The sequence below is a fragment of the Stenotrophomonas sp. YJH_SMC_122 genome, assembly GCF_059369535.1.
On sequence record NZ_JCAFST010000006.1, the window covers coordinates 1 to 56952 of the forward strand.

Annotated in this window: 47 protein-coding genes and 3 pseudogenes (1 of these 50 only partly in view); 26 read left to right on the forward strand and 24 right to left on the reverse strand. The window is 64.6% G+C overall.

Annotated features, from left to right (window positions below; genetic code table 11):
• Positions 1-110: pseudogene (locus AC5P66_RS09730) on the forward strand (IS110 family transposase); the annotation flags it as partial.
• Between the two features lie 39 nt (positions 111-149).
• Here the strand turns inward: AC5P66_RS09730 and AC5P66_RS09735 are convergent.
• Positions 150-536 (reverse strand): VOC family protein, encoded by a 387-nt coding sequence (locus tag AC5P66_RS09735; protein WP_049415490.1) that lies wholly within the window; start codon positions 534-536, stop codon positions 150-152.
• Between the two features lie 339 nt (positions 537-875).
• Between AC5P66_RS09735 and AC5P66_RS09740 the strand changes: the two genes are divergently transcribed.
• A complete protein-coding gene (locus tag AC5P66_RS09740) occupies positions 876-2348 on the forward strand; it encodes a S1 family peptidase (protein ID WP_049415493.1) in 1473 nt (490 codons plus the stop codon).
• A 55-nt stretch (positions 2349-2403) separates the two neighbouring features.
• On the opposite strand, the gene AC5P66_RS09745 is transcribed toward AC5P66_RS09740, so the two are convergent.
• Complete coding sequence (locus tag AC5P66_RS09745; RefSeq protein ID WP_099495317.1) at positions 2404-3111, reverse strand: helix-turn-helix transcriptional regulator; 708 nt, start codon at positions 3109-3111, stop codon at positions 2404-2406.
• A complete protein-coding gene (locus AC5P66_RS09750; RefSeq protein WP_099495318.1) occupies positions 3111-3746 on the reverse strand; it encodes a Rossmann-fold NAD(P)-binding domain-containing protein in 636 nt (211 codons plus the stop codon). The genes AC5P66_RS09745 and AC5P66_RS09750 overlap by 1 nt, the downstream gene beginning before the upstream one ends.
• 105 nt (positions 3747-3851) lie before the next feature.
• Here AC5P66_RS09750 and AC5P66_RS09755 point away from each other — a divergent pair, with 105 nt between their 5' ends.
• On the forward strand, positions 3852-5390 hold the full coding sequence (locus AC5P66_RS09755) for a GGDEF domain-containing protein (protein WP_495216258.1): 1539 nt from the start codon (positions 3852-3854) through the stop codon (positions 5388-5390).
• Positions 5391-5485: 95 nt separating this feature from the next.
• Here AC5P66_RS09755 and AC5P66_RS09760 read toward each other — a convergent pair whose 3' ends face one another.
• On the reverse strand, positions 5486-6412 hold the full coding sequence (locus AC5P66_RS09760; RefSeq protein WP_049415507.1) for a DUF808 domain-containing protein: 927 nt from the start codon (positions 6410-6412) through the stop codon (positions 5486-5488).
• 208 nt (positions 6413-6620) lie between these two features.
• On the opposite strand from AC5P66_RS09760, the pseudogene AC5P66_RS09765 reads away from it, so the two are divergent.
• Together AC5P66_RS09765 and AC5P66_RS09770 are read left to right on the forward strand one after the other, a co-directional pair.
• Positions 6621-8267 (forward strand): annotated as a pseudogene (locus AC5P66_RS09765) (ABC1 kinase family protein); the annotation flags it as partial.
• A 244-nt stretch (positions 8268-8511) separates the two neighbouring features.
• A complete protein-coding gene (locus AC5P66_RS09770; protein ID WP_099495320.1) occupies positions 8512-10617 on the forward strand; it encodes a phosphoglycerol transferase I in 2106 nt (701 codons plus the stop codon).
• A 535-nt stretch (positions 10618-11152) separates the two neighbouring features.
• On the opposite strand, the gene AC5P66_RS09775 is transcribed toward AC5P66_RS09770, so the two are convergent.
• Both AC5P66_RS09775 and AC5P66_RS09780 read right to left on the reverse strand, forming a co-directional pair.
• Positions 11153-13582, reverse strand: coding sequence for a DUF3772 domain-containing protein (locus AC5P66_RS09775; RefSeq protein ID WP_099495321.1), 2430 nt, complete (start codon positions 13580-13582; stop codon positions 11153-11155).
• Between the two features lie 81 nt (positions 13583-13663).
• A complete protein-coding gene (locus AC5P66_RS09780) occupies positions 13664-13912 on the reverse strand; it encodes a hypothetical protein (RefSeq protein WP_005419952.1) in 249 nt (82 codons plus the stop codon).
• A gap of 182 nt (positions 13913-14094) precedes the next feature.
• Between AC5P66_RS09780 and AC5P66_RS09785 the strand changes: the two genes are divergently transcribed.
• The 3 genes from AC5P66_RS09785 (at position 14095) to AC5P66_RS09795 (ending at position 16419) form a co-directional block, all read left to right on the forward strand.
• A complete protein-coding gene (locus AC5P66_RS09785) occupies positions 14095-14589 on the forward strand; it encodes a lipocalin family protein (protein WP_005419954.1) in 495 nt (164 codons plus the stop codon).
• Between the two features lie 12 nt (positions 14590-14601).
• A complete protein-coding gene (locus tag AC5P66_RS09790; protein WP_111190774.1) occupies positions 14602-15810 on the forward strand; it encodes an NAD(P)/FAD-dependent oxidoreductase in 1209 nt (402 codons plus the stop codon).
• Positions 15811-15936: 126 nt separating this feature from the next.
• Positions 15937-16419: a hypothetical protein gene (locus AC5P66_RS09795; RefSeq protein WP_099495323.1), complete on the forward strand. Its 483-nt coding sequence runs from the start codon at positions 15937-15939 to the stop codon at positions 16417-16419.
• 204 nt (positions 16420-16623) lie between these two features.
• Here AC5P66_RS09795 and AC5P66_RS09800 read toward each other — a convergent pair whose 3' ends face one another.
• Positions 16624-17058 carry a PepSY domain-containing protein gene (locus AC5P66_RS09800; RefSeq protein ID WP_099495324.1) on the reverse strand — a complete coding sequence of 145 codons (435 nt, stop codon included), beginning with the start codon at positions 17056-17058 and terminating at the stop codon, positions 16624-16626.
• A 149-nt stretch (positions 17059-17207) separates the two neighbouring features.
• Here AC5P66_RS09800 and AC5P66_RS09805 point away from each other — a divergent pair, with 149 nt between their 5' ends.
• Genes AC5P66_RS09805 through AC5P66_RS09815 form a run of 3 tightly spaced genes read left to right on the forward strand, consistent with a single transcriptional unit; the run spans position 17208 to position 19473 of the window.
• Positions 17208-17498 carry a PepSY domain-containing protein gene (locus tag AC5P66_RS09805; RefSeq protein WP_099495325.1) on the forward strand — a complete coding sequence of 97 codons (291 nt, stop codon included), beginning with the start codon at positions 17208-17210 and terminating at the stop codon, positions 17496-17498.
• Positions 17498-18157: a response regulator transcription factor gene (locus AC5P66_RS09810; protein ID WP_049415134.1), complete on the forward strand. Its 660-nt coding sequence runs from the start codon at positions 17498-17500 to the stop codon at positions 18155-18157. The genes AC5P66_RS09805 and AC5P66_RS09810 overlap by 1 nt, the downstream gene beginning before the upstream one ends.
• Positions 18154-19473, forward strand: coding sequence for a sensor histidine kinase (locus AC5P66_RS09815; protein WP_099495326.1), 1320 nt, complete (start codon positions 18154-18156; stop codon positions 19471-19473). The genes AC5P66_RS09810 and AC5P66_RS09815 overlap by 4 nt, the downstream gene beginning before the upstream one ends.
• Before the next feature lie 123 nt (positions 19474-19596).
• Here the strand turns inward: AC5P66_RS09815 and AC5P66_RS09820 are convergent, their stop codons facing one another.
• Together AC5P66_RS09820 and speA are read right to left on the reverse strand one after the other, a co-directional pair.
• A complete protein-coding gene (locus AC5P66_RS09820; protein WP_049439080.1) occupies positions 19597-19917 on the reverse strand; it encodes a DUF6122 family protein in 321 nt (106 codons plus the stop codon).
• Positions 19918-19954: 37 nt separating this feature from the next.
• Complete coding sequence (gene speA, locus AC5P66_RS09825; RefSeq protein WP_049417051.1) at positions 19955-21844, reverse strand: arginine decarboxylase; 1890 nt, start codon at positions 21842-21844, stop codon at positions 19955-19957.
• Positions 21845-22035: 191 nt separating this feature from the next.
• Here speA and speE point away from each other — a divergent pair, with 191 nt between their 5' ends.
• Positions 22036-22890: a polyamine aminopropyltransferase gene (gene speE / locus AC5P66_RS09830; RefSeq protein WP_010482074.1), complete on the forward strand. Its 855-nt coding sequence runs from the start codon at positions 22036-22038 to the stop codon at positions 22888-22890.
• An 86-nt stretch (positions 22891-22976) separates the two neighbouring features.
• Here the strand turns inward: speE and AC5P66_RS09835 are convergent, their stop codons facing one another.
• Positions 22977-23882, reverse strand: a complete 906-nt coding sequence (locus AC5P66_RS09835) for an aspartyl/asparaginyl beta-hydroxylase domain-containing protein (protein WP_032954620.1) — start codon at positions 23880-23882, stop codon at positions 22977-22979.
• Between the two features lie 435 nt (positions 23883-24317).
• On the opposite strand from AC5P66_RS09835, the gene AC5P66_RS09840 reads away from it, so the two are divergent.
• A complete protein-coding gene (locus AC5P66_RS09840) occupies positions 24318-24977 on the forward strand; it encodes an RIO1 family regulatory kinase/ATPase domain-containing protein (RefSeq protein WP_049417050.1) in 660 nt (219 codons plus the stop codon).
• Positions 24978-25410: 433 nt separating this feature from the next.
• A complete protein-coding gene (locus AC5P66_RS09845; RefSeq protein ID WP_495216261.1) occupies positions 25411-26220 on the forward strand; it encodes a S1 family peptidase in 810 nt (269 codons plus the stop codon).
• Positions 26221-26436: 216 nt separating this feature from the next.
• Here AC5P66_RS09845 and AC5P66_RS09850 read toward each other — a convergent pair whose 3' ends face one another.
• Entirely contained in the window at positions 26437-26775 is a 339-nt protein-coding gene (locus AC5P66_RS09850; protein WP_005411374.1) for a P-II family nitrogen regulator, read from the reverse strand.
• A gap of 155 nt (positions 26776-26930) precedes the next feature.
• Between AC5P66_RS09850 and ubiK the strand changes: the two genes are divergently transcribed.
• The 5 genes from ubiK to AC5P66_RS09875 all read left to right on the forward strand — a co-directional run bounded on the left by ubiK (position 26931) and on the right by AC5P66_RS09875 (position 35352).
• A complete protein-coding gene (ubiK, locus tag AC5P66_RS09855) occupies positions 26931-27182 on the forward strand; it encodes a ubiquinone biosynthesis accessory factor UbiK (RefSeq protein WP_005411375.1) in 252 nt (83 codons plus the stop codon).
• Between the two features lie 126 nt (positions 27183-27308).
• Positions 27309-27743, forward strand: a complete 435-nt coding sequence (gene arr, locus AC5P66_RS09860) for an NAD(+)--rifampin ADP-ribosyltransferase (RefSeq protein ID WP_005411376.1) — start codon at positions 27309-27311, stop codon at positions 27741-27743.
• Between the two features lie 835 nt (positions 27744-28578).
• Positions 28579-30693 (forward strand): type I restriction-modification system subunit M, encoded by a 2115-nt coding sequence (locus AC5P66_RS09865; RefSeq protein ID WP_495216262.1) that lies wholly within the window; start codon positions 28579-28581, stop codon positions 30691-30693.
• Positions 30693-32030 carry a restriction endonuclease subunit S gene (locus AC5P66_RS09870; RefSeq protein WP_180879574.1) on the forward strand — a complete coding sequence of 446 codons (1338 nt, stop codon included), beginning with the start codon at positions 30693-30695 and terminating at the stop codon, positions 32028-32030. Before AC5P66_RS09865 ends, AC5P66_RS09870 begins: the two co-directional genes overlap by 1 nt.
• Before the next feature lie 61 nt (positions 32031-32091).
• Positions 32092-35352: a type I restriction endonuclease subunit R gene (locus AC5P66_RS09875; RefSeq protein ID WP_495216263.1), complete on the forward strand. Its 3261-nt coding sequence runs from the start codon at positions 32092-32094 to the stop codon at positions 35350-35352.
• Positions 35353-35676: 324 nt separating this feature from the next.
• Here AC5P66_RS09875 and AC5P66_RS09880 read toward each other — a convergent pair whose 3' ends face one another.
• Both AC5P66_RS09880 and AC5P66_RS09885 read right to left on the reverse strand, forming a co-directional pair.
• The gene (locus tag AC5P66_RS09880; RefSeq protein WP_495216264.1) at positions 35677-36042 is read right to left on the reverse strand and encodes a hypothetical protein; all 366 of its coding nucleotides are present in this window, start codon (positions 36040-36042) and stop codon (positions 35677-35679) included.
• 54 nt (positions 36043-36096) lie between these two features.
• Positions 36097-36699 (reverse strand): DUF998 domain-containing protein, encoded by a 603-nt coding sequence (locus AC5P66_RS09885; RefSeq protein ID WP_495216265.1) that lies wholly within the window; start codon positions 36697-36699, stop codon positions 36097-36099.
• Positions 36700-37325: 626 nt separating this feature from the next.
• Here AC5P66_RS09885 and AC5P66_RS09890 point away from each other — a divergent pair.
• Together AC5P66_RS09890 and AC5P66_RS09895 are read left to right on the forward strand one after the other, a co-directional pair.
• Entirely contained in the window at positions 37326-37682 is a 357-nt protein-coding gene (locus AC5P66_RS09890; protein WP_495216266.1) for a hypothetical protein, read from the forward strand.
• Between the two features lie 45 nt (positions 37683-37727).
• On the forward strand, positions 37728-38258 hold the full coding sequence (locus AC5P66_RS09895; protein ID WP_495216267.1) for a cold-shock protein: 531 nt from the start codon (positions 37728-37730) through the stop codon (positions 38256-38258).
• Between the two features lie 195 nt (positions 38259-38453).
• Here the strand turns inward: AC5P66_RS09895 and AC5P66_RS09900 are convergent, their stop codons facing one another.
• The 3 genes and pseudogenes from AC5P66_RS09900 to AC5P66_RS09910 all read right to left on the reverse strand — a co-directional run.
• On the reverse strand, positions 38454-42206 hold the full coding sequence (locus tag AC5P66_RS09900) for a hypothetical protein (protein ID WP_495216268.1): 3753 nt from the start codon (positions 42204-42206) through the stop codon (positions 38454-38456).
• The gene (locus tag AC5P66_RS09905) at positions 42193-42756 is read right to left on the reverse strand and encodes an Abi family protein (protein ID WP_495216303.1); all 564 of its coding nucleotides are present in this window, start codon (positions 42754-42756) and stop codon (positions 42193-42195) included. The genes AC5P66_RS09900 and AC5P66_RS09905 overlap by 14 nt, the downstream gene beginning before the upstream one ends.
• Positions 42757-42830: 74 nt before the next feature.
• Positions 42831-43277, reverse strand: a pseudogene (locus AC5P66_RS09910) (Abi family protein); the annotation flags it as partial.
• A gap of 406 nt (positions 43278-43683) precedes the next feature.
• Between AC5P66_RS09910 and AC5P66_RS09915 the strand changes: the two are divergent.
• Entirely contained in the window at positions 43684-45189 is a 1506-nt protein-coding gene (locus AC5P66_RS09915; RefSeq protein ID WP_495216269.1) for a YifB family Mg chelatase-like AAA ATPase, read from the forward strand.
• A 25-nt stretch (positions 45190-45214) separates the two neighbouring features.
• Here AC5P66_RS09915 and AC5P66_RS09920 read toward each other — a convergent pair whose 3' ends face one another.
• The 3 genes from AC5P66_RS09920 to AC5P66_RS09930 all read right to left on the reverse strand — a co-directional run bounded on the left by AC5P66_RS09920 (position 45215) and on the right by AC5P66_RS09930 (position 48572).
• On the reverse strand, positions 45215-45649 hold the full coding sequence (locus tag AC5P66_RS09920) for an NUDIX hydrolase (RefSeq protein WP_495216270.1): 435 nt from the start codon (positions 45647-45649) through the stop codon (positions 45215-45217).
• A gap of 93 nt (positions 45650-45742) precedes the next feature.
• Complete coding sequence (locus AC5P66_RS09925) at positions 45743-46132, reverse strand: hypothetical protein (RefSeq protein WP_164109675.1); 390 nt, start codon at positions 46130-46132, stop codon at positions 45743-45745.
• A 121-nt stretch (positions 46133-46253) separates the two neighbouring features.
• Positions 46254-48572 carry a TonB-dependent receptor gene (locus AC5P66_RS09930; RefSeq protein ID WP_495216272.1) on the reverse strand — a complete coding sequence of 773 codons (2319 nt, stop codon included), beginning with the start codon at positions 48570-48572 and terminating at the stop codon, positions 46254-46256.
• A 297-nt stretch (positions 48573-48869) separates the two neighbouring features.
• Between AC5P66_RS09930 and AC5P66_RS09935 the strand changes: the two genes are divergently transcribed.
• Entirely contained in the window at positions 48870-49403 is a 534-nt protein-coding gene (locus AC5P66_RS09935) for a hypothetical protein (protein ID WP_495216273.1), read from the forward strand.
• A gap of 15 nt (positions 49404-49418) precedes the next feature.
• Here AC5P66_RS09935 and yidA read toward each other — a convergent pair whose 3' ends face one another.
• Positions 49419-50252, reverse strand: a complete 834-nt coding sequence (yidA, locus tag AC5P66_RS09940; protein WP_495216274.1) for a sugar-phosphatase — start codon at positions 50250-50252, stop codon at positions 49419-49421.
• A gap of 149 nt (positions 50253-50401) precedes the next feature.
• Here yidA and AC5P66_RS09945 point away from each other — a divergent pair, with 149 nt between their 5' ends.
• Entirely contained in the window at positions 50402-51064 is a 663-nt protein-coding gene (locus tag AC5P66_RS09945) for an exopolysaccharide biosynthesis protein (RefSeq protein WP_049417035.1), read from the forward strand.
• A gap of 90 nt (positions 51065-51154) precedes the next feature.
• Here the strand turns inward: AC5P66_RS09945 and AC5P66_RS09950 are convergent, their stop codons facing one another.
• The 3 genes from AC5P66_RS09950 to AC5P66_RS09960 all read right to left on the reverse strand — a co-directional run bounded on the left by AC5P66_RS09950 (position 51155) and on the right by AC5P66_RS09960 (position 53417).
• Positions 51155-52465 carry a PQQ-dependent sugar dehydrogenase gene (locus AC5P66_RS09950; protein ID WP_495216275.1) on the reverse strand — a complete coding sequence of 437 codons (1311 nt, stop codon included), beginning with the start codon at positions 52463-52465 and terminating at the stop codon, positions 51155-51157.
• Positions 52458-52898 (reverse strand): DUF2231 domain-containing protein, encoded by a 441-nt coding sequence (locus AC5P66_RS09955; RefSeq protein ID WP_049417033.1) that lies wholly within the window; start codon positions 52896-52898, stop codon positions 52458-52460. The genes AC5P66_RS09950 and AC5P66_RS09955 overlap by 8 nt, the downstream gene beginning before the upstream one ends.
• Positions 52899-53006: 108 nt before the next feature.
• Positions 53007-53417 carry a hypothetical protein gene (locus AC5P66_RS09960; RefSeq protein ID WP_478483535.1) on the reverse strand — a complete coding sequence of 137 codons (411 nt, stop codon included), beginning with the start codon at positions 53415-53417 and terminating at the stop codon, positions 53007-53009.
• 252 nt (positions 53418-53669) lie between these two features.
• On the opposite strand from AC5P66_RS09960, the gene AC5P66_RS09965 reads away from it, so the two are divergent.
• Positions 53670-55436: a S8 family serine peptidase gene (locus tag AC5P66_RS09965; RefSeq protein ID WP_478483537.1), complete on the forward strand. Its 1767-nt coding sequence runs from the start codon at positions 53670-53672 to the stop codon at positions 55434-55436.
• Positions 55436-56014, forward strand: a complete 579-nt coding sequence (locus AC5P66_RS09970) for a DNA breaking-rejoining protein (protein WP_495216276.1) — start codon at positions 55436-55438, stop codon at positions 56012-56014. Before AC5P66_RS09965 ends, AC5P66_RS09970 begins: the two co-directional genes overlap by 1 nt.
• Before the next feature lie 231 nt (positions 56015-56245).
• Here AC5P66_RS09970 and AC5P66_RS09975 read toward each other — a convergent pair whose 3' ends face one another.
• On the reverse strand, positions 56246-56952 hold the 3' portion of the coding sequence (locus AC5P66_RS09975) for an aminotransferase class V-fold PLP-dependent enzyme (RefSeq protein ID WP_099495340.1). The gene runs 595 nt beyond the window's last position; the window shows 707 of its 1302 coding nt (coding positions 596-1302); its start codon lies off the right edge, out of view — the gene reads right to left on this strand; the stop codon is at positions 56246-56248.

The window sequence follows — 56952 nt, forward strand, 5'->3', positions numbered from 1 at the left end:
ACATTCTCGCCAGAAAGCTGGCCAGGATCGCTTGGGGCGTCTTCAAGAGCGGCCGGGACTTTGACCCGGCCATGCTGAAAGTGGGTCAAACCTGCTTCCAGCAGGCTTGACCACGAACATAGGATCTCGGCTCTACAGAATTCGTGCGATCAATCGCGCGCGACCAAACCCTCGGCGCGACTGTAGACACGCAGGCGGTGACCATCAGGGTCGGCACCGACGAAGGTGTGGCCGAATTCCAGTGTCACCGGTTCCAGCAGAATCCGCACGCCGAGCCCGCGCCACGCATCGTGCATCTGCTGCACGGTCTCCGGGTTGGCGACCACCATCGCCAGTTCGGCGGCACCGGCCTGCGCGGACACCGGCGGCTGCACGTCGTCGCGTTGCCACAAGCACAATGCGGCGCCATCGCCGAGCAGGAACAGGGCGAAACCGGGCGACTGCTCGACCGGTGGCTTGCCGAGAATGCCGCTGTAGAACGTGGCGCTGGTGGCGACGTCGCGCACGTACTGCAGCAGGGTGCTGGGTATGAACATGGGGAACCTCCGTTGTTGGGAGCGTTCATGGTGGAACACGCCTGCTGACATATTCTGTCAGTAGATCAAGCGGATGAAATCGATCGGGTAGAGTCGATCGTCGTTCGAACATCTCGCGTATTTCGGGCACTTCCGCCATCGGATGGAAAAACAGGCGACCCGCTGTGATCTCGCGATATATCGCAAAGCCAAGTCATGATGGGAGCTGTCGTCGGCGATGAACCTTCGCTCGGACCAATCAAAGGGAGACACAGTTACCAGTTGCAACAGACAGAAGTGATTTAGAGTCAAATACAGATGGAACGCCACTTCACGTAATACACATGAAAAGGAAAGTTCATGACCACAATACGCAGTTATCTCCCGTTGTTGGCAGCCATCCTCACCGCCTCTCCCGCCCTTGCGGACGACGCCCCCAAGGATGTAGCAATACAGCACTACGCGGAAACCATGCACATAGGCACGTTCGAAGCCGCGCAACGAATGGATGCGGAACGGGCCGCAGGTAAACTCAGCGCACGGCTTCAGAGGGAGAAGCCGGAGACGTTCGCCGGCCTTTACATCGAGCACTCCCCTGAATTCAGGATCGTGGTGAGGTTCACCGGCGATGCCTCACGCCAACTTTCTGCTTACACCAAGGACCGCCTCTACGTCGCAGAAACCGCGCCACGTTCTCTCGAGCTTCTCCGCGCCACCCAAGAGGAGGTGTCCGATCAGCTCGTCAAGGCCGGCATTGAGTTTGCAGCCACGGTAAACACGAAGAGCTCTATCGTAGAGGTATATGTACGTGATCCCGATGCCGTACGCGCCAGACTGTCCAAACTTCTCTCTGTCGCCGACTTCATCCACATAAAAGAGACCACAGGTTTCATAGAGCCAACAAACACCGTAGCGGGCGGGCGGCGACTGGAAGGCTACCAGCAGCAGCTCTGCACAGCCGGCTTCAACGTGGTCGAAACTGCAACTCGCGAACTAGGCTTGGCCACTGCCGGTCACTGTGACAATGACAATTATCAGCGCAATCCAACCGCTCGCATTCTGTTCAAGAGTGAACGCAACAAAGGATCTTACGACGTTCAGTGGGGTGCACAGCAGCGTGGCGGCGTCATCTTCTCCCAGTCGAACGAAATCATTGTCGATGGGGAAAAACTGACGATAACCGATGAGGCATCACTTGCCGACATGACACCAGGCACAACGGTCTGCAAGTTCGGCGTAACGACCGGTCGCACATGCGGATCCATCAAAGACGCAGAGTTCGCAGCCAACTGGAATGGGGAAGCCGGCACCTACGTCCAAGTCGTCAGCCTTGATGGAACCGTGATGAACAAAGGCGGCGATAGTGGTGGCCCCGTCTATGCCGGCAACTCGGCCTACGGCCTTGTTCATGGCAGGGGAAACGACGGCTCTCCTTGGGCGAATGACCTTTTCTTCATGCCCATAGAGAGGATGTCCACCCTGGGCGTGGCTACCTTGACGAAGCCATTTCAGCTGGACAGCGTTCCGAACGTGTCTGGAACAGGCGCCAGTGTTACTGCCACGATGAACTTCAGTGGGTATCCGAGGTTTCCGGTATATATCAACCTCGAGATCTTGACTTGTCCTGCCGGATGGATCTGCAGCGGTGGCCGCGCCAAAGTCGACAGGAACATCCCATCCCCCATCACCTTCACTTGGGGTTGTACACCAAGTAAACCTGGTGAACCTCAAGTTTCGAGAGTCAGGACATTCTTGGAAGATGCGTCGGGCCTCGTAACCCAGGCCATAGAGTCGACGATTACCTGTACCACCCCGGCCTCCCCCGGCACATAGCCCACCAGCTGTGTAAGCCCACCGCGTTGACGCACAGCGCCATTCCTCGATGTGGTTACGAGCGGTCCAACCAGTCCGGCGCGATGCCCTGCGCCTTCTGCCAGCGCCGCAGCAGCGTGGCGCGCGGCACGAGGTAGCGATCCTCCAGCACGCGCACCTGGCGGATGCGGTCCAGGCGGAAATGGCGGAAGTCCTCGCGGCCTTCGCACCACGCCGCCAGCATCGGCACTTCATCGAAGTAGCCCAGCGCGAACGGCCAGACAATGCGCTCGGTACGTTGGCCCTGCGCATCCTGGTAGGCGAACTGCAGGCGTTGTTGCGCGCTCACCGCTTCGCGCACAGCCTGCAGGCGTGCAGCAGGTACCTTGGCCGCAGCGCGCGAAGGGCCAACGCGCAGGCCGCTATCACGCAAGGCTTCCCGGCGTGCTGCGGGCAGCACATGCGCGATACGCGCCAAAGCATCACGCGCGGCCTCAGCCAGCGCCGGCTCGGTGCGGGCCGCAACCCAGCGCAGGCCAAGCACCAGTGCATCGATCTCGGCGGGCGGCAGGGTCATCGGCGGCAGGGTATCGCTCGGCGCCAGCTGGTAGCCGACGCCGGCCTCACCACGCAGGTCGGCGCCCTGCTCGCGCAGGGTCTCGATATCGCGATACAGCGTGCGCAGGCTGATGCCCAGCGCTTCGGCCAGCACCTGCCCGGCCACCGGCCGCCGATGGCGGCGCAGCAGCTGTTGAAGCTGGGTCAGACGCAGCGCACGCGACATCAGCCGACCAGCGCGCGCGATGCCACCACGTGCTCGCCCGGCTGCGGGGCCAGCGCAGCCTCGACCAGCGCCCTGGCAATTTCGCTGGCCGGGTTGATCCGCCATGCCCGTGGCAACACCGGCCCCAGTGCACCCAGCACCGTCAGTGCCAGGCGTTCGCCGCGGCGAACCTCGTTGCGCTCGCCACCGATCAGTCCTGGGCGGACCAGGGTCAACGAATTGAAGCCCAGCGCACGCAGATCACGCTCCAGCTCGCCCTTCACCCGGCTGTAGAAGATCGACGACTGTGGGTTGGCGCCGGCTGCGGAATTCAGCACATAGGTCTGCGCCCCCTGTGCTTTTGCCAGGCGTGCGAACGCCAGCGGGTAGTCATGATCGATGCGATGGAAGGCCTCGCGGCTGCCGGCCTGGGCCATGGTGCTGCCCAGCGCGCAGATGATCGCGTCCACGCGCGCCCATTCGGGCGAAGTAGGCAACGCGTCGAAGGCCAGCGCCGGGTTCTCCAGCTTCCCGTGAGTCAACGCCAGCGGGCGGCGGGTCGGGGCAACCACGGCGCCACAGCGCGGGTCGTCCAGCAGCCTGCGCAGGGTCAGCCCACCGACCAGGCCGGTCGCCCCCAGCAACATCACGCGCATCACCACCTCCAGTGCGGCATCCTGTCGCCCATCCTAGCCGTTCAAGCCCTCGGCGGCCGCGCCGATATGCTGGAACCAGTCCCTGCCAGCCCCAGGATTCGCTCCATGACGGACCAGCCCGACCACCGCCCTGCCCCCGGTACCGCCCTTGGGCCGCCGGCACGCGTGCGCGCGGTGGTGGACGATGGGCGGGGTGACCGCGTGGTGCTGCAGGGCGGCGGTGGCGCGGCGCTGCAGCAGCTGTTCGCAGGCGCCGACGCGCCGGAACCGCTGCTGGCGGCGTTCGCCAACGGCATGGCCACCCTGCCCGGCGAACTGGGCGACATGGGCGACCGCCTGCAGTCCGCACAGGCCAGCGCCGATTGGCCGCGCTATGGGCGCGCGATGCGGCAGCTGATCGACAAGTACATCCGCACCATCGAGCAGCATTCGCCGGATGGGCAGCCGGAAAGCCTGCGCCTGTCCGAGCAGCTGCGGCTGCTGCTGGGCGGTGCGGTGGTCGCCCTGCTGCAGCATGACCCGGACCTGCGCGAGCAAGCGCAGGCGCTGGCCCTGCGCCTGCGCCAATGGCAGCCGGGCACGGCCCTGGAACCGATCGAACAGGGCGTGCGCGAACTTGGCCACCAGGTCGGCGTACGTGCCGAAAGCTGGCAGGAGCAGCAGGCGCTGCTGCTGGAGCTGTTCGCGCTGCTGCTGGAGAACGTCAGCGAGCTGCTGGATGACCGCAGCTGGCTGCAGGGCCAGATCGCGGCGGTGCGCCAGTTGCTGGACGGTCCGTTGGAAGCGGAAGCGGTCGAGCGCACCCGGGCCGAACTGCGCGAAGTGATCTACAAGCAGGGCCTGCTGCGCCAGGGCATCGACGATTCGAAGGCGGCGATGCGTGGGCTGATGGGCGAGTTCATCGAGCGCATGGACGGCATGGCCACCAGCACCGGCGAGTATCACGACCGCATTGGCAGCTACGCATTGCAGCTGCGCGAGGCGCGCAGCATCGCCGACCTCAACCAGCTGCTGCAGGACGTGATGCGCGATACCGGCAAAGTGCAGCAGCAGGCCGCACAGGCCCGCGATCACCTGGCAAATGCGCGGCAGGAAGTGGAGCGCGCAGAGCAGCGCATTGCCGAGCTGGAGCAGGAACTGCGCGCCGCCGGTGACCTGGCCCGCATCGATCCACTGACCCAGGCGCTGAACCGCCGTGGCCTGGACGAACTGCTGGAGCGCGAGCTGGCCCGTGCCGCACGCAACAACTCACCGCTGGGCGTGGCCGTGATCGACCTGGATGATTTCCACCTGACCAACGACACGCACGGGCATGCCGGCGGCGATGCGCTGCTGCAGCACCTGGTGTCCGTGTGCAAGCTGCTGCTGCGCGCGACCGACGGCATCGCACGGCTGGGCGGCGACGAGTTCGTGCTGGTGCTGCCGGAAGCCCAGGGCGCCGACAGCATGGCCACGGTGCAGCGCCTGCAGCGCTCGCTGGCCCATCGCATGCTGACCGTGCAGGACCAGCGCGTGCCGGTGCATTTCAGCGCCGGGCTGGCGCAGTGGCAGCCCGGTGACGATACCGAAGCCCTGCTGCGGCGCGCCGATGACGCGCTGTATGCCGCCAAGCGGCAGGGCAAGAATCGCGTGCAGGCGGGCTGATGATCCAGCGTGCAGACGCTGTAGCGCCCGAGCCCAGGCTCGGGCGGCGGCGCGCAGCGCCGTAGAGCAGCCGAGCGTGGGCTCGGCTCTACAGATCACTTCCCGCGCAGTTTCTGGAACCCGGTCACCGCTGCCAGCACGATGGCGCCGGCGATGATGCCGACCACCATGTTGCCTACCGCGCTCACCAGCCAGCCCCATTGCCCTTCGCCGCCCAGCGCCTGCACCGCGTGGTGCAGCGCCGGCACGTTGTGCACCAGGATGCCGCCGCCGACCAGGAACATGGCAATGGTGCCGGCCACCGACAGGAACTTCATCAGCCACGGTGCCGAGGCCACCAGCCCACGACCGAAGGCGGCAATGGCACCGCCCTTGCGCGACAGGTACAGCCCGACGTCATCGAGCTTGACGATGCCCGCTACCAGCCCATAGACGAACACGGTCATCGCCAGCGCGACCACGCTCAGCGTGAGGATCTGGTTGGTGAACGGCGCAGTGGCGACCACGCCCAGGGTGAGCACGATGATCTCGGCCGAAAGGATGAAGTCGGTGCGGATCGCGCCTTTTACCTTGTCCTTCTCCCACGCCACCATGTCCACCTGGGTATCGGCCAGTGCCTTGCGGCGTTCGGCCTGGCGCTCGGCATCGTCGTCGGAGGAATGAAGGAAGCGATGCGCCAGCTTCTCCACGCCTTCAAAACAGAGGAAGGCACCACCGATCATCATCAGCGGCACGATCAGCGGCACGTTCCAGCCGCGGCTGTGCAGCCAGGCCTCCAGCGCGCTGATCGCCAGTGCTGCCGGTACCAGGATCACCTTGTTGACCAGCGAGCCCTTGGCCACCGCCCACACCACCGGCAGTTCACGGTTGGCGTTGACTCCGGTCACCTGCTGCGCGTTCAGCGCCAGGTCGTCGCCCAGCACACCGGCGGTCTTCTTCGCTGCGACCTTGGTCAGGACCGAGACATCGTCGAGGAGGGAGGCGATATCGTCGAGCAGGGCGAACAGGCTGGCACCGGCCATGGGGCATCCAGGTAAGGGAATGGGCGGATTCTGACCGATCCGGTGTGGACTGCGGAAGACGTCGGGTTCACTGCGTGACCACCGCCCCCCGGCGACACTGCCGAATCCGGACATTGCCGGCCAGCGGCCGGCGCTACCTGTCTTCGTCGCATGGGAGTTCCGCTTGAGCAATCCGCCCACCGCCAATGGCAATCCCCCGCTGGTCAAAGGCATGAACCGGCGCAGCCAGATCCTGCGCCTGCTGATGCGCTACCGCCATTCGGGGGTGTTCTCGGGCATGAACCTGGACGCCGCCAGCAACCAGGCCGACGTGCCCGCCGATGGCAATCCGGAGCAATTCGTCAGTGACCTGGAGGCCCTGGGGCCAACCTTCGTCAAGCTGGGCCAGATGCTGTCCACACGACCGGACATGGTACCGGTGGAGTTCGCCACCGCCCTGGAACGCATGCAGGAAAAGGTGGCGCCGATCCCGGTCGAGCGCATCCACGCCATCATCGAGCAGGAGCTGGGCGTGGGGGTGAACAAGCTGTTTGCCGCGTTCGATCCCGAGCCGCTGGGCTGCGCATCGATCGCGCAGGTGCATCGGGCGGTGCTGCATGACGGACGCCAGGTGGCGGTGAAAGTGCAGAAGCCTGAAGTGGCCGCGCAGCTGCGCTCGGACCTGGAAGCGCTGCGCAGCTTTGCGCTGGCCGCCGATCACCTGACCCAGGTGGGCCGCCGCGTGCGCCTGCGCGACTGGCTCAACGAGTTCGCAAAGACCCTGATGCAGGAGCTGGACTACCACACCGAGGCCGAGAACCTGGCCCGCTTCGGACGGCATCTGCGGCCGTTCCGCCGCCTGTGGGTACCGCAGCCGATCTGGGACTACAGCAGCCAGCGCGTGCTGACCATGGAGCTCGCCACCGGCGTGCGCGTGGATGCGATCTCTGGCGTGCGCCGCACCGAGCAGGACATGGATCCGCTGGCAGCGGCGCTGATCCGCGGCTACCTGGACCAGATCTTCGTGCATGGCGAGATCCATGCCGACCCGCATCCGGGCAACCTGCGGGTGATGCCCGATGGCCGGCTGGCGATCTTCGACCTGGGCATGGTCGCGCACATGCCGCCGCGCCTGCGCGAGCGGCTGCTGAAGATCCTGTTCGCCGCCGTCGATGGCCGCGGCGAAGAAGTGGCCGACGATCTGATCAGCATCAGCACGCGGCTGGAGGCCTTCGACGAAGAGCGCTACCTGCGCGAGACCGGCCAGCTGATCGCGCGCTACGCCGCCAGTGGCAGCTTCTCCGAAGGCCGCGTGGTGCTGGACATGGTGCGCATCGCCACCGCCTGCGGCCTGCGCACGCCGCCGGAACTGAGCCTGCTGGGCAAGGCCCTGCTCAATCTGGAAACCGTGTGCCGGCTGCTGGCACCGGAGCTGGACACGCGCCGCATCGTCGAGCGCCAGCTGCAGCACGTGATGCGCGCGCGCCTGAAGAAATCCCTGTCGGCGGCCAATATCGCCAGCGAGGCGATGGAGCTGCAGCAGCTGCTGCGCGATGGGCCGCGCAAGCTGTCGGACATCATGGCACTGCTGGCCGAGAACCGCCTGCAGATGAAGGTGACCGGGCTGGAAGAATCGCGGTTGATGGAGAACCTGCAGAAGATCGCCAACCGCGTGGCGGCCGGCATCATCAGCGCCGCGTTGATCATGGCTGCCGCAATGATGATGAAGATCGACACCGGCTGGCACCTGTTCGGCTATCCCCTCATCGCACTGTTACTGCTGTTGATCGGCGTAGTGCTGGGACTGGGCATCGTCACCAGTGCATTGCTGTTCGATCGTCGCGCGCGGGCACGCGAGGAACGCGGGCACCGCTGATGCATCGGCGAAAAGCCGCGTATTCATGCGATTTTTAATGCAATCCAACGAAGTCTTTCACGCTCGTTTTACCTTCGTGGCGTGATTGCGCGCGCGTCATTCCAACAAACATTTCAGTCAGGTTCGTGCATGCACTATCGGGTCATCGGCCTGTCATGTGGATGTGCTTGCAGCAGCGCCGGTCGGATGGACACGCATCGGTACGACGTCCATCACCACCACCCCGTCACTGCCGAAGCTGCCTATGCTCTGGATACTGCTGTTGTCGCTGTTGCTGCTGTGCTGGCTGTTCCTCGCGTCCGACAAGTGGGTGTGGTGGAAGGCCGGCGCATTCTCGCTGCTGCTGCTGATGCTCAGCACGTGGTGGCTGATCGACAAGCTGTCCGGTGATGGGCTCAACGCCGCCACGCTGTACCACCTCGGCGCCGACATGGAAGGCGCTGGTGTTTCCGACTTCAAGGGCTACATCGCCGGCTTCATCGTGCTGGCGCTGGTCTCGCTGCTGCCGCTGTTCGCCACGCGGGTGAAGCGCTGGCGCCGGCCCGGCCACGGTGGCGCGTTGTTCGCCGGCTTCGCGACCGTGTGGGTGGCCACGATCCTGATCAGCCCGCTTGCCCGTGACGGCCAACGCCTCTACCAGCAGCTGCGCCCGGTCGATTTCGCCCGCATCGCCCCCGAGTACCAGGTGCCGACGCAGCCGCTGCAGCGCCCGCGCAACATCGTATGGATCTACGGCGAAAGCCTGGAACGCACCTATCTGGATGAGGCCGTGTTTCCCGGCCTGATGCCCAACCTCAACCGCCTGGCGTCCGAGTCGCTGGACGTGCGTGGCCTGGCCTCGGCCGAAGGCAGCGGCTGGACCATCGCCGGCCTGGTGTCGTCGATGTGCGGCGTGCCGCTGACCACCTCGCAGGGCGACGAGAACAGCATGAACCGCATGGGCAGTTTCCTGCCCAAGGCGGTATGCCTGGGCGACTACCTGAAGCAGCAGGGCTACACCAACCATTACCTGGGCGGCGCCAACGGCCAGTTCGCCGGCAAGGGACAGTTCCTGGCCAGCCATGGCTTCGACGAAGTGCATGACCTGGCATGGTTCAAGCAGCAGAAGAAGATCGGCCGCATCCACTACTCGGCCTGGGGCGTGCACGACGACGTGCTGCTGGACACCGCCTACCAGCGCTTCGAGCAGCTCTCGCGTGCCGGCTCACCGTTCATGCTGACCACGCTGACCATGGACACCCACCACCCGGCTGGGCACCTGCCGGTGTCGTGCAAGGGCGAGCGCTACCGGAGCGGGTACGGCGACATCGGCCTGCTCAATGCACTCAAGTGCACCGACCGCCTGATCTCACAGCTGGTCGAGCGTATCCAGGCCAGCCCGTATGGGAAGGACACGCTGATCGTGATCGCCTCCGACCACCTGGCGATGCCCAACGACCTCAGCCACGTGCTGGCCAAGCAGAAGCGCGAGAACCTGCTGCTGTTCCTCGGCGACGGCATTGCCCCGCAGCAGCTCAGTGCCGACGCTGGTACAACGCTGGATTCCGGTGCGACCCTGCTCAGCCTGCTGGACCCGAAACTGAAGACGATGGGCTTTGGCCGTTCGCTGATCGACCCGCAGCGCGCGCCCAGCGCCAGCGTGGCCGCGCGCCGCGACGATGGCCGCGACTACCCGCAGTACCTGGCCTTCGCCCGCTCACTGTGGCTGGGTGAACCGACCCGCGAGCTGAAGATCGACGGCGACGACCAGGTGGTGGTCGGCCTGCAGCACGTGCAACCGCCGGTTCTGCTGGAGTACGACAAGGACTGGGGGCTGAAGTCTGTCTACCTGGAGAACACCTCGCGCCAGTTCGATGACGCGGATCCGGACAACACGCTGGCCTATGTTGATCGCTGCACCGCGTTCGAAGACGGCTCGGCCGACGGCGACTGGTGTGCGCTGCTCGTCAACCGCGACAACGGCATCAAGCTTTACCGCGACGACGACCTGCGCGGTGGCATCGCGGTGGATGCACCGCTGGATGCATTCCAGGGCCCGCGCCCGAGCGTGCGCCAGGCACACATGATCACCCAGAAGGGACGCCGTACGCGTGCCGGCCAGTACATGCTGCAACTGGTGGCGAGCACGCGCCCGGACCGCGGTTTCTGGATCGAGGCGGTGTCCTCGCAGCGCAAGGTGGTACTGGCCCAGCAGTGGGTGCAGCCCGATGCCAACGGCAAGATCAACGTGTCGTTCGGGCTGGATCACGAAGTGGACGATCTGGAGATCCGCGCGTGGTTGAACCACGCCGAGAAGCTGGCGGTGGATACGTTCGCACTGGTGCCCTCGCGCAGCCGACCACGAGGATAGGGTTCTCTGCAGGGCTGCGCCCTGCACCCGCTACAAACCGGGGCAACGGCAACGGCAACAGCAACAGCGTGCATTCCGTGGGATGGCGGGGCGGTGTCGGAGTGCGGGGACGCCGTAAATCCGTCCCTGGAGGCTTGGCAGCCGCATCCATGCGGCTGACACCCCGCACTCCGACACCGCCCCACCTCTGACAGATTCCTGCGGCTGTCGGTAGGTGTCGACCTTGGTCGACACTTCTGTCAGATATCGAAATCAATCTGGGGTCAGATCCGTTTTCCGGAGGAAAACGGATCTGACCCCAATAGTATTTCCAACAGATCGCGGAAAACTGTCGAAGGCGGGGTGGGTCCGGTTGCGGGAGTGTCCGCGGCATGGATGCCGCGGCCAAGCCCCCATGGACGGGTTTACGGCGTCTCCCGCAACCGGACCCACCCCGCCATCCCTCAGGAAGCCAGCTTTTGCTGTTGCTGTTGAAGTTGCCGGCCAGCGGCCGGCACTACCGCGGGTGCAGGGCGCAGCCCTGCAAATAAACCCCCTACTCCTGCGGATCGCGGGTGATGTGGATGTCGGTCGGGGTCGACAGCGGAATGTTCCGCTCGGCCAGGATCTGCAGCAGGCTGAAGTACAGGTCGCTGCGGGTGGCGTAGACCTGCCGCGGGCTGGCCACGTAAGCGAAGCTGTTGATGGTGATCTGGCCACCGCCAATGCTGTCGATATAGACCGTCGGTGCCGGCTGCTTCAGCACATTGGTGTGCGCGGTGTACGCATCCAGCAGCGCCTGCCGCAGATTGCCGACATCCGTGCTGGGCGGCACCGCGAACTGGATCTGGATGCGGCCCTGGTTGTTGCCCATCGTCATGTTGCGCACGGTCTTGGTGACCAGCTCGGAGTTGGGCACGATCAACGTCGACTTGTCGCCCACCTGGATTTCGGTCGAACGCAGGCTGATGCGGCGGATGTCGCCTTCCTGGTCGCCCAGCTTCACCCAGTCACCGATCTTCACCGGGCGCTCGGCCAGCAGGATCAGGCCTGAGACGAAATTCTGGGTGATCACCTGCAGACCGAAACCGATACCCACTGACAGCGCGCTGACCAGCAATGCCAGCTTGCTCAGCTGCAGGCCCATCGCCGACAGCGCCCAGATCACCGCGATGATGATGCCCACGTAACGGGCAACGGTGCTCACCGAATTACGTGCGCCCAGGTCCAGCTCGGTCTTGGGCAGGTAGGTGTCGGTCAGCCAGCGCTGTACCAGCTGGGTGACGGCCAGGCCAGCCAGCAGCACCAGCACCGCCAGCACGATGCGCACCGGCTCCAGCTTGGTTCCGCCAATGTCGAATCCAGAGGTGAACAGCGAGGAGAAGCGCTCCACCACCGCGCCGATGTTGCCGAACGGTGCCACCAGCGCCAGCAGCGCGATCAGTACGACGATGGTGCGCAGCGCCGCCGACAGCAGCACGCCCGCCTGTTCCAGCCGCGATACGCTCAGGCCGGTGCTGAGCAGGATGGTCTGGCCGACCTTGCTGTCGGCGTTGAGCATCCAGGTGCTCAGGTCATCGACGAACTTGAACAGCAGGGTTGCGGCCAGCACTACGATGCTGCCGCCGATCAGCTGCTGGTTCACGAACTTGGCGAAATTCAGGTAGCCCAGCAACGTGGCGACGATGGCCGCCACCACCGCGATATTGCCTGCTACCCGGGCCAGTACCAGCCAGCTGCTGCGGCGCACCGGCGTGGCTGCCCCCACGCCATCGGCCTGGGCCTCCAGCTTGGCCTCGGCCTCGGCGGTCTGCCGGCGATGCAGGCGCGCCAGGGTCACCAGCATGGCCATGATCAGGCCGAGGTAGGTCAGGGCAATCAGGCCGTCCAACGCCACCGTGGTGACATCGCTGGTGCGCGTAGCCTGGTCGAGGGCCACCAGCACCGTGCTCAGCCAGGCCAGCGCCGCCGCGCCCCAGGCGTACTTGCGCAGCTTCAGCGCGGCGGTGTCGTCCAGGTTCAACAGCCGCCATGACGGGCGCTTGGGCACCAGCAGGCAGGCGCTGAGCGCGGCAATGAAGGCCGCACGGAAGGTGGCGGTCTCCAGGCCGTCGGCCACGACCTGCAGGCGCGGCGCGATGGCATCGATCGCATCCAGCGCCGCCATCAGTACCACCACGGCATAACCGGGCAGCAGCGTGCCCACCAGCAACAGCCACATCGCCAGGCCAGACCGGCGCAGCCGACCCTCCGGCGCGCGCTCGGACGCGGCGAACTGCCGCCCAAGCCTACGCAGCCACAACCGCAGCGGGAACATCATCACCAGCGCAGCCAGCAGGCCCAGCAACGGCGTGCCCCAGCCATGGGTACGGATGCCGGCGACCAGCGCGTCGCGCCCCTGCCCGGCCAACGGCGCAACGCGCGCGATATCGATCGGCAGGCGCTCGGCCACCTTGCTCCACAACGCAGGCGACAGCGGCGAGGCGACCTTCTGGCCCAGTTCTTCCGTACGTTGTGCGGTGCGCTGCTGTTCGATGTCGGTCGCCAGCTGCTGTGCACGCACGGCACTGGCCTTGGCCTGGGCCACCGACGCGGCCACGCCATCGCGCTGCTTGGTTATGGCCCGTCGCTGCGCTGCCAGCTCCGGCGGCTCCGTGGTGCCCTCGGCAGGCGTTCCCAGCTGCGCCAGTTGCTCGTTGATGCGATCCAGCTGCGGCTGCAGTGCCTTTTCCAGCGCCTCGGCGTCACGCCGTGCCTGCGAGGCATTCTCGGACAGCATCGCCAGCGTCTCAGTGGCTTCCGCATCGCCACGCTTGCGCTCGACATCCTTCAGCCGCGAATCGATGTCCGCCAGCTGCTGCTTGGGCGTGGCGTCCTGCTCCTGTGCCAGCACCGGCGCGGACAGCAGGAAGGCTGTGCACAGCAGCAGGACCCACCAGGGCCCCCGTGCACGGATCGATCGCAGGAAAGAAGACACGCCAGACATACCGGTTCGCGCGGACCACCGCGCCTGCGCGCGACTATACGGCACAGGCGGTAAACGGCGGATGGGGGAGGTGCAGCAGTATCAGTACTTCAGCCGCAGTTCTTCCACGGTCGGCTGCTGCAGCGCGTACCAGTCCTGGAACTCTTCCTCGGTGATCTCATCGGGCGCATACACCGCCACCGGGTGCCACTCGTGGTCGGTCGGCAGTGGCTGGCGCGGGCCGGCTCGCAGGCTGTAGCTGACGCCCTCGTAGTCAACCAGATCATCGACCTGAGGCCACTGTTCGCGTGCGAACGCGGATTCACTCTTCAACAGGATCACCTGGTACATCGGCACCTCCACCTCGGTTGGATCAGGAAAACACGGCGCTGGCGGCAGGATACCGCCATGCCGGTGACAACAGGCACGTCGCAGCAGCGACGGATCGTTCTGGACACGGCCATCGCCCCGGCTTCACCCGCCCATGGCGAGCCCATCGGCATCGTGGAGGCCCGCCCTTGCCACGATGACCGATGACCGAGCACCCGCCGCTGAAGACCGTCGCCGACCTCAAGCTGCCGCGCTACCTGGGCACCTGGTACGAGATCGCGCGCCTACCGATGCGCCACGAGCCGGAAGGCTGCACCGATGTGTCGGCGCACTACACCCTGCTCGACAACGGCAACGTCGGCGTCACCAACCGCTGCCGCATGGACGGCGAGATCGAAGAGGCTACCGGCGAGGCCTGCGCCGTCGACAACGACAGCGCGCGCCTGGAGGTCAGTTTCCTGCCCAAGGGCCTGCGTTGGCTGCCGTTCGCCAAGGGCGACTACTGGGTGATCCAGGTCGCCCCGGACTACAGCGTCTCGCTGGTCGGCAGCCCGGATCGCAAGTACCTGTGGCTGCTGGCGCGCGAGCCACGCCTGGACGCGACCGTGCAGGACCATTATCTGGCCGCGGCCCGCCTGCAGGGCTTCGATCTGTCCGAACTGATCCAGACCCCGCATACCGGCCACCCCACCGCCTGAGCACGACCACGCATGGACCTGAAAAGTGGCTACCCCTGGTGGGCAGTGCGCAACGGGCTGCTGCAGGCCTTTCCCCCGCTGGAGCAGGATCTGCGCTGCGACGTGCTGGTGGTCGGTGGCGGCATCACCGGTGCGCTGATCGCCGACGAACTGTCCCACCATGGCCACGAGGTGGCCGTGATCGAGCAGCGCGACATCGGCTGGGGCAGCACGGCCGCGAGCACCGCGCTGCTGCAGTACGAGATCGATACCCACCTGCTGGAACTGGCCCAGCGCTATGGCAAGGACTCTGCCGCCCTGGCCTACCTGGCCTGTGCCGACGCGATCGCGGCACTGGGTAAGGTGGCACGCGGGCTGAAGGACGTGGACTTCCGGCAAATGGACAGCCTGTACCTGGCCAGCCGCCATCGCGACGTGCCGCGCTTGATGGCCGAAGGTGCTGCGCGCCGTGGCATTGGGCTGGACGCCCGCTGGCTGGACCGCAAAGCGCTTCGCGAGCGTTTCGACGTGGATGCCGGCGGCGCCCTGCTGACCCGCCAGGCCGCCCGGGTCGATCCCTACTGTCTGACCTACGGCCTGCTCAAACGCGTGCGCCGCCGCGGCGGCCACGTGCATGACCGCACCGTGCTGCACACGCTGAAGCCTGGCGCGCAGGGCGTAACTGCGATGACCGAGGCCGGCGCCACGGTCCGTGCCCGCCACGTGGTCCTGGCCATGGGCTACGCCAACCAGCGTTGGCTGGAACAGCGGGTTTCGCGCAACCGCAGCAGCTACGCCTTCATCACCGACCCGATCGATGCAGACACGCTGGGCCGGCTGCAGCGCACGATGGTGTGGGAGAGCGCACGCCCGTACCTGTACCTGCGCGCCACCGGCGACCGCCGCCTGCTGGTGGGTGGGCTGGACGACGCCATCGATATCCCGGCGCGGCGCGACCGGCGCGTGCAGCGCAAGGCCGAAAAGCTGATGGATCAGCTCCTGCACTGGTTCCCGCGGCTGGACCCGGTGCCCGCCTTTTCCTGGGCCGGCACCTTCGCCGAAACCGCCGACGGCCTGCCCTTCTTCGGCCCGCACGCGCAGTGGGGGCCGCGGGTCCATTTCGCCATGGCCTACGGCGGCAACGGCATCACTTATTCGATGATCGGCGCCCAGCTGCTGCGGGCCCGGATCGAGCGGCGCAAGCATGCGCTGGAATCGCTGTTCGGGTTCGAACGGTTGTAGCGTGCAGCCAGGCATGGCCTGGCTCTACCGCAAGCGGGCGCCGACAGGCATCATTCAAGCAACCCCTGCTAGCGTCGGCCTGTACCGCCGCGTGTTGCGCGGCCACCTGTCCGCTGGAGCGCCGTCATGATCCGCCCCCTGACCCTGCTGCTGTGCCTGGCCCTGCCGGGAACCGTTCTGGCCCAGTCCGCCGCCGGCGCCACCGCGCCGCAGGCTGCCGGCCTGGACCTGACGCTGCCGCAGGCGCCGATGCGCTACCTCAACGACCCGGCCCTGCAGCAGGACCCGCCCGGCACCTATTACGGTGACAAGAGCGGCCCGCGCGTGCACGACAACGCCAGGATCGCCGACGTCACCGACGACAAGGTCAAGGTGTCCGGCAGCTTCACCACCGGCATCGGCTATTCGAAGAACGGCGGCAACAGCCACTACAACGCGGCCACGCTGAACCTGAGCAAGAACTACACGACCGATGAGGGCAAGACCCACGGGGTCAACCTCAACATCCATGTGAGCGAGGGCAAGGGCCCGGGCTTCTTCGGCCCGTATGGCGGCTACTACGGCCGTGGCCCGGGCTATTGGGACTACCCGCCGCCGTACGGCTGGTAAGCCCTGCGTCGGGCCTGGGCCGACCAAGGTGGCCGCTATCGCTGCGTACGCTTGGTAGGTGTCGACCTTGGTCGGCACGCTTTCTCCCCGTGTGCCGGCCAGCGGCCGGCATCTACCGGTACCTATGCCCGGTAGGTGTCGACCTTGGCCGACACGCTGTCTCCCCGTGTGCCGGCCAGCGGCCGGCACCTACCCGCGCGCGAATCAATCCAGCCAACCATCGCGCTCGCTGTGCAGGATGCGGCCGTCGTAGCCGCTCAGGCGCACCTCCACCTTCTGGTTGCGGGCATTGCGGGCTTCCAGCGACCAGGTCGCACCATCGCGTTCCAGCGAATGGATCTCGCGCAGGCCATGCGACTGCGCCCGTGCCAGCACCTGTTCGGTGGTCAGCAGCGCGCGGTTGCTGTGCTCATCGAAAATCTCACCGGTCTTCGGGTCCACGTAGACCTCGCTGAAGCGGCCATCGGCGCGGCTCACGTCGGCCTCCCACAGGCCGTCATCGCGTTCGATCTCGTGGATCTGGGTGTAACCGGCCTTGCGCAGGGTCTGTTCGACCTGGGCCATGCCCAGCGGCGCGGCCTGTACAGCCGGTGCGATGGCCAGCAGGGCAACAGTGGCGAGAGTGAGCGACTTCAACATGGGGTTCTCCTGTTCGTGTTCGTGGCCGGACCATCCCGGCAACGCCACGATGCATGCCTCGGTTAACAGCGCCTTAGCCGTGTCTGTTAGCCGGCTGTTAGTCATCCCCGCCACACTCGCGCCTGTTCCCCTCTTCCTTCCGTACCCGCATGCTCGCCACCCTGCCCCTGCTGCTGGCCCTGGCCAACGCCCCGACCGCCGCCGCGCCCCTGCAGGACCCGGCGCAGCGGGTCGCGCGTCGCGCCGTGCAGCAGGGCCGCTACGTGCCGCTGGAAAGCGTGGTGCGCGATGCACTCAAGCGCTACCCCGGCCAGCTGCTGGAAGTGGAGCTGGACGACGGCGTCTACGAAGTGGAGATCCTGCGCGGCGACGGCGTAGTAGTGGAGCTGGACTATGATGCGCGCAGCGGAAAGCTGCTGAAGACGGAGCTCGACGACTGATGCGCATCCTGTTGGCCGAAGACGATGCCGCGCTGGCACAGCGCCTGGTGCCCCTGCTGGAACAGGCCGGTTATGTGGTGGCGGTGGTCGCTGACGGCCGCGAGGCCGAAGAAATTGGCCAGATCGAAGACCTGCAGGCCGCCATCGTCGACCTCGGCCTGCCCGGGCTGGATGGCCTGAGCGTGATCGAGCGCTGGCGCAGCAATGGCCGCAGCTTTCCGGTGCTGGTGCTGACCGCACGCGGGCGCTGGCACGACAAGCTGGCCGGCTTCGACGCCGGCGCCGACGACTACCTGACAAAACCTTTCCAGGCCGACGAACTGGTGCTGCGGCTGCGCGCACTGATCCGCCGCAGCCATGGCCACGCCAGCCCGCGCCTGCACTGCGGCCCGCTGCAGCTGGACGTCAACGCCGGCCGCTTCGAGCTGGATGGGCAGGCACTGCCCCTCAGCCCGCAGGAGTTCCGCCTGCTCAGCTACTTCATCCATCACAGCGGACAGGTGATCGGCCGCGACCGGCTGGGCGAGCAGGTGTTCGACGGTGGCCACGACCCAGACTCCAACGCACTGGACGTGCTGCTCGGACGCGTGCGCCGCAAGCTCGGCATCGACCTGATCCAGACCGTGCGCGGCCAGGGCTGGCGGCTGGCCGCGCCGTGAGCCGGCAACCATCGCTGCGACGGCGCCTGCTGCTGGCCGGCGGCGTCGGCCTGCTGCTGGTCTCGCTGCTGGCCAGCGCGCTGCTGGGCGAGCTGTTCAAGCGCAGCGCGCGCGACCGCCTCGACCATGAACTGCAGCAGGACATGCTGACCCTGCTGGCGCAGGCCGAAGTGGATGCGGACGGACAGCTGCGCCTGCGCCAGGAACCCAATGACGCACGCTTCCAGCGCGTGTTCTCCGGTGCCTACTGGCAGATCGCCGGTGCCGATGGCCGCGCGCTGCTGCAGTCGCGCTCGCTGTGGGATGAAACCCTGCCGGCGCCGGTTGCCGGGCCGGCCACCCGCAACCTGCCCGGGCCGCTGCAGCAATCCCTGCGCGCACGCGTGCAGCAGGTGCGCCTGCCACGCGCCAGCGAACCGTTCGTGGCCGTGGTTGCCACTGATCGCAGTGCGCTGGATGCGGATGTCGCCGCGTTCCGCAAGCGCACCGCCATCGCGCTGGGCGTGCTGGTCGCCGCCTGGCTGGCGGTGCTGGCCAGCCAGGTGCACTTCGGCCTGCGCCCACTGCATCGCCTCGGTGTGCAGCTGGAACAGGTACGGCGCGGCGATGCGCAGCGCATCGATACGCAGGGACTGGGCGCGGAGGTCGCACCGCTGGGTGAAGAACTCAACGCGCTGCTGGACCACCAGCAGCGTATGGTCGCGCGTGCGCGCACCAGCGCGCAGGATCTGGCGCACGCGCTGAAAACCCCGCTGAGCGTACTGGCCACCGAAGCCGACGGCGATGGCGCGGACTGGCGGGCCACCGTGCGCGAGCAGAGCGCGCGCATGCAGGCCAGTGTCGAGCGTTACCTGGCTGCAGGACTGGCTGCCGACCATCGCCAGCGCACCGACGTGGCGACCGTCGCACAGGCGATGTGCCGGCTGATGGCACGCGTGCACGACGAACGTGGCATCGCGTTCACGGCGGCAGGCATCGATCCGGCGCTGCAGTTCGCCGGCGCCAGTGCGGATCTGGAGGAGATGCTGGGCAACCTGCTGGACAACGCCGGGCGCTGGGCGCAACAGCAGGTCACTGTCGAAGCGGAAACCAGCGAAGGGCAGCTACGCATCGAAGTGCGCGACGATGGCCCCGGCCTGGCCGCAGACGCGCTGGAACGGGTCACCCAGCGTGGCGTGCGGCTGGATGAGCGCGAAGGCAGCAGTGGATTGGGACTGGCGATCGTGGGCGATATCGCCGCCAGCTATGGCGGGCGCCTGGCGCTGGAAAATGCGCAGCCCGGCCTGCGCGCAACGTTGTGGTTGCCGGTGGGGTGAAGCGACGGTGGGTAGTGCCGGCCGCTGGCCGGCAACCACGTGGTCGCCGGGAACGTCTTGCGCAAGCCGGCCAGCGGCCGGCTCTACCAAGCGCCAATCCGACCTTTCGCCGTGCATCAAGCATCAGCGGTGATGCATCCACCAGCAATCAATTGCGTCCAGCGCGATGTGGATGATCAGACCGATACCGAACAACCGCGTTTTCTTCGGCACGCACAGCCCGGCATAGACCGCGATAGCCGGTGCGGTGTGCAGCGGGTGGAACCCGATGCTGCAGCGGTTCGGTGCATAGATCGGATCGGCCAGCAGGTGGTCCAGGTCGATGATCCAACCCAGCAGCATCAACAACCACGCCGAGGCGAAGCGCTTGCGCCAGAACAGCCATGCCAGCAAGGCTGGCACGGCGGCATGCAGGAACAGGTGGAAGATCGCGCGCGCGCTCATCGGCAACGGTGACACCGGGCGGGCCCGGTGCCGTCCATCACACCAGCGGTTCGTCGGACAGGTAGGTGTAACCGGTCAGGCCGGCTTCCAGCGCCTCCGACAGCTCCTGCGCGCGTTCCGGCGACAGCTGCGCTGCAGCCACGCGCTGCGCATAGGTCGCGCGCAGTTCGTCCAGGCGGTAACCCACGTAGTCCAGCATCACGTCGGTGGTATCGCCGCGGCGCTGCTGGGTGATGGCATAGCCATCTGCATCGGCCAGCACTTCCACCGCGTCGGTATCGCCGAACAGGTTGTGGATGTCGCCCAGGATTTCCTGGTAGGCGCCGACCATGAAGAAGCCGATGCGGTAGCTCTCGCCCGGCTTCATCTTGTGCAGCGGCAGCGAGCTGTCCAGGCTCTCGTTCTCGACATAGGTTTCCACCATGCCGTCCGAGTCGCAGGTCATGTCGGCGATGATGCCGCGGCGGTCCGGGGTTTCATCCAGGCGCTCGATCGGCACGATCGGGAACACCTGGTCGATCGCCCACACGTCCGGGATCGATTCGAACACGCTGAAGTTGACGAAGTACTTGTCGACCAGGCGCTCGTTCAGTTCGTCCAGCACCGGGCGATGGCTCTTCTCGTCGTAGCTCAGACGCGCACGCACGCCGTGGGCGATGGCGTAGAACAGGTCGTCGATGCGCGCACGCTGCGGCAGGTCGATCTGGCCCAGCGCGTAGCTGGCCAGGCCTTCGGCATGGAAATGCTGCGCTTCCTGGAACAGTTCCACCGCCGGGCGCACGTCCAGCTCGTCGTGGATCTCGCGCAGGTGGCGGATTGCTGCCGGCTCGTCGTCGTGCTGGTCCGGCACGCGGCCTTCCTGTGCCTCTTCCACTTCCGACACGTTGGCGATCAGCACCGCGTGGTGCGCGGTCATCGCGCGGCCGCACTCGGTGACGATGCGCGGCGGGGTCAGGCCGAACTCTTCGCAGGCATTGGCCAGCGGCTGCACGATGTTGCTGGCGTAGGAATGCAGGCCGTAGTTGATCGAGCAGAAGCTGCGCGAACGGGTGCCTTCGTAATCCACGCCCAGGCCACCGCCCACATCGACGTGAGTGATCTTCGCGCCCAGGCGCGACAGCTCCACGAAGTAGCGGGTGGCTTCGCGCATGCCGTTGGCGATGTCGCGCACGTTGGAGATCTGCGAGCCCATGTGGAAGTGCAGCAGGTTCAGGCAGTCGGCGTACTCGGTGTCACGCAGCGACTTCCACAGGTCCAGCAGCTGGCGCGGTGACAGGCCGAACTTGGCCTTGTCGCCACCGCTGTTCTGCCACTTGCCGGCGCCCAGCGAGGCTAGGCGCATGCGCACGCCCAGGCCCGGCTTCACGTCCAGCGCCTTGGACTCTTCCAGCACCAGCTTCAGCTCGGACGGCTTCTCGATGACGATGAAGGTCTGCAGGCCCAGCTTGCGGCCGATCAGGGCCAGGCGGATGTACTCGCGGTCCTTGTAGCCGTTGCAGACGATCAGCCCGCCCGGGCGCGACAGCGCCAGCACGGCCATCAGCTCGGGCTTGCTGCCCGCTTCCAGGCCGAAGCCCTCGCCGTGGTGGCTGGCCAGGGTGCCGGCCACGCCGCGGGTCTGGTTGACCTTGATCGGGTACACGGCGGTGTAGCCGCCGCTGTACTCCCAGTCTTGCTGGGCCTGGGCGAAGGCCGCCTGCAGCTTGCCCAGGCGCTGGCCGAGGATGTCCGGGAAGCGCACCAGCAGCGGCAGCTTGGCACCGGCCGCGCGCGCCGCGTCCACCACCTTGGGCAGCGATACCACCGGGCCGTCCGCCCCGGTCGGTCTCACCACCATGTGCCCGGCCTGATCCACGTCGAAGTAACCGTCCGCCCAATGCGGGATCGAGTAGGTCTTGCGGGCTTGGTCGAGGGACCAATCGGTCATTTCAGTCGGCCTTGTTGGCAATAAAAGGGGGGGCATGATAACGCCTATGTGCCCACAGGTTCGTTATCATGCGCGCCCGCGCCCGTGACAGGTTCCAACCTGAACGGGCCGATCCGTCCGGATGTGGCATCTGTGCCACGCGGCCCCGCCCGCCAGCCCGGCTCCACCCCTCCGAACAGGACTGTTTTCCCATGACTGACAGCAACAACTGGTACATCGAACACTTCGAGCGCACCGGCTCGGCCATCGGCTACCGCATCACCGGCAAGCTGGACGAGGTGCAGTCGCCGTTCCAGAAGATCGAGATCTTCCAGACCACCGACTGGGGCAACCTGATGACCATCGACGGGGCCATCATGCTGACCAGCAAGGACAACTTCTTCTACCACGAGATGATCAGCCACCCGGTGCTGTTCACCCACGCCGCGCCCAAGCGCGTGGTGATCATCGGTGGCGGCGACTGCGGCACCCTGCGCGAAGTGCTCAAGCACACCGGCGTGGAGAGCGTGACCCAGTGCGATATCGACGAGCAGGTCACCGTGATGGCGCGCAAGCACTTCCCGGAACTGTGCGATTCCAACGACGACGCCCGCGCCGAGCTGCTGTTCGATGACGGCGTGGCCTACATGGCCAACTGCCCGGCCGGCAGCGTGGACGTGGTGATCGTGGACTCGACCGACCCGGTCGGCCCGGGTGAGGGCCTGTTCAACAAGGCCTTCTACGAGAGCTGCTTCAAGGCCCTGAAGGACGATGGCATCCTGGTGCAGCAGTCCGAGTCGCCGCTGATGCAGCTGGAGCTGATCAACGAAATGCGCACCGAGATGGGCAAGGCTGGCTTCGGTTCGTTCAAGACCCTGCCGTTCCCGCAGCCGTGCTACCCCACCGGCTGGTGGAGCGTGACCATGGCGCGCAAGGGCGACAGCAGCTTCGACTTCCGCCAGGCCGACTCGGCCGCCAAGACCTTCAACACGCTGTACTACACCGCCGCGCTGCACACCGGCGTGCTGGTGACCCCGCCGTTCGTACAGGCGGCACTGAAAGGTTGATCCAAACAAAAACCCGCGCTGGCGACAGCGCGGTTTTTTTCATGTTCCGGTAGTGCCGGCCGCTGGCCGGCAACTTCATGTAACGATCAAAGCGCCCAGATACCCGCGATCACCGCCACCACCAGGCCCCACTTGATCAGCTGGTAGGCCACCACGCTGCGCTCGCGCAGCGCCTTGGCCTTCAGGCGCACCTTGTAGACGCTGCCAAAGGCCTTGTTGACGCCGCCGGTCGGGTCACCCGGCAGGTTCGGCGAGGCGCCACCGGCCAGCAGCGTGGCCGCCACCGCGCGGTTGAACAGCCCCGGCAGGCCGAAGCGCAGCGGGCGGGCGATATCGCAGAACAGGATCACGCGGTCCTGCTGCGTCTCGTTGTGCGCATGGTGGATGTAGGTCTCGTCGAACATCATCCACTCGCCGTCGCGCCAGCTCTTCTTGATGCCGTCCACCTCGATGTAGCAGGCATCGTCGTTGGGCGTGCTCAGGCCCAGGTGCAGGCGCAGCGAGCCGGCGAACGGGTCGCGGTGCGGGCGCAGCTCGCTGCCCGGCGGCAGCTGCGCGAACATCGCCGCACGCACATCCGGGATCGACTCGATCAGCGCCGTGGTCTTCGGGCACAGCGTCTTCGCCGACGGGTGCGACGGGCCGTACCACTTCAGGTAGAAGCGCTTCCAGCCTCGGCGGAAGAACGAATTGAAGCCGGCATCGTTGAACGTGCTGGAGGCGGCGATCTTCTGCGCGTCGCGCAGCGCCAGCGCCTCGTCGCGGATCATCTGCCAGTTCTGGCGCAGCGGCTCCAGCTGCGGGAACTCCTTGCCCGGGTCCAGGAACGGCGTGGTCGGTACCTTCGAGAACATGTACATGACCACGTTGATCGGGGCCATGAAACTGGAGTGGTCCAGCAGCTGGCGCGACCAGCGCGCGCGGACCTTGCCACGGAAGTGGATGTACAGCACGCAGGCCACGAACAGCGCTGCAATGACGATTTTGATGATCAAAGCACTTTCCTCCAGCCGCGGCCGGAACGGGAAACGGGGCGATGCACGGCCAGGCGGCCAGCACCGGTGGGGAACGCGGCAGGGGACGGGGACGTGCCGGAGGGGGCGGCCGCCGATGTCGCGGATTAACAGCTTATGGTCGGCAGGCCGTGCGCCGGGGTCAAGTTGCCCGTGCGCCGTGTTCATCCGGTTGCGAAGGAGGCGCAGGGCTGGGCGCGCAAGCTGTTGATGCTAAAGGCCAACCGGAATAAGTGAGACAGAATTGTCCGATTCTGCGCGACGAACTGTTCCAGTCACGACCCCGACATTTCTCCGACAAATCGTGGAATAGCGAACTGGCGAGTACTAAAATTAACGAAAACTTAGTAACTCCCTGTAACACCGGTTCGCTTGACGCTTTGCGCCACCCACCGGGTCGTCCGAGACCCCGACATGCATCTTCCTGCCCTGCCATCCTCCTCCTGCGGCGATGACGCCGCCTCCCCGCTGCTGCTCAAGCGCGGCGAGCGTTTCCTGGCCCCGGATGTCTACCGCACCTGCCTGGACGGGCGCGAGGCGGTCATCAAGGACTATTCCCGCTACCGCGGCACCCCCGTTTCGCTGATCGCGCGGCTGATGGTGCGCCGTGAAGCACGCATGCTGCAGCGCCTCGGCGGCTGGAAGCATGCCCCCGCACTGCTCGGCACCCTGGGCGGCCTGGCGCTGGGCATGGAGTTCATCCCGGGCCAGACCCTGAGCACCGCGCAGGCCGTGGGCAACGAAGTGTTCGAGCAGCTGCAGCACGCGCTCAGCCGTTTGCACGCCGCCGGCATCACCCACAACGACCTGCATGGCACCAACGTGGTGGTCAGCGGCGGCGTGCCGGTGCTGCTGGACTTCACCTCCGCCTGGCGCGCCCCGCGCTGGCTGCGCCGCAATCCACTGAGCCGGCAGATGCGCCGCAGCGACATGAAGAACCTGCTGAAGATGCGCCAGCGCGTGACCGGCCAGGCCCCGAGTGCCGCGCAGGCCGCGCTGGTGGCCGACCCGGGCTGGGTCGCCGCGGTGCGCCAGGGCTGGAAGCGGTTCTACAAGTGGGCCAAGCGGCGGTAAGCGCTGTTCGCCCTGCATTGCTTGCGCGACTGCTGTTTGCCCCTGCATTTGCCCCGGGCCACACGCCCGATGTGCTCTGCGATACTCGTCGGCACGCCACTCGCAAGGATGCTGGGGATGCCGACACCTGAACACACCCGCCTGCTGACTGCAGCCGCAAGATCCATACTGCGCCCCTTGGGCTGCGTGCAGAAAGGCCGTTCGCGCACCTGGCTTGACGACCAGGGCTGGTGGGTCGGGGTGGTCGAGTTCCAGCCTTCGGCATGGGACGTGACGCGCACCCGCCGCGCGCTCGGTCTGCCGGAGTGGCGGTCGTCACCCCTCATTCCGCCCGGTTGATCACACCGGGAGGGCGCTTCGTCGCACACGGGTATTCGCGCCTCCCGATCCCGGCTAGGGTCATCGCCTTCCACGCACAGGACTGCACCGAACCATGCGCCGCTGGCTCCTTCTCGCCTGGGCTACCCTGCCCTTCTCCGCCGACGCCATTGTCATCCGCAGCGATGTGGATGACAGCGCCTACCGCGTGCCGGCATCCGCGTTCCCGGCCTTGGCCGACCTGCCCGGGGAGGGCCACGGCGTCCTGATCGCGCCGCGCTGGGTGGTGACCGCCGCACACGCCGCGCCCATGGAAGGCATGGACACCGAGGTGCAGATCAACGGTCGCCCGTACCGTGTCGAGCGCGTGTTCGTGCATCCCGGTTACCGGCGCATGCCCGAAGCGCTTGGCCAGGCGGCGCTGGCGTCAGGCAACCCAGGCCCCATCCACGCCTTCCTCGCCGCCTCCGATGACATCGCCCTGATTCAGCTGGCCGCACCGGTCAGCGACGTCGCGCCGGTTCGCCTCTATCGCGGGCAGGCCGAAGCGGGAAAGATCGCTACTCTGGTCGGCAAGGGGGCCACGGGCACCGGTATGACCGGGCTGGCGCCGGGTGGACCGCACCGCGGCGAACTGCGCCGCGCCGAAAACGCAGTGACAGGTGGCAATAGTCGTTATCTCTGGTATCGATTCGACGGGCCCGACGGCGGCCTGCCACTGGAGGGCGTGCTCTGCAGCGGTGACAGCGGCGGCCCATTGATGATCCACGGCGCTCATGGCTGGGAGCTGATCGGCCTGGGCTCGTGGATCACCGCAGTGCCGGAGCATGCGCTTGAAGCCGGCTACTACGGGCAGGTGGTGCACAACGTGCGCATATCGCGCTATGCCGACTGGATCGACACCATGATACGCACCGCGCCGTAGAGTCGAGTCTGCTCGACTCAAGCAACCCGCCGGCCAAGCGACAGAGCCGTATAGCCTGGTGGCATTGAATGCCTGACGGAGTAGAGTCGACTGTTAGTCGACTGCTCTTCCCGTCCGTGACCGAAATGCCCGCGCTGCGCGCGATAGTCGACTAACAGCCGACTCTACCCCGTAGCGTTCCCGGGACCAGTCGCGTTCGCGCATCCGGCGATGCACTTACAACGCGTCCGCGTCCAGCTCACCGGTACGAATACGCACCACGCTGCCCAGGTCGTACACGAACACCTTGCCGTCCCCAATCTTGCCGGTGCCGGCGGCCTTCACGATCGCCTCAACCACCGCCTCCACCTGGTCATCGGTCACCGCCACTTCCAGCTTCACCTTCGGCAGGAAATCGACCACATACTCCGCGCCACGGTACAGCTCGGTGTGGCCCTTCTGGCGACCAAAGCCCTTCACTTCCGTCACCGTGATCCCGGTGACCCCACGCTCGGCCAGCGCTTCGCGCACGTCGTCGAGCTTGAACGGCTTGATCACCGCCATGACCATCTTCATCGTCTATCTCCTGTCTTCCGGCGTGGAGGATAGCGCCTGAACGCGGCCCGTGCGAAGCCGCTGCCGCCTGTCCGGGCAGTGGGTGCCAGCAGTATCCTTGTGCCCGAATGGCCTGCCCGCGCCGGATGCACGGGCCCACCCCCACGGAGCACCCCATGATCGACCTGAACCAAATCGATGACCTCGCCCGTCGCCTCAGCGACCTGGTGCCGCCGGGCCTGCGCGAATCGCGCGAGGAACTGCAGGCCACCTTCAAGAGCGCGCTGCAGGCCGGCCTTGCCAAGCTCGACCTGGTCACCCGCGAGGAGTTCGAAGTGCAGCGCGCCGTGCTGCTGAAGACCCGCGAAAAGCTGGATGCGCTGGAAACGGCCGTGCGCGAGCTGGAAGGGCGCGGCGCCGCAGAATGAAAAAAGGAGGCGCACCGCGCCTCCCGTTTACAGATTATTTCCCGGATGGGGCCTTGCAGCAAGGCCCTGCGGGCGCCCTAGACTCGCCGGCCTGTCGATCCGGCAGCACAGAGAGGGGCAGCAGTGATGGCGCAGGACACCGATTGGACGCCCGTTTCGCATGACACCTGCGACCAGGTCGCCGGGCCGTTCTATCACGGCACCCGCGCTGACCTGGCGGTGGGCGAGCTGCTGAGCGCGGGCTTCCGCTCCAACTATCGCGACAGTGTGGTGATGAACCACATCTACTTCACCACGATCGCCAAGGGCGCCGGGTTGGCTGCGGAGATGGCCCGGGGTGAAGGGCGACCGCGCGTGTATGTGGTGGAGCCGACCGGGCCGTTCGAGGACGACCCGAATGTGACCAACAAGAAGTTTCCCGGGAACCCGACGCGGTCGTATCGGAGTGCGCAGCCGTTGCGGGTGGTTGGGGAGATTGCGGAGTGGGAGCTCTACGACGCGGAGTTTATTCGGCAGTTGAAGGCGTTTGTTGCTTCGGGGAGTGGGGAGATCATCAATTGAGGGAAAGAGAGACCGGTGCCTTGGCTGACGGAAGATCAATGTCGTCGAACGATGTCCGCTTTCGGACAAAAGCGGACGTTCAACTCGGAAATTAGTCCGACTCGCGAAGCAAGCTCGGCTTGACTGAACTGTTAGGCGCCAACCTGCGATCCGAAGCCGGCAGGAAACCGAACGTCCGTAGACATGCAGATGCCATTACCCCGGATAGTGGCCGTATACCCAAGATGGTGCCCTGCTGCGCGAGCTCTGCCTGGACAATGACGATAGGCTGCTCAGAGCCATCGTCCGGTATCTGAACTGCGCAGCATGGAAGGCTCATTGGAGCTGGAGTGGAACCACCCTGTACATAGAAGATGGCCGAGCCGGCCGCAACATCAGCCTCGGTCGCTGCGCGGCCGACCATGCAGGGTGAGGCATGCCAATCGGTTGCCGAAATGGACCCCAAAGATCAGTCATAGCTGTAGTGGCGCCCAACTACCAAGTAGACGGACCCGTGGGGCCGGTTATGCGACTCGCCCACAAAGCACCGATCTGCGCGCTTCGCCTTGATACAACTCGATCTTAGGGCGCTAGGGTCCGGCTAACAGGGCAGCGTACAAATGGACCCAGTGGCAGGATCAGCGGCCGCACCAATGGCCGCTATGGGTCGTAGGACGCCCGACGGCCACAAGCAGCCTTCCGGCTAGTATCATCTTTGATTGTCAACTCAAGATTTGTTTACGAACGTCAAGTCGCCTATCGAAACTCCATGGGGCGCCATGACTGAGTCTGCGCGTCGGAACATATTAATTGGCGGCAAGACAGGAACAGGTCAAACCCCTTTACGATCAATAGAATGAATCGCGACCAGCTCAAAAAACTCGAAAATGACCTGTGGTCAGCAGCCGACAAGCTCCGCGCCAACTCCGATCTCAAGGCCAGCGAGTACAGCACCCCAGTGCTCGGTCTGATCTTCCTGAAATTCGCGGACAACAAGTACCGGCAGCACCAAGCGGCAATCGAGCAGGAATTCAAGAAGCTCCAGGGCACGCGCCGTGAGCGTACCTTGGAAGAGATTGCCATCGAGAAGTGTGGCTTCTACCTCGATGCGAAGGCCCGCTACGACTACCTGCTGAACCTGCCCGAGAAGGAAAACATCGCCAAGGCCATCCGCGCCGCGATGGCCAGCATCGAGAACACCAAGCCCGAGCTGCGGGGCGTGTTGCCGCAGGAGGAGTACGACCGCTTCACCCGCAGCCCCAAGAACCAGCACATTCCCAAGGACTTGCTCAAGCTGTTCTCCGACATCCCGGTGGACGCTACCGGCGACGTGTTCGGCCAGATCTACGAGTACTTCCTCGCGAACTTTGCGCTCAGCGAGGGCCAGGGCGGCGGCGAGTTCTTCACGCCGCGCTCCGTCGTCAAGCTGATGACCGAGATCATCGAGCCCCATGGCGGCAAAGTCTTCGACCCCGCCTGCGGCTCCGGCGGCATGTTTGTGCAGTCGGCGGATTTCATCCTCCAGCACCAGGCCGACAAGGCGGCAGACCTGGACGTGTTCGTCTGCGGCACCGAGAAGACGCTGGAGACCGTCAAGCTCGCCAAGATGAACCTTGCCGTGAACAACCTGCGCGGCGACATCAAGCAGGCCAACACCTACTACGAGGACCCCTTCAGCGCCTTCGGCGCCTTCGACTACGTGATGGCCAACCCGCCGTTCAACGTGGACGACGTGACGCTGGACGCCGTGGAGAAAGACCGCCGCTTCAACACCTACGGCGTGCCCCGCAACAAGACCAAGGCAAAGGCGGCGGGCGGGAAAGACGGTAAGGAAAAAGCCGTCCAGACCGTGCCCAACGGCAACTACCTCTGGATCAACCTCTTCGCCACGTCGCTCAAGCCCGGCGGCCGCGCCGCGCTGGTGATGGCCAACTCGGCCAGCGATGCCCGCCACTCCGAGGCAGACATCCGCCGCACTCTGATCGAGCAGAACCTCATCTACGGCATGCTCACGCTGCCGTCCAACCTGTTCTACACCGTCTCCTTGCCGGCAACCTTGTGGTTCTTCGACAAGGGCAAGTCTGATGACAAGTTGCTGTTCATCGACGCCCGTAACATCTTCACCCAAGTGGACCGCGCCCACCGTGAGCTGAGCGACGAGCAGATCCAGAACATCGCCCTCATCCCCCGCCTGCACAAGGGCCGCCGCCAGGAGTTCGTGGACCAGGTGGACCGTTACCTGCACCAAGGCATGGCACAGCTCAAGGAAGCCGCCGAGCACCTGCCCGCCTTGAGCGACCGCCTGCTGGCTGTGCTGGCTGAAGAAGCGGCCGATACCCAAACCAGCCAAGCTGCGCGCGAAGCCGTTGCCGCGCTGCAGGCCCAGTGGGGCCAGCTCGTCGCGCTTGCGCTGGCGCAGGACCAGCACGAACGCACCCGTGGCCAGAAGCACAGCGTGGAGGAGCGCAACCAAGCGCAGCACCTGCTGCGCGCCCAGTTCGCGCCCTTCTTCACCGGCCAGCACGCAGCGGTGAAGGCGCTGGACAAGGCCATCCGCGAGATGGACAAGCGCAAGACCGAGGCCGCCAAGGCAGACGGCAAGCGCGCCACTGCCAACCGCCAGACCAAGGGCGTGAAAGCCGCGGTGCAGGCGCTGCACGACGAACTGAAGGCTGCCGAGCTGTACTACCAGCATGTGAGCTGGCTGCAGGAGCGTTTCCCGAAGGCCGCCTACGAAGACGTCACCGGCCTGTGCAAGCTGGCCAGCCGCGAAGAGATTGCCGAGCAGGATTGGTCGCTCAATCCGGGGCGGTATGTCGGCGTGGTGATCGAGGAAGATGGGAAGACGGAGGAGGAGTTCCTGGCTGCCATTGCAGAACAGCACGCCGAACTCGAATCACTCACAGCCGATGCGCATGCGCTTGAGGCGACGTTGACCAAGAACCTTGCTGCGATCCTCGGGGGCCACTGATGGACAAGAGAGAAGCCATCGGTATACGGGACGCAAGCTTTGAGCTCACGACCGTAGGTGATCTGATTAAGCGAGGCGTCCTGGAGCGCCCCATCGACGGTAACCACGGAGAAATTCATCCGAAGTCAGCGGACTTCGTGTCCGAGGGGGTGCCCTTCGTGATGGCAAGCGATCTCAAGAACGGTCGCGTTGAGTATGGCCAGTGCGCTTTCATCACCGAACGCCAGGCGGAGAGTCTGCGCAAAGGTTTCGCGAAGAACGGCGACGTCTTGTTGACACACAAGGCCACAATTGGTGAGACCGCCATCGTGGCCTACGACAAGCATCCGTACATCATGCTGACGCCCCAGGTGACCTACTACCGCGTCAAGGATAAAGCGGCGCTCAGCAACCGGTACCTGAAGGCATACTTCGACAGCTCATTGTTCCAGCAGACGCTGCAAATGCTGGCCAGTTCTGGCTCGACCCGCGCCTACCTCGGCATCACCGAGCAGCACCGGCTGCCGATCATCCTCCCTCCGCCCGAAAAGCAGGAAAAGATCGCCGCGATTCTGGGCACGATTGACGACCTGATCGCCAACAACCACCGCCGCATCGCCTTGCTTGAGTCCATGGCCGAAGAAATCTACCGCGAGTGGTTTGTGCGGATGCGGTTTCCTGGTACCGAGTCAACTGCCTTTGACAAAGGCATGCCGATGGACTGGACGCATGAACCCATCCTCAATGCCTTCAAGTTCTACGGCGGCGCCACACCCGCCAAGGACAACCCTCGCTTCTGGGTCGACGGAGAGGTGCATTGGTACACACCCACCGACATCACAGGGGCGGGCAGCCCGTACCTCGAAGAGTCCGCTGATAAGTGCACCGAGGAGGGCTTGCAGGACAGCTCCGCCAACCTCTTCCCGGCCTACTCGATCATGATGACGAGCCGTGCCACGATTGGCGCCATCGGTATCAACTGCACTTCAGCTTGCACGAACCAAGGCTTCATCACTTGCCTACCGAACCAGCGCTATCCGCTGACCTACCTGTATCATTGGCTCAAGCTGGCCAAGCCACACTTCGAGATGCTTTCCGGTGGTTCAACCTTCGCTGAGTTAACCAAGGGGACGTTCAAGCGGATTCGCCTCCTGACTCCGCCCGAGAAGCTGGTCGCGGCTTATGAGCAGCAAGCTCGGCCAATGTTTGACCAGGTTGAAGCACTGACCAAGACGAATCGCAGGTTGCGCGCCACCCGCGACGCCCTGCTCCCCCGCCTGATCTCCGGCAAGCTCCGCGTCGATGCGTTGGACATCCAGTTCCCGCCCAGCATGCAGCCGCCGTCAGAGGCTGCGTAGCATGAGGTGATGGCTTGTTAGCAGGTTTTCTTCTCCATAACCGGCAACACCAGGGGGTGCCGTGGCCGCCGCGAAGAATTTCATCAGCGAAGACGATATCGAGCAGGCCCTGCTGCAGCGGCTGCAGCATCTGTGCGGCTTCGATGCGCTGAACTGCTACACGGCCCAGCCCGGCGAGCTGAACGACGGCTCGGGCCGCGCGGACAAGCGCGAGGTGATCCTGGCCGACCGGCTGCGCGCCGCGCTGGAGCGGCTGAACCCGCAGGCTCCGGCCCACGCAGTGGACCAGGCTCTGGCCCAACTGCTACAACCGCGCACGGCAATGAGCCTGGTCGCGGCCAACCGGGAGATGGACGGATTGATACGCGACGGCGTGCCGGTGACCTACAAGCCCGAGGCCGGGCCGCAGGTCGGGCAGACCGTGACCGAGCGGCTGAAGGTCATCGACTTCGACGCGCATGATCCGCGCACCGGCCGCAACCACTACCTGGCGGTGAGCCAGCTGTGGGTGCGCGGCGAACATGGCTACCGCCGGCCCGACTTGCTGCTGTACGTGAACGGCCTGCCGTTGGTGTTCATCGAGCTGAAGAACAGCAACGTGAAGCTGCGCGCAGCCTTCGACGACAACCTGACTACCTACAAGGCCGAGATTCCGCAGCTCTTCACCGCCAATGCGTTGTGCCTGCTGAGCAATGGCATCGAGACCCGGCTGGGCAGCATCACCGCGCAGTGGGAGCACTTCTTCACCTGGCTGCGGGTGGATGACGAGAAGGAACAGCTGGACCGCCCTGCTATTGCCGCGCAGGGCTTGAGCGTGGAGCGCGCGGTGTTGGGCCTGCTGACGCCCGAGCGGCTGCTGGACTATGTGGAGAACTTCTGCGTGTTCTACCGCGAGACGCAGAAGGTCATCGCGCAGAACCACCAGTTCATCGGCGTGAACAACGCCTTCGAGCAGTTCAGGCACCGGCGTGAGCTTGGCGGCAAGCTGGGCGTGTTCTGGCACACTCAGGGCTCGGGCAAGAGCTTCTCGATGGTGTTCTACACGCGCAAGATCTTCCGCAAGCTCACCGGCAACTTCACCTTCGTAGTGGTGACGGACCGGGACGACCTAGACGGACAGATCTACCGCAACTTCCTGCACACCGGTGTGGTGGCGCCGAAGGACGACGTGCGACCCAAGGGCAGCGCGCAACTGCGCGAGATGCTGGGCAAGAACAAGCGCGTGGTGTTCACGCTGATCCAGAAGTTCCGGTTCGAGAAGGGCAAGGACTACCCACTGCTGTCCGACCGCGACGACATCGTCGTCATCGTGGACGAGGCGCACCGTACGCAGTACGCGGGCCTGGCCGAGAACATGCGCGTCGGCCTGCCACGCGCCAACTTCCTGGCCTTCACCGGCACGCCACTGTTGGGCCAGGAGCGCAAGACCAACGCCTGGTTCGGCGAATACGTGTCCGAGTACAACTTCCAGCAGAGCGTGGAAGACGGCGCCACGGTACCCCTGTTCTACGAGAAGCGTGTGCCGGAGGTGCTGATCCAGAACGACGACCTGAGCGACGAGTTCGCTGCGATCCTGGAAGACGAGAACCTCGATGGCGAGGCGCAGGAGAAGCTGGAGAAGCGCTTCGCGCAGGAGATGGAGGTCGTCAAGCGCGAGGACCGACTGGACACGATTGCGCGGGACATCGTCTACCACTTCCCCCGCCGCGGCTACCTGGGCAAGGGCATCGTCATCTCGGTGGACAAGTTCACCGCCGTGACGATGTTCGACAAGGTTCAGGCGCTGTGGAAGGCCGAGATCAAGGCGCTGAACGGCCGCATCACCGCGACGACCAACGACGTGGAGCGCCAGCGCCTGAAGCAGCTCAAGGCCTGGATGGGCGCGGTGCAGATGGCGGTGATCGTCAGCGAGGAGGCGGGCGAGGAAGAGAAGTTCGCGAAGAAGGGACTGGACCTCAAGCCGCACCGCCAGCGAATGAACGCACTGGATGAGCACGGCCACGACATCGAGTTCAACTTTAAGGACCCGGAGCACCCGCTGCAACTGGTGTTCGTCTGCGCGATGTGGCTGACAGGCTTCGACGCGCCGACGGTGAGCACGCTGTACCTCGACAAGCCCATGCGGGGCCACACGCTGATGCAGACCATCGCGCGGGCCAACCGGGTGAGCGGCCACGAGATCCTGGGCGTGGCCAAGCGTCACGGCGAGATCGTGGACTACTACAACGTCTTCCGCCGCATGAAGAAGGCGCTAAAGGACTACGCCGCCGGCCCCGAGCACGACGAGCTGCCGGTGCGGGACAAGAGTCATCTGTTCACGCTGCTGGACGAGGCCATGGAGCAGGGCCTGGCCTACTGCCAAAGCCAGGGTGTGCCGCTGCACGAGGCGCTGGACCGCGACGACGTGTTCACCAAGCTGGGCCAGTTCAACGGCTTTGCCGACACGCTGCTGGCCAGCGACGAGCAGCGCAAGTCCTTCAACGTCTACGAGAACACGATCTCCTCGCTGTACGAGGCCTGCAAGCCTGAGGTGCTGGGCCGCAAGCTGGGCCGCGTGGTGTCGGCCTTCCAGTACCTGCGCGGGGTGATGGACAGCATCGTCGAGCAGGTCGACATTGACAGCGCGGTGCAGCGCATCGAGGCGCTGCTGGACGCCAGCGTGGTGGTGGACAAGGCCGAGGCCTTTTCCGCCAAGGAGTTCGAGGCGCAGTACAAGATCGTGCAGCGCGGCAAGGCCTGGGACCTCAGCAAGGTGAACGTTGAGAAGCTGCGCGAGGAGTTCCAGCAGGCGCCTTTCAAGAACATCCAGATCGCCGACCTGCAGGCCTTTCTGCAGCGAAAGCTGGCCGAGATGCTGGCGCAGAACAGCACGCGGGTGGGCTTCATCCAGCGGCTGCAGAATGTGATCGACGCCTACAACTCCGGCGCCACGTCCACCGAGAACTACTACGACGAGCTGACCGCCTATGCCGAGGAGCTGAAGGAAGAGGCCGAGCGACACATCCGCGAAGGCCTGACCGAGGACGAGTTGGAGCTGTTCGATCTGCTGAATAAGGAGTCACTGACGCAGGAAGAGACCCAGCGCGTGAAGCTGGCCGCCAAGCACCTGCTGAAGCGCCTGGTGGAGGAGCAGCCCAAGGTGCTGATTCAGAACTGGCACCAGAGCGCGCAGACGCAGAAGCAGGTGCGCGCGGAAATCGAACGCGTGCTTGATGCGGACTTGCCGGAAAGCTATGACCGTACCACCTTCAAGCAGAAGTGCGACAACGTCTATGACCTTGCCGTTGAGTACGCGCTGCGCGGCAGGAAGTGGGCAGCATGAGCGCGGGTAGCGATGGATCGCAATGGATTTGTTCAACAACCGGTGACAGTGGCCGACCGCTTCGGGTCCCATGGCGTCCTGCGGCCAGCAGCTGACTTCGCCAGGTCACCTCCCACGCTTCACCGAGGCCCGAATGTCCAGGCCCCTTTAGCCTCCATGCGGCCAAGACCGGCGGCGCTGGATCAAGTGGGCCAACGAGCTGGCCAGGAGTGAGGGTGCGCCTGGTGTTGGAACGACCAAGATGCATGCCCAAGCAGCGATGGTGCGCGATATTAAACCGGCCCAAGAATCTGCGTGGCCTAGAACGAAGTTTCGGGCCGAACCCTACTTGAACATCTCCAACAGATCCTTGTCTTCATGCCGCTGCTCCCACGTGGAGAGAAAGCAGAAGCTCGCGCCGCTTTGCATGGCAGCCTTCTGGAACCCCGCCAGTTCCTCCTTCGTAACCGGGTACTCAACCGGATCAAAGTGCAGAATCCCCCACGGCTTGACGAAAGAGAACCCGGGCATGAGTTCCGAGAAGGTCGCCTTGAGCAGGGGCCGGATATTCGAAAAGTCCTTGATAGGACCCGCGCGATTGCCAAGGGCATGACACTGGCGACGGATGGTCCTGTCTCCACCGACCAAGCGCGCAATAAAATGGTCCTGGCGCACTTGGACGTAGATCAGCTGGCGGCGAAAAATTCTCATCTTGCTCTCAACTCCGCACGCTCAATCATCGCCCAAGTGCAACATACCCTTCCATCAATGCGCCGGCTCCGCCTTCAGCGCGCTTGAATCCCTTCGCAGCAGATACAGCGCAACCAAGAATGGCCACAGCGAGTTGATCGACGAGAACACGCGCTGGGTCAGCCCCCCATAGCCCTCCGGGTCCGCGCCCACCACGTTCAACCAGAGATAGACGATGCCCCCGATGCTCACCACAGCGGTCACGGCGTACGCCCTTCGGTTGGCCGACCACGCGCTCAGTTCGATGTGCGACATCGCCGGTGCAATGATATTGGCGATACCGATGGTGTAGAAGCCGTGCATCGGATGGCCCATGGGCCAGAGCCCGTTGGTCAGCATGGAAATGCCAAAGACCAACCAGCAGATTGCACCTACTGCAATCCGGCGACCGGACTCCCGCCATACCCCGATGGCAAATGCCACGAAGCCCATACCGGAGCCGATAGCCGCAATCCTGCCGCAGATGCTTGCAAGCGTTGGCGCCTGCAGCAGCTCGCTGGCGTGCTGGGCAAGCGGGTTGTAACCCGGCGCGAACACGGCAGCGACGCTGGTCCAGAACAGGAACCACGGAAGCGGGAGCAGACCCGCAGACAGAAGAAGTTGATTGCGGCGTAACACGTACAGTGATCCTTGTAGCGGCCTGCGCCAGTGGGTGGAGTCCGTTCAAACGCCGCAGAACCTTCCTGCTGCGGGCAGGACAGTTCCTGGTGACTACAGCGGTAGTCAGATTCTGCGTGACGCCCCGCGGGGTCAATAGGCAGAAAGTCACTCACGCATGGAGGCGAAATGCGCGGCATCCATCAGCGACCGTCGGACCAATGCTGTCGCATTTGGCGCGCCTTGCATCTCTGGCGGAAGGTTCTGACGACTCCGTTCCAGAAGTTCCGTTCGCCTTGCACGCCAAGGCTCTCGCCGCTTTCCTCGCTATGCGACAATGCCAAAAGCGTCTCGGATTTTGGCGGCATTGACCCCACTTCCTTGGCATTCCGAACAACAGCAGGTAATCGTTACTGCGCCACCGTGCATCGGTGGTCGGGACTCGAAAGCCCGTTTTGTTGGGAAGTAGTTTGCGCTTGCCAGCCGGCACCACCGCGCGTGGTGCCGGCTGGCAATCCGTCTGCCGGCTATGGCGGGCGGGGCGTGGGGGTCTTGTACCCGCCGGTTCCCAACATCCGGTTTTCGAGCCACGCTCTGCCCGCCACCTTTATCGGTGGCGGCTTCTGCCTGCATGCACGGCGCCCGCCATGACCACGCCGCACTCCCCGCCCCCACGCCCCGTCCAGGAAGCGCGCTCAAACGCACCAGCCCTGGTTCCCAACAGCCTCATCGCCATCCTCCACGCCATCGGCGCGGGCGCTGCGGCCGACGGCCAGCCTTGGCCCGAGCGGCATCACCTGCGCAGCCGGCAGATGCAGTTGTCCGACGCCGACTGCGCCCTCACCGGCCAGCGCGTCGTGCAGGAGATCCTGCTGGCGGCCGAGCGCACGCGCCAGAACGGCGAGCCGGAGCAATACGTCGGCGACCGGGTGATGGAGGGGCTGGTGATGGCCGATCTCGCGCTGACTGCCTTCATCCACGAGCGGATGCGACCCAAGGACTGAGCGCGCTTATGGCGCGGAGCTTTCTGCCTGTGTGCGGGGTGACAAATGAAGATGCACGGCCTTGCCGCTGCAGCGGTGTCCATCGCGGTGATTGGCGCGATGTGGGTGGAGTGGCCCGAGCCCGCGGGCGATCAGGTGTGGGCCTACCAGAAGCTGCGGCCGGCCGATTACCGCCTGCTGCACAGTGATGCGCTCGGCTTCGTGACCGCGAAGGCCCGCGAGGGCTTTGAATTGCATGCGCGCCATGCCAGCGCAACGTCCTTCGAGATCCGGTGCAAGGGCGTGCTGGTGATGGAGGTGGAGAACGCGCCCTCGCGTGTGCTGATCCGCATGCCCGGCGATGCCCGGTGGCGGGCGCCGGATATCGAACGGCTGCGTATCAGCTTCGAGCGTTGGCTGGATCTGCACCTGAGCCAGGGGCGATTGCTGGTGGAGAGTGCGGGGCCATCGTGGGTTGAGGCGCGGTTCGGGCGCTTCAAAGGGCTGGTGCTTGATGAGCAGCGGTGTCTGTTTGGGGCCCCAAGCCGCCGCCAGCCCCATCCCACCAACTACCTCAGTGCTGAAGTGCCATCGTAGGCTGACGCTCACAGTTGCGCTGCGCCTGCACCGCAAGGGGAACAGCAACTGGTCAGCGACCAAACCCCAGTGCCATCGCAACCACTTTTCCATCCCGGACGTAGAAGCAAGCATATGTTCCTTGAGCACCGCTACGTAGTAGCAATGGCGGCACACGCGGCGGGCTTGCCCGCTGCGTGCACCGCAATAGAAAGTTCACATCTTCATTTTACTTTGCTCTGCCTCGACGTCCTCCCTCTCGGCATGAGCACGCCAGCCATCTGCAACCGACAACAGCATTGCGCTGACCCGGGGGAAATGAGGCAACGCGTCAGACCAAGCCTGATAGCGCGCCGCTAGCTCACGCTCTTGGCCGCCGCCTTCATTTATGCCGCGCGAGTGTACTCCTCTCTTGTTGAAGCATTCCATCTGAAAACCGCTTTCCATATGCTCTGAGGCGAGCTCTTCAATGACACGGCACACGGCGTTGCAAGGCCACGTTTCACCCTGACGTTCAACCGGGCTATGTGCGAGAAGCGCACCAACTCGACGGTCTGTAGGCTCCTCAATTGCCGCGCCGCGGGAACGCGCCTTTACCTCAGACACCCAGCTCCGCAGCAGGCCTTCGTCAACCACTTCGCCTTCAAGTCCTGGAACTTCTTTGAACTCGTGGACGACCCTGAATGCTGCCCTAGCCTCCCGCTTGACATCCTCACCTATCTCTTCGTCTTGAGCCGCATCCTTTCGACGATACATCTTCGAGAGCAAGTCCACGAACAAGGCAGGCTCTCGCGCCATCAGCTTGAACAAGGTCAACTCATTACTCTCGCGATGCACGAACTGGAATAATGAGTATTCAAGCATCGCCACAGCAAATGGCGCCACATCCGCCCTTCCCCTCAGTTCTTCCAGTGTTCTCGCCAGATAGAATCTGAGCATATTCCCGTACCGCTCAAAGCCAGCATTAAGCTGGTCACACGATTCGATCAATAACTGTTCAAGGGTATCAGTTGGTACATCAACTGCTCGTTTGTTCAGCATGGCAAGCACATCAACACTCCGACGCGCGGTCTGCAGCTGAGTTATGGCATGCATCAGGTCGTCCATGGGGCCGTCGGACGGAAGAGACGAGGTCTTCTGCCAATACATGGCTTTAATATGAGAGCCTAAGCTATCAACCAGACTCCATGTAGACCTATTCGCCGGTAATGCCGCGAGCATCTTCACCGTCTGCTCATCAGATCTACTCAGCTCAGCCAGTCGAACTGCAAATCCCTCAAGCCATTTCTGCCCATATGCTCTCGCTCCACAAGCAGAAGCATAGTATGCCAGCTCATCCGGCACGGCTTCGTCATAATTTGCAATTATTAGAAGCTCGAAGAGCTCATCCATCGAGAGAGTCAATCCCGCCACTGTGCTTGCGACCAAGCCGGGTAGCTTCACAATTTTCGCAAGCGCAACGATTCCTTCAATACCGTCCCGATCCATTACTTTCTGCAGGACCTGCCTGCGAATTTCCTCCGGGTTAGCACCTGCGTCCCGCTCGTAATTTCCGACCATTGGGGTCCAGTCATCGAATACCAGCCGATCAACTGCAAGCGGATTAGGCGGCATGTGTCGATCCACAAGACCCTGCAGCTGCGTGAGTTGCTCATCCTTCATCGCCCACGCCGCGCTCGAGAAGTACTTGTTCCGCGCCAACTCGCCATTCAGCTTGTGCCACAATTCCAAACCCAATTCGACTTGATTCCCAGCCAGGAAGCCGTCCACGGCTTCAAGGACACTATCTCGATCCGTTGGCTGCATCTGGCCCAATGATCCGACAAGGATCGCCAGGCGCTCCTCCCGATCCTTCGCCAGCTCGATAGCTCGACCAACGATAGCGCTCTGAAAGTCCCAAACTAGCCCAAAGGTTACTTCTTCAGGTTCTTTCGGAGACTGGTCACTGAGCTTGGGCTTCCTCGTTGGTGAAGAGGAGTCGTGGTGCCGCGGCAGCAGCTTGCAGACGAGATCCCAAGCGATGTCAGGGTGAGCAGCAATGATCGCGTCGATGGTCACAATACGCTTTGCTTGAGACGCATATGTGCCGGGTGACCAAGGCACAAATATCTCACGCAGACTGTTGATCGGCCGCGTGACATGGTTTGAGCCCGGATCGGGGTCCAAGGCGGCAAGCCTTGCTAGCAGTAGGCACGCCCTTGTCAGGTAGCGAGGATTCCAGGCGATGGTCTCAAGCGCCCAAAGCAGTTCATGGTGCGCATATGCTCCGGTGTCGAAGGCATCATCAGCGTCGTTAGCCTCGCCAAAAATGCGGTTGGCATCGCCCTCATTGATAGATTCGAGGGCTGCCAGAAAAGGGGCAGGTGCGGCCTCTGCGAGAAGTGCAACCTGCTCTCCCAATCTAGCAATTGGTGCATAGCTCTTGCCCCAATCCGGCAACGCCAAGAAGAGTCTCTCAATATACTGCTGAATTGTTTGGCCCCGAATCTTGCGCGAGTTCTTTCCAGACATGGCAGCCATGATGAGAAGCGTTGTCGCCAGCCCGTCTCTTAACCATGAGCTGTAGCCGGCAGGTCCCGAGTTGGACAGGCTGAATTTTTGATCTCGTGCAGGCTTCTCTGGCTCATGACTAAACACCTTGATCACGGCCTCTCCCAACCGGTCAAAGTCGCGCTCAGTCAGCACTTCTTGGTAAAAGAAAAAGGCATCAACGGCGGCGCGAACCTGCCAGACCTCTTCCTCTCTGTCTATCGGGCGGTCGGACATCACCAGCGTCTTGACAAGCTCTCTCTCAATGTCTCCGTACCTCGGAACCTCAGCTAACTCGGCAACCACCTCGCGATCCTTTTCGAGGTCGCTGGACCATCCACCAGCCAAGAATGCCGGTACTAGAGCCGCTACCATCGGCAACCATTCAGGGTCCTTCGGTCTCACCTTATGCTTGAGCCTCTTCAGGATGGTCAGACTTCGTCCGCAGCGGTGAGCCAGCTCATAACCTTCACCATGCTCCATCCCCATACTCGCAAAGCCCTCAGCCATGGCCGAGGCCGTGGGGCGTGGCAACGCGTTATGGCGACGATTCGCGACACCCGTAACAGCGGATAAGGTGGGACAGTTGTTTCCCAGCTTGCCAGCCATGGGCTCAGCGTCGCCAGTTACCAGGAAACACATGTTGCTATGCTTACTGAAGAAGCGGGCGGCCGACTCACTGCGAAGAATAAGCGTTCGACTCTCTAGATCTCGACGGACATCGTCAGGTGCGCTTCGGATCGCAGCGACCGAGAAAGCAATTACTTCCTCGGACGTTTCCGCGCCAAGGAGTGTCGACTTGGCCGGCCCGGAGAGATGAGCGATGATTTCGTCAGCCTCCGTCTTTCGGCCCGCGATCACCAGCTTCTCGCTCAGCTCAGGCTCGAACTGAGTTGAGAATTCTTCCCAGTACTCATCTGTGCTAAGTGCGCCTTCCTTGGGTGCCCTGCCAAGATAGTCCCGCGCATATCGGGCAGCGATTGCAGGATGCTCCCCCAACCAGTGAGCCAATTCGGTACCGTCTATGCAACGAACCTCCTTCCACTTTCCTTCCCGATTCCGATCATCCTGCCAATCGGCGATCTTCTTCCTCGGTGTATCCCAAGTCGTTAGATTTACGATGACCAACGTGTTCTTGGACATCACCTCAGCTGAGCTCTGCGCCGTTCTTTTCTGATAGTCGGCGTTCGCCTTAGTCTCTGCTGCACCCGTACCGAACTCCCACTTGGAGCAACCCTCTGGCACGCGTCCTTGGCCAACGGGCACCTCAAGATCACCATCCCATCCGCGGACTTGGCCCTTTTCACCGTGCGGAAACCTGAGTCGATGTGACTCACTAACTGTTGCATTGATGAGATCAACCAACATCTTCATAAGATGAGCGCGCGCATCCACGCGATCTGCCCAAGCCTCCAAGGCCTTTACATCAATCCACTCCACTGTTGCCTCCGTGCCAGAATGCCCAGGCTTGGCCCAAGCGAGTTTTTTGGGAGAGCTCGCACCACAGCCCCCCCTCCTCAGCGGATCCTGCACGCCCCAAGTGAAAGAGAGACAGTCGCCTGCTGCCATTCTTATGTGAGGTTCGTCGCGCTTTCAAGTGCCGCGCAGGAGGGATAGGCTTGGGCTGGATTAGGTAGCAACCTCCTGTAGTTCTGTCTCTGCCGAACCCAAGACCCAGCCCTCCAGAGTGCGAGGATTCCAGAATTCTGCGAAGCAAGAGCAACAGAAAGAAGCAACGATTCGGTGCGTATGGCGCCTCGCGCTCAGACCATCCTGCCGACCGTGGGCGAACCGCCGAAACACCGAGCTCCTTGTTCCATAACCTACTGTGGTGTGCAACGACGTTTCGCGCCACGCTGGTGACATGCAGCCAGTTTGCGAAGACTGGCGCGGCCAGCAGCATCTCCCCCGCAACAGCCTTCTGTTCTCTGGAGTGCAGCGCTTTGTAGAAACGAGAAAGCGAGCCGAGCGACATGACTTCTGTCGCCATCCAGATCGGTACTCTGGGAATGCGGGTGAGGCGTACTTGTCCTTGTAGTGCCGAATAAACGCCTCCTTGGAGCGCGTCACTTCACTTTCGACGCCGCCGAGCCAATCCGCATACTCCTGCCCGATGAATGCCAGATTGCGCGGCTCCAAATGGCCGAAGGCGCCATAGGAATGGGCAAAGTGGTACGTGAGCACGGTCCGCGTTGCGACCTCGATATGGCCAACGGCCTCCATTACCAGGTCTCGAAGGGCCCTATCGAATTCATAGAGACTGACCGCTTCTTTGAATGTCGCTTGAGCTCGGAAGCTGTCGCTACCGGACACACGCTGTGTGTAGAGATAACCCATGAGGCGGTAGTAGCTAACACGCCGCAGATAGCGATTGGCGTTGGCGACCTCGCCGATGGCAAGCCCGCGCTGCTGGAGGAGATCCAACTGCTCCTGAATCGACAGGGGTGGTTTACGGTAGTGAGTCATCCTGACTCCAATCAGCGGACAAAAAAAACCCGCCAATTTGAGCATGTCGCGAACTAGCGCGTCAGAGGCTTGGCGGGTGTGTTGGGTGAATTTTAGCGCCCCTTTTGCTTACCTTCAAGTAAATGTGTGTAGTTCCGTGAAAGGCAAATACCTGTACGAAAAGCACTTCATAGGGAATTGTCTTGGATTTCCGCAGTCTCGCCGGCGCAGATCCAGTGAGGTGAAAGGCCGGCCCGGGCGAGCCGCAATGGCCTATTCCTCGGCGTTGCTCCACTTGATGCCGGTCGAATTCCGTCACTCAATTGCAGAGGCCAGCTGCCCGGAGCTAGAAGCCAAACTTCAACGGATCAATTGACTGCCAGAATCCTCCTAGTCCATTCACCAGCAACTTCCGATAGCCCTCGAAGAGCACCTGCCGCAGCATCAAGCATCCCTCTGCAGGAATCCACACATGAGCCTGGCGCTGGTCCACAGCCGTGCCCGCGCCGGGGTCGATGCCCCACTGGTGCGGGTGGAGGTGCACCTCTCTGGCGGCCTGCCTGCCACCCAGATTGTCGGCCTGGCCGAGACCAGCGTGCGCGAATCGCGCGAGCGCGTGCGTGCCGCCCTACTATGTGCGCGCTTTGACTTTCCGCAGCGGCGCATCACCTTGAACCTGGCACCCGCCGACCTGCCCAAGGAAGGTGGGCGTTACGACCTGGCGATTGCGCTGGGCATTCTTGCCGCGAGTGGTCAAGTCGATCCGCAGTCACTGCTGCAGTACGAATTCCTGGGCGAGCTTGGCCTGACCGGTGAACTGCGGCCGGTGGCGGGTGCGCTGCCCGCCGCGATCGCGGCGGCAGACGCCGGGCGCATTCTGGTGGTGCCGCCGGGGAATGCCGCAGAAGCCGCACTGGCCGAGCATGCCGATGTACGCGTAGCGCGTACGTTGCTGCAGTGCTGCGCCGGGCTGGGCAATCCGCGCCTGTTGCCGCCCGTGGAGCGCGTGGACACGACACCGTTGCCACTGCCCGATCTGGCCGACGTGCGCGGGCAGGCGCACGCACGACGCGCGTTGGAAGTGGCCGCAGCGGGTGGGCACCATCTGTTGTTGATCGGCAGCCCTGGCTGCGGCAAGACGCTGCTGGCCTCGCGCCTGCCCAGCCTGTTGCCGGATACCGAAGAAACCGAGGCACTGCAGCTGGCCGCGATTGCCTCGGTGAGTGGCGAAGGGCTGGACCCACGGCGTTGGCGGCAGCGTCCCTTCCGGGCACCGCACCACAGTGCCAGCGCGGCCGCATTGGTAGGCGGCGGCAATCCACCCTGCCCCGGCGAAATCTCGCTGGCCCATCACGGCGTGCTGTTCCTGGATGAGCTTCCAGAGTGGAACCGCAGTGCGTTGGAAACTCTGCGTGAGCCGCTGGAATCCGGCCACATCCGCATCGCCCGCGCGGCGCGCAGCGTGCAGTACCCCGCGCGATTCCAACTGGTGGCTGCGATGAATCCCTGCCCGTGCGGCTGGGCCGGTGACCGCAGCAACCGCTGCCTGTGCAGCGACGAGCGCATCAACCGTTACCGTGCGCGGGTGTCTGGTCCGTTGCTGGACCGTATCGACCTGCACATCAGTGTGGCGCGCATGGACGCAGTGGAGTTGCGGGAGAGCACGCCGCTGGGGGAGCCCAGTGCTGCGGTACGTGCACGGGTGGAAGCCGCCCATGCCAAGCAGCAGGTGCGTGGCGGGCTCAACGCGCATCTGCCGCCGGCGGCACTGCGGGCCTGTACCCGACTGAGCGAGGCAGATCAGGACATGCTGGAACAGGCCATCGAGCGCCTGCAGCTGTCGGCGCGGGCGATGCACCGGATTCTGCGGGTGGCGCGCACGATTGCCGATCTGGCGGGTTGCGAAACGATCCAGACGGCGCATCTGGCCGAGGCCATTGGCTACCGGCAGTTGGACCGCGGGAAGGCGAGCACGTAATCGCAGCGTGCAGAATCAGGCCGCGTCATGCGGGCACACGTTCAAAAAGATCCGGCAGCCATTCCGGCTTGAACAGGGAAGCAGGCTGTTCTCTCATCTCTTCTACGCGCCACCATTTCCACGCCCTGATCGTGGCATTTTCCTCCTCCGTCCATCCTTCACGCTGGATGTCGGGCTGGTTGGGGCTGCGGACCAGAAAATACTCTTCCAGCCATCGCGCGGGCGTTGATCGGGCGACCGCGTAGACGGCATCGCGCTTTTCCAGCCGCACGCCTATCGGCAGATCCAATCCGGTCTCCTCCCTGAGCTCACGCCGTGCGGCGTCCGCATATCCCTCCCCGGGCAGAAGCTCCCCACCCGGTGTAGCCCAGAAGGGAGCGTGGTGTTCATCGTGATACCGGAACAGCAGCACCGCATCCTCAGCAACGATCACAAGGCGTGCAGATCGTCTGATTTCCATCGTTTCCCGTCCTTACCGGCCCGCCCCAGAATAGGCCAAAAGCAGGCGGACCGAGATAAAGCCATCAACGCGTGTCGATTCCTGGCCAGTGATTCACTTTCCCGGCGTGGGCGCTTGTCGCCGGACGGCAACGGACGCCATGCGGCGGCTGACAAGGCCGAAGAGGTCCTGCAGTTCGGCTGCGCGCTCGGGCGTGCTGTTGCTACCGAAAAGCACACGCGCCAGCGCGGCTTCACGGGTGTCATGCGGGAACCGCAGGCGGTCCCGGTACACCTTCTGGCACACCAGCCAGGCCCGGCGCAGCCCGCCGCCGGGCAGCGGGCGGACCACGCGTTCGTAGACCTGCCAGAACTGGTATTCGCCCTGCAAGTCGATCGCCGGCGCCACGGAAAGCGCCGGCCGGGGCCGTCGTGGGCCGCCGATGCCGAACAATCTGGTTGGCGGGGTGTGCTGTGCCATGCCAACAGAATGACCCAGCAACATTGTGGGAACCTTGCGTCGCCGCCAGAAAATCCCTGTTGATTGCGCAAGGCGGGCTTCCGGGCGGGTTTTGGCGTCAGAGCCCTTTACCGTGCAAAGGGATCTGACCCCGGCCTTCGTTGCCTCAGAACGTCATCGAGGTACTGAACATCAGTTGCCGTGGCGCGCTGCGCTGCAGCGTCTGGTAATCCCCCGAGAATGACGAGCCGGCGATGGTGGCGGTGCCGATGTTGTGGCGGTTGAGCAGGTTGCTCACGTCCAGCCGCAGCTCCAGGCCGGGCACGGCGCTGTCGGCACCGAAGCGGTAGGCGGCATAGGTGTTGACCTGCCAGAAGGTCGGCACGCGGATGTCGTTCTCGTAGGTGAAAGGCTGGCGCAGGTACGAGGTGCTGGTTGCACCAAAGCGCCAGTCACCGAAGTGCGCGGACAGGTCGCTGACCAACGAGATCTGCGGGTAGCCCGGCTGCGCGTTGCCCTTTATCGGGTACACCGTGTCGCCCACCACGAAATCGCTGTCGTAGTACGAACGGGCCACGGCCACGCCCTGGTAGAACTGCAGGTGGTCGCTCAGGTCGGCGGTGATGCCGAGGTCGGCGCCGATCACGTGCATCTTCGGCATCAGCCGCACGGTGTTGATCTGCGCGAACTGGGTACCGATGGCGGCCGACAGCAAGCGGTTGCGGATGTCGTTGTAGAACACATCGCCGGTGATCGTCAGCCGGTCGAAACGATGCGATGCGCCCACGGTGAGGTTCCAGTTCTTCTCCGGCCGCAGCGTACCCGCCACGCGGTCAAACTCCTCCTGGTCGGTGATGGTCCACGCTGAGGCGGTGTAGCCGATGTTGCCGCGCTGGGCGACGCGGTAGCCGTTCATGGTGTTGGCCAGGTCGATGAAGGCATCGGTGGATCCGGTCGGGCTCCAGAACAGCGAGACATGCGGCAGGAAGTTGCTCTTCGCGCGCAGCGTGCCGTTCACCGGCCGGTCCTTGGCATCACCGAGGCCGCCGCCGCGGGTGCGGAAGTCCACGGCCTTGAAGCCGACACCCAGCTTCAGCGTGTCGTTCAGCACGATGTCGCCCTGCAGGTAGAACTGGCGCGAGCGGGTCACCCAGCTCGACGCGTTGTCGGTCTTGAACGCCGGACCATACACATCGAACGGACCGGTGGCTTTCAGCGGCGGGCCCTCGCCCAGCAGTGGCTGCTGGTACCACTCGGTCTTGGCTGCGGCCTTGCTCTTCTCCTGCCAGAAACCGGCAGTGAAGGTTTGCGCGCCGGTCTCGAACTGCAGGTTGACCATGCCACCCAGCCGATTCACACGCGGCGTCTGCACCTGTTCGGAGAACGGCGCGCCGTTGGGCGACGGTACGGTCGGGTCGGTCAGCGTGGCTTGGGTGTGGCTGTTGGCGTTGTACAGCTGCACGTTGCCGCTCAGCGCGGGGCTGATCAGGAAGCGATGGTTCACCGAGGACACGCGATCGCGCGTGATCTGGCCGGTGTCGTACGGAATCAGTTCGGACAGCTCACCGCAGGTGTATGCACCACAGGACTTGTCGGCGTTCTCCGGCGAGGCCACGTAATACGCCCAAGCGTAGTCCGGGTAGAAGATGTCGGCCTTCCAGCCCAGCTTGCGGATCATGTCGAAGGAGATGTTGTTGTAGCCCCAGACCTTGGCCTTGCTGTCAGAGAGAAACACAGTGAAATCGCCCCAGGCGACATCCTGCTGCAGCTTCAGGTCGCCACGCAGGAAGTTCTGCGTGCCCTCGCCCTGGTACTTGTCGGCGGACACGCGCTGCAGGTCGACCAGCACTTTCGGGCCATGCTCGCCGAGCTGGCCGCTCTGCCCGGACACGGTGGTGACCGACGTGTTGTTGCTGCCCACGCCCTGCTTCACGCGCAGGCTGGGCGTGTCCTGCAGCTCGCGCAGGCGGTACTCCAGGCTGCCGCCGTTGACGCTGCTGGAGAACACGCTGACCGGTGCGCCACCGGGGCTGACCGTGATCGCGCCGATGCCATCGGGCACGCCCACGTTCACCACGCTGGTGCCGGTGAGCGAGAGGAAGCCGTTGTCGTTCAGCGGCACGCCCTCGAAGGTAATGCCCATTTCATTCATGCGGAAGCCGCGCACGAACAGGCTGGTCGCCGAGATATCCAGGCCCAGCCCGTCGGTGGCGGTGTAGCTGGCGCCCGGTACCTGCTTCAGCATGGCCAGGCCATTGTTGCCGGTGACCATCGCGTCGAGGTCTTCGGCCTTGATGATGTAGCGGTTGGGACCGACCACCTGGGTCGGTGCCACGGCCGCACCGCGCGGTGTGGCAATGACCTGCAGGGCGTTGAGCGTGGTGGGTGTGTCGAGCGCGGTGTCGTGCGTGTCTGCTGCGTACGCAGGTGCGGTGATCGCCGCGATGATGGCCAGGGCGAGGCGCGTCGTGGGTGGGGTGTTCATGGGCAGATCCAGGTGCAGGGAGAGAGCGGCGCAGGCGCACGCCCAGCGCGTTGCAGCACCGGTGTCGGCGCCCTGGCTGGCGGTGCGATCGCGTTGAGGGGGTGACGGCGCGCTGCGCGCCGGTCAGCAGACGAAGACGATCATCTGCCGTGGGATTCGGTGGGGTGATTTCGACGTGCGAAATTCTTGCATCGCACTGCCGCATCCGCCATTGCACCGTGGTACAGCGCGGCTATACGCAGGTATCGTCCTGTCCGGTATCTTCAGATACCCGATTCCAGATTGGCAGGAGCCTTGATGACCCGCTGGACCACCTGGAAAGCAATAGCCAGCGTTGGCATGATGTTGCTTTCGTGCATGGAAACTGCGCTATCGCACGACAGAGTTGAAGTGCGTTCCCCACAGCGTCTGGATGCCCTGATCGACGCGCTGGTCACCACGCCGTCGCCGATCAGCCCGGCCCAGCTGCATGAGCTGGGCATCATCGCGCCGTTTTCCTTTGAGAAGGATGCAGGACCGCGCATCTACCGGTCACAGCCGATGCTGACCGCCGATGGCTATGCCATCGACAATGTGGAGTATCGCGTGATACGCGGCAAGGACGATGACATCCGCCTCCTGTTCGTCACGTTCGTGGATACGCCATGCTTCCCACTGGAGCGGTTGGCTAAGCGTTATGCCCTGCAGCCATTCATCTATCCACCCAGCCATGGTGCGCCATTGAGCGCGCGGAACCACGAGCAGCACCATTCGCTCACCGTAGGAGCGCAGGAGATCATCATCCGCAGCCAGCGCGATGCTCCGCACTGCGTGCTGGGCCTGAGGCGCTGAGCGCCGCTTGGTGCCTCAACGCAGTACGTAGGCCTCGATCGCACGCGCCACGCCTTCGTCGGCATTGCTGCTGGTCTCAAACCGCGCCACCGCCTTCACCGCATCGATGGCATTGCCCATCGCCACGCTGGTGCCGGCGTACTGCAGCATGGTCAGGTCGTTCTCCTGGTCACCGATGGCCATCACGTTGGCGCGGTCGATGCCCAGGTGCTCGGCCAGCTTCTGCAGGCTCGGGCCCTTGCCGGCGCGGTGGTCGAACACTTCCAGGAAGAACGGCGCACTCTTCAGCACCGCGAAACGTTCGGTCAGCGCGCTGGGCAGGCGCGCGATGGCGGCATCCAGCACGTCAGGCGCGTCGATCATCATCAGCTTGATGAAGGACATCGACGGGTCCATGTCCTCCACGCGGCGATACGACAGCGGCATCCGCGAGAGATGCGAGTCGGCCACGGTGTAGTAGCTGATGTCCTGGTTGGGCGTGTACATGCGCTGGCTGTCCAGCGCCTGGAAGTGCACGCCCAGGTCGCGGGCGACCTGCTCGCAGAACAGGAAATCGTCGAAGCTGAGCGGATACTCGACCACGGTTTCGCGGGTGCCGATGCGCTGCACCAGGCCGCCATTGCAGGCGATGCAGTAGTCGTCGTTGCCGTTGATGCCGAGCTCGTGCAGGTACGGCGCCAGGCCGGGGACCGGGCGGCCGCTGGTCAGCACGATGTGCACGCCCAGTGCGCGCGCCTGCGCGATGGCCTTCCTGGCGCGGGGGGTGAGCTGGTGCGACGGGTCCAGCAGGGTGCCATCCATGTCGATGGCGACCAGTTCGATGGTCGATTGCCTGCGGCCCATGTCCATTGCGTTCAACTCGTGCGGGGCACGCCAGTTTACCCCCTCATGCCCGGTTCACCTCTTTGCCCACGTTGGCCGGGATACTTCTGGAGCCTGTGCGTCCCCCACCGCAGGACGGCCCGTTGACCGCCCTTCCCTGGAGAACCTTACGACGCATGACCTACCATGCCCCCGAAACCGACGACAGCGCGCCCCTGGCCCAGCAGATCGAGCAGATGATCGACGAACTGCCCGGCGACCAGGTGCGCGTCGGCACCCTGCTCAGCGCGCTGGGCGATGAGGGCCTGCTGCTGATCGTGATCCTGCTCTCGGCCATCTTCATCATCCCGGTGTCGATTCCCGGGCTGAGCACCGTATTCGGGGCCTCGATCCTGCTGATCGGCCTGAGCCGGGTGCGCAACCGCCCGCTATGGGTGCCACAGAAGCTGGCGCGCCGCGAGATCGCCACCGACAAGCTGAAAGCCAACCTCGGCCGTGCGCTGAAATGGGTGCACCGCATGGAGCGGCTTTCGCGGCCGATGCGGCTGGCGGTGATGGTGCGCTCGAAGAAGATGATGCGCCTGAACAACCTGATGCTGGTGTTTGCGACCCTGCTGCTGATGGCGCCGGCCGGGCCGATTCCCTTCAGCAACACGCTGCCGGCGCTGGCGCTGATGTCGTTTGCGATTGGCTTCATCCAGCGCGATGGTGCGGCGGTGGCGGCCGGGTACGGCTTCGTGGTGGCCACGGTGGTGTACTTCGGCGTGCTGCTGGGCGGCGTGGGGTTCGCCGCCGAATCGGTGTTCAGTGGGTTCCGCAGCAGTACCGCGGAACTGTAGAGCCGAGCCCACGCTCGGCTGCTCTTCGTTCGTTGCGCGGAGACCCGCGCGCTGCGCGCGTAAGCCGAGCATGGGCTCGGCGCTACAGAATTACTTGGCCGACACCCGCCACACCACGTCGCCCACGTCGTCGGCCACCAGCAGCGCGCCCTCGGCATCCATCGCCATGCCGACCGGTGCGCCCATCAGGGTCTTCTCGTCCTTCGAGGCGAAGCCGCTGACCACGGTCTGCGGCCGTCCCGTCGGCTCGCCGTCCTTGAACGGTACGTACACCACTTCGTAGCCACTCAGTGGCGAGCGGTCCCAGCTGCCGTGCTCGCCGATGAAGGCGCCGCCGTGGTACTGCGCCGGCAGTGCCTGGCCGGTGTAGAACAACAGGCCCAGCGGTGCCACGTGTGAGCCGATGGCATAGTCCGGCACGATCGCCTTGGCCACCAGGTCCGGCCGCTGCGGCTGCACGCGCTCGTCCACGTGCTGGCCGTAGTAGCTGTAGGGCCAGCCGTAGAAGCCATCTTCCTTCACCGAGGTGAGGTAATCCGGCACCAGGTCGGCACCGATCTCATCACGCTCGTTGGCCACTGCCCACAGCTGGCCAGTGCTCGGCTCCCAGTCCAGCCCGGTCGGGTTGCGGATGCCCGACGCATAGATGCGGCTGCCACGGGTGGCCACGTCCACCTCCAGCACCACCGCTCGGCGGTATTCAACGGCCAGGCCGTTCTCGGTGATGTTGCTGTTGGAGCCGACGCCCACGTACAGCTTGCGGCCATCGCGGCTGGCCAGCAGTTCCTTGGTCCAGTGATGGTTGATGGTGCTGGGCAGGTCGGTGAACTCGCGGCCCTTGTCGGACATGCGGGTTTCGCCGGGCGCGTAGTGGTACTGCATGATGTTGCCGGTGTTGGCCACGTACAGCGTGTCGCCGATCAGCTGGATGCCGAACGGCGAGTGCAGGCCTTCGATGTAGACGTGCTGGGTCCAGGTGTTCGTGCCTGGCGAGCGGCGCAGCAGGGTGACCCGGTTGCCGCCCTTGCCGGCCTTGCCCGAGCGCGCCTTCACCTTGCCGGCGATCCACTGCTTGGGTGTGGTGACCGGCTCTTCGCCGGGGCCATTGCCTTCCACCACCAGCACATCGCCGTTGGGCAGGGTCAGCAGCCGGCGCGGGTGCTGCAGGTTGGCGGCGATGCGCTCGATCTTCAGGCCTTCGGCCACCGTGGGGGCCTGGCCGTCGGCCCAGCCCACGCCCTTGGGCACCTGCATCGGCGGCATCAGGAAGTTGGCCGGCTTGGGCAGTGGCGGCTGCGGTCCCGACTGGTCGGCCGGGTGGTATTCGGCCTTGCCGGCGCAGGCCGACAGGGTGACGGCCACTGCCAAGGCGGCCACGGTGTGCAGGATGTGCTTAGCCATGACGACCTCCCTGCAGCACCGGCGGCTGCGATGACAACAGGATCAGGCCCAGGGCGATCAGGGCCACGGTCAGCGCCGACAGGATCGTGCCCGGCACGGCAACGGCATACGCATCACGGCTGTGCACGAAGGCGTTCCAGATGGCCAGCACCACCGCGACCAGGTTGAGGAAGAAGTCGATGCGGTCGATACGGGTAGCCGTGCCGTTGCGGCGCCAGACCGCGAACAGGTTGATCAGGCGCGGAATGACGGCGATCAGCAGGCCGAAGGTGATCAGCCAGGCGGCGGCCTTGCCCCACATCACCTCGGCGCTGTTGAGGTAGATCGCGTCGAAGATCAGGGCACCGACGAAGAAGCCGAAGGGTATCGGGTTCAACAGACTGAACAGCGTGGTGCCGAGGCCGCGATGGGCCTGGGCGAGCGGATTGACCATCATCGTGCTCCGTGCGGAAGGGTGCACGGGCTGTAGTAGCACAGCGTGATGTGAGGGCGCGCGATGATGCCCCGGCGGGGCTGCCGCATCCGCCGGGAGGGCACCGGGCTACGCGGGTTCGTCCTCGCGCACCTCGTGGAAGGGCAGCATCGTCTCGAAGCCAAATTCGTGTTCCATGCTGGTGCGGACCAGGCCGCCGATGGCGTAACGGCTGGTGTTGGCATGCACGTCTATGCCACCGGGCCGCCACTCAGTGCGCAGATGCAGCGTCTCTGCGCGGCGCATGACGATCCGTTCCTCCTGCAGCAGTGCGCGACGGTGTTTCTTCATCAGCAGGCGCAGCGGTTTCACCGTGGTGATGCCGAATGCTGCCAGCTCGGGCAGCAACTCGGCGATATCGGCATCGTCGCCGTAGTCGTGGCTGCGCGTATGCACGGACAGCACCACCTTGCGGATGGCGGCAACCGAGAGCGGGGTCTGGTCCGCGCGCACACGGCCGCGCTTCCGTTCGTTCTTCATGTGTGTGGTCATCTGCACGTAGTTCTCCCTGTCTCCCACAACTCAGATTCAACCGCGCGAAGACCGCGTGAAGATGCTTGTGCGCACTGTCATAACCAGACGTACTAAGCGTTTGTGACGCAATTGGCACATCTGCAGATTGCTTGTGTGAAGAGGTAGGGGGTTCTCCGTTGTGTCGCGTTTGGCTCGTTGCGATGGGGCAGATCCGCCCCGCCGTCCTGCCATGCCGATTCACAACAGAAGGATTCGTGTATGAAGCGACACACGCAACGCACCGCGCCACCGCGCTCCGCGCGCCTGGCCCTCGCCACTGCCCTGGTACTGGGCAGCCTGGCCGTCACCGCCCAGGCCCAACAGGCCGATCCACTGGCGGCAATCCAGTGGCACCTGCTCAACACCGGGCAGACCGTCCCGGCTGACACACTGCCGGTGGCCGGCAACGACCTGAACGTCGATGGCCTGTTCCGCAATGGCATCCGTGGCCAGGGCGTCACCATCGCCATCGTCGATGACGGCCTGCAGATCGCGCATCCGGACCTGGCGGCCAACGTGGCCGCTGTAGCCGGCAAGAACTTCACCAATGGCTCGAACAACCCCACCCCGTCCAACCCGGATGTCGACAACCACGGCACCATGGTCGGCGGCATTGCGGGCGCGGTGGGCGCCAACAACCTGGGCGTGCGCGGTGTGGCGCCGGCGGCGACGTTGAAGGGCTTCAACCCGATTTCGCGCTCGGCCCTGGGCAACCAGCAGAGCAACATCGAGTACGCCTGGTGGGACGGCGCGGAATCGGCCGACGTGCAGGTGTTCAACAACAGCTGGGGTGCCGGCCCGGGCAATCCGAACCTGCCGTTGGCGTACAGCGAAAACACGATCCGTTCGTATGAGCAGGCACTGTCGGGCACGCGCGGTGGCCGTGGCGGCATCTACGTGAAGTCGGCCGGCAACAACTTCAACAATGCCTCGATCAGCCAGACCCAGGACGTCTGCACCACCGACACCAAGAACCGCAACACCGGCTGCGTGCCGGCCGGACGCGATCCGCGCAACAACCTGTTCAACGTGATCACGGTAGGCGCGGTGCGTGCCGATGGCGTGCGCTCGTCGTATTCCTCCACCGGCTCGGCGCTGTGGGTGTCGGCCTTCGGCGGCGAATACGGCCTGCAGGCCCAGTACGCCCCCGGCCTGGTGGCACGCGCGTACGACCCGGCTATCGTCACCACCGACGTGACCGGATGCGCGCAGGGCAGCAACAAGAACACCAACCGCCAGAACACCCTGGACAGCAACCTGTCGGCCATCGACAGCACCTGCAACTACACCGCCAAGATGAACGGCACCTCGGCGTCGGCGCCGATGGTCTCGGGCGTGGCGGCACTGGTGCTGGAAGCCAACCCGAACCTGTCCTATCGCGATGTGAAGTACATCCTGGCCACCACCGCCACCCGCAACCACCCGAACCAGCCGGCGGTGACGCTGGCCGACGGCCGCACGCTGGTGCCGGGCTGGACGGTGAATGCTGCCGGCCGTGCCTACAGCAACTGGTATGGCTTCGGCGTGGTCAACGCTGCACGCGCGGTGCAGGTGGCCGAGAACTTCCAGTCGCTCGGTGCGCTGGTCGACAGTGGCTGGCGCAACACCACGCGTACCGTGGCCATTGGCAACACCTCGGCCGCCGCCGCACGCCTGACCTTCCAGCTGGCCAACGGCGCGCGCAACATCGAGAGCGTGCAGCTGGGCTTCCGGGTCAACCACCGCAACACGCGCCAGCTGCAGTTCGTGCTGGTGTCGCCCAGCGGCACCCGCAGCGTGGTGCAGCCGGCGTTCACCGCGATCGGTTCGGGCACGGGTGGCGCGCAGAGCAACTTCACCAGCTGGGACCTGCTGTCCAGCAATGCCTTCCTGGATGAGAATGCCACGGGCACCTGGACGCTGGAAGTGACCGACATGGGGCAGGCCGCGACCGCTGCATCGCGCGGCAACCTCGAATTCTTCAAGATCCGCGTTCTGGGGCACTGATGATGAAGACCACCATTCTGTTGAGCACGCTCGCCTTCGCGGCGATGACCTCTCCTGCCCGGGCGCAGAGCTCGGGGCAGACCCCTCCAGCCAGGACCCTGTCGACCGTGGATGCGCAGGAACTGAAGGCCTCCGCTACCGGCCGCACGTTCGATGTGGGCGGCACGCGTTTCCAACTGTCGCCCTCGGCCACCGTGAAGCAGGCCAGCGGCGGCCAGTTCACGATCACCCCGCAGGCGGCGGCGACCACCAGTTCGCGCACCAAGCGTTCGCTGGATGGCGCAACGGCGGCACCTGCCGATGCCGGCGCCGGCAAGTTCGCGGCGGCGGTCTCCCGTGACGGCGCGCCGGTGGTGGCGACCTCCCGGGTCAAGGTGTTCTTCACCGATGCGGCCTCGGCCCAGCGTGCGGCTACGGCTACCGGCGGCACCGTGGTGAAGGTCTCCAAGGCGTCGGGCCAGGCCATCGTGGAGTATCCGTCGGTGAACGCGGCGCTGGATGCGACCACCAGGCTGCTGTCCACCGCCGGTATCCGCGCCACCGAGCCGGACGTGGTGCAGTGGGAAGAGACCAAGTAAGGCGTTGAGTGGTGCCCCTGGCCGGTTGGCTCTCCTGGCCGGCCGGGGGATGGGTGTGCGTTGCGACTGTCTGGAGCCGCTTCGGTAGATGCCAACCTTGGTTGGCAATGCCCGTTCACGGCATCCGCGGGTGCGGCGTCCAGAATGCAGTAGCGCCGGGCCATGCCCGGCGGAAGATTTCACCGCACGGTGGGAATGTGCCAACCAAGGTTGGCAAATACCAAAGCAGGGTCAGGCCAGGGCTGCAAGGGCCTGCACCAGTGCATCCATCTGCTGCGGCCGGGTGAACACCGACGGCGTCACCCGCACGCAGGCGCCGGAGTCCAACCCGTCACGATGCGTGGTGAACACGCGGTGTTCGTCCAGCAGGCGCTGCTGCAGCGCGATGTTGTCAGCCACGCTGGTGCGCCCGCGCAGGCGGAAGCTGGCCAATGCGCTGGCCAGCGCCGGATCAGGCGAAGACAGCACTTCGATATGCGCCATCTGCCGCGCAGGCACGGTCCAGCGCTCGCGCAGGTAGCGCAGGCGCGCCTGCTTGTTGGCCGCGCCGATACGCTGGTGCAGCGCGATCGCTTCCGGCAGCGCCAGGTAAGCGGCGAAGTTGACCGTGCCGGTGTGCACACGGCTGCCCACGCGGCCATCGTCGGTCTCGCCCATGTACGGGTCGAGGTCCGCAACGCGGCCCTTGCGCACATACATCGCGCCGACGCCGACCGGCGCACCGATCCACTTGTGCAGGTTGATGCCAACGAAATCGGCCTTGAGCTGCGGCACCGCGTAGTCGATCTGGCCAAACCCGTGTGCTGCATCAACGATCACGTCGATGCCGCGTGCCCGCGCACGTTCGGCGATTTCGGCCACCGGCAGCACCAGTCCATGGCGATGGCTGACCTGGGTCAGCAGCACCAGTTGCAGGCGTGGCAGCCGCGCGAACGCGG

Coding starts and splice junctions, on each gene's coding strand:
- AC5P66_RS09735 (WP_049415490.1), bottom strand. CDS start 536: ATGTTCATACCCAGCACCCTGCTGCAGTACGTGCGCGACGTCGCCACC.
- AC5P66_RS09740 (WP_049415493.1), top strand. CDS start 876: ATGACCACAATACGCAGTTATCTCCCGTTGTTGGCAGCCATCCTCACC.
- AC5P66_RS09745 (WP_099495317.1), bottom strand. CDS start 3,111: ATGTCGCGTGCGCTGCGTCTGACCCAGCTTCAACAGCTGCTGCGCCGC.
- AC5P66_RS09750 (WP_099495318.1), bottom strand. CDS start 3,746: ATGCGCGTGATGTTGCTGGGGGCGACCGGCCTGGTCGGTGGGCTGACC.
- AC5P66_RS09755 (WP_495216258.1), top strand. CDS start 3,852: ATGACGGACCAGCCCGACCACCGCCCTGCCCCCGGTACCGCCCTTGGG.
- AC5P66_RS09760 (WP_049415507.1), bottom strand. CDS start 6,412: ATGGCCGGTGCCAGCCTGTTCGCCCTGCTCGACGATATCGCCTCCCTC.
- AC5P66_RS09770 (WP_099495320.1), top strand. CDS start 8,512: ATGCTCTGGATACTGCTGTTGTCGCTGTTGCTGCTGTGCTGGCTGTTC.
- AC5P66_RS09775 (WP_099495321.1), bottom strand. CDS start 13,582: ATGTCTGGCGTGTCTTCTTTCCTGCGATCGATCCGTGCACGGGGGCCC.
- AC5P66_RS09780 (WP_005419952.1), bottom strand. CDS start 13,912: ATGTACCAGGTGATCCTGTTGAAGAGTGAATCCGCGTTCGCACGCGAA.
- AC5P66_RS09785 (WP_005419954.1), top strand. CDS start 14,095: ATGACCGAGCACCCGCCGCTGAAGACCGTCGCCGACCTCAAGCTGCCG.
- AC5P66_RS09790 (WP_111190774.1), top strand. CDS start 14,602: ATGGACCTGAAAAGTGGCTACCCCTGGTGGGCAGTGCGCAACGGGCTG.
- AC5P66_RS09795 (WP_099495323.1), top strand. CDS start 15,937: ATGATCCGCCCCCTGACCCTGCTGCTGTGCCTGGCCCTGCCGGGAACC.
- AC5P66_RS09800 (WP_099495324.1), bottom strand. CDS start 17,058: ATGTTGAAGTCGCTCACTCTCGCCACTGTTGCCCTGCTGGCCATCGCA.
- AC5P66_RS09805 (WP_099495325.1), top strand. CDS start 17,208: ATGCTCGCCACCCTGCCCCTGCTGCTGGCCCTGGCCAACGCCCCGACC.
- AC5P66_RS09810 (WP_049415134.1), top strand. CDS start 17,498: ATGCGCATCCTGTTGGCCGAAGACGATGCCGCGCTGGCACAGCGCCTG.
- AC5P66_RS09820 (WP_049439080.1), bottom strand. CDS start 19,917: ATGAGCGCGCGCGCGATCTTCCACCTGTTCCTGCATGCCGCCGTGCCA.
- speA (WP_049417051.1), bottom strand. CDS start 21,844: ATGACCGATTGGTCCCTCGACCAAGCCCGCAAGACCTACTCGATCCCG.
- speE (WP_010482074.1), top strand. CDS start 22,036: ATGACTGACAGCAACAACTGGTACATCGAACACTTCGAGCGCACCGGC.
- AC5P66_RS09840 (WP_049417050.1), top strand. CDS start 24,318: ATGCATCTTCCTGCCCTGCCATCCTCCTCCTGCGGCGATGACGCCGCC.
- AC5P66_RS09845 (WP_495216261.1), top strand. CDS start 25,411: ATGCGCCGCTGGCTCCTTCTCGCCTGGGCTACCCTGCCCTTCTCCGCC.
- AC5P66_RS09850 (WP_005411374.1), bottom strand. CDS start 26,775: ATGAAGATGGTCATGGCGGTGATCAAGCCGTTCAAGCTCGACGACGTG.
- ubiK (WP_005411375.1), top strand. CDS start 26,931: ATGATCGACCTGAACCAAATCGATGACCTCGCCCGTCGCCTCAGCGAC.
- arr (WP_005411376.1), top strand. CDS start 27,309: ATGGCGCAGGACACCGATTGGACGCCCGTTTCGCATGACACCTGCGAC.
- AC5P66_RS09865 (WP_495216262.1), top strand. CDS start 28,579: ATGAATCGCGACCAGCTCAAAAAACTCGAAAATGACCTGTGGTCAGCA.
- AC5P66_RS09870 (WP_180879574.1), top strand. CDS start 30,693: ATGGACAAGAGAGAAGCCATCGGTATACGGGACGCAAGCTTTGAGCTC.
- AC5P66_RS09880 (WP_495216264.1), bottom strand. CDS start 36,042: ATGAGAATTTTTCGCCGCCAGCTGATCTACGTCCAAGTGCGCCAGGAC.
- AC5P66_RS09890 (WP_495216266.1), top strand. CDS start 37,326: ATGACCACGCCGCACTCCCCGCCCCCACGCCCCGTCCAGGAAGCGCGC.
- AC5P66_RS09895 (WP_495216267.1), top strand. CDS start 37,728: ATGAAGATGCACGGCCTTGCCGCTGCAGCGGTGTCCATCGCGGTGATT.
- AC5P66_RS09905 (WP_495216303.1), bottom strand. CDS start 42,756: ATGGCGACAGAAGTCATGTCGCTCGGCTCGCTTTCTCGTTTCTACAAA.
- AC5P66_RS09915 (WP_495216269.1), top strand. CDS start 43,684: ATGAGCCTGGCGCTGGTCCACAGCCGTGCCCGCGCCGGGGTCGATGCC.
- AC5P66_RS09920 (WP_495216270.1), bottom strand. CDS start 45,649: ATGGAAATCAGACGATCTGCACGCCTTGTGATCGTTGCTGAGGATGCG.
- AC5P66_RS09925 (WP_164109675.1), bottom strand. CDS start 46,132: ATGTTGCTGGGTCATTCTGTTGGCATGGCACAGCACACCCCGCCAACC.
- AC5P66_RS09930 (WP_495216272.1), bottom strand. CDS start 48,572: ATGAACACCCCACCCACGACGCGCCTCGCCCTGGCCATCATCGCGGCG.
- AC5P66_RS09935 (WP_495216273.1), top strand. CDS start 48,870: ATGACCCGCTGGACCACCTGGAAAGCAATAGCCAGCGTTGGCATGATG.
- yidA (WP_495216274.1), bottom strand. CDS start 50,252: ATGGACATGGGCCGCAGGCAATCGACCATCGAACTGGTCGCCATCGAC.
- AC5P66_RS09945 (WP_049417035.1), top strand. CDS start 50,402: ATGACCTACCATGCCCCCGAAACCGACGACAGCGCGCCCCTGGCCCAG.
- AC5P66_RS09950 (WP_495216275.1), bottom strand. CDS start 52,465: ATGGCTAAGCACATCCTGCACACCGTGGCCGCCTTGGCAGTGGCCGTC.
- AC5P66_RS09955 (WP_049417033.1), bottom strand. CDS start 52,898: ATGGTCAATCCGCTCGCCCAGGCCCATCGCGGCCTCGGCACCACGCTG.
- AC5P66_RS09960 (WP_478483535.1), bottom strand. CDS start 53,417: ATGAAGAACGAACGGAAGCGCGGCCGTGTGCGCGCGGACCAGACCCCG.
- AC5P66_RS09965 (WP_478483537.1), top strand. CDS start 53,670: ATGAAGCGACACACGCAACGCACCGCGCCACCGCGCTCCGCGCGCCTG.
- AC5P66_RS09970 (WP_495216276.1), top strand. CDS start 55,436: ATGATGAAGACCACCATTCTGTTGAGCACGCTCGCCTTCGCGGCGATG.